The organism is Streptomyces sp. NPDC040610, assembly GCF_055594065.1.
In genome coordinates this window covers 115,344-173,014 of the sequence record NZ_JBVIXA010000009.1, presented here as the reverse complement: position 1 = coordinate 173,014, position 57,671 = coordinate 115,344, and the positions used below count along the sequence as shown (strand labels likewise).

Annotated in this window: 45 protein-coding genes (2 of these 45 cut by a window edge); 21 read left to right on the top strand and 24 right to left on the bottom strand. The window is 73.0% G+C overall.

The genetic code is table 11. The features are described from left to right. The 6 genes from ACZ6AA_RS28580 to ACZ6AA_RS28555 all read right to left on the bottom strand — a co-directional run. On the bottom strand, nt 1-218 hold the 5' portion of the coding sequence (locus ACZ6AA_RS28580) for a metal ABC transporter solute-binding protein, Zn/Mn family (RefSeq protein WP_468481149.1). The gene continues 607 nt to the left of window position 1, outside the view; the window shows 218 of its 825 coding nt (coding positions 1-218); it begins with the start codon at nt 216-218; its stop codon lies beyond the left edge, outside the window. Beyond that, nucleotides 161-1,045, bottom strand: coding sequence for a metal ABC transporter permease (locus ACZ6AA_RS28575; protein ID WP_468481234.1), 885 nt, complete (start codon nt 1,043-1,045; stop codon nt 161-163). The genes ACZ6AA_RS28580 and ACZ6AA_RS28575 overlap by 58 nt, the downstream gene beginning before the upstream one ends. 463 nt (nt 1,046-1,508) lie before the next feature. Continuing rightward, entirely contained in the window at nt 1,509-2,147 is a 639-nt protein-coding gene (locus tag ACZ6AA_RS28570) for a metal ABC transporter ATP-binding protein (RefSeq protein ID WP_468456094.1), read from the bottom strand. A gap of 147 nt (nt 2,148-2,294) precedes the next feature. After that, entirely contained in the window at nt 2,295-2,864 is a 570-nt protein-coding gene (locus ACZ6AA_RS28565) for a copper chaperone PCu(A)C (protein WP_471460722.1), read from the bottom strand. Further along, entirely contained in the window at nt 2,861-5,212 is a 2,352-nt protein-coding gene (locus tag ACZ6AA_RS28560) for a heavy metal translocating P-type ATPase (protein ID WP_471460794.1), read from the bottom strand. The genes ACZ6AA_RS28565 and ACZ6AA_RS28560 overlap by 4 nt, the downstream gene beginning before the upstream one ends. Nucleotides 5,213-5,292: 80 nt before the next feature. Beyond that, nucleotides 5,293-5,577, bottom strand: coding sequence for a hypothetical protein (locus tag ACZ6AA_RS28555; RefSeq protein WP_469007718.1), 285 nt, complete (start codon nt 5,575-5,577; stop codon nt 5,293-5,295). 196 nt (nt 5,578-5,773) lie between these two features. Here ACZ6AA_RS28555 and ACZ6AA_RS28550 point away from each other — a divergent pair, with 196 nt between their 5' ends. From ACZ6AA_RS28550 to ACZ6AA_RS28535, 4 genes are all read left to right on the top strand, one after another. Continuing rightward, nucleotides 5,774-6,157: a cell division protein SepF gene (locus tag ACZ6AA_RS28550; RefSeq protein ID WP_468456088.1), complete on the top strand. Its 384-nt coding sequence runs from the start codon at nt 5,774-5,776 to the stop codon at nt 6,155-6,157. Nucleotides 6,158-6,373: 216 nt separating this feature from the next. Continuing rightward, nucleotides 6,374-7,681, top strand: coding sequence for an AAA family ATPase (locus tag ACZ6AA_RS28545; protein WP_471460721.1), 1,308 nt, complete (start codon nt 6,374-6,376; stop codon nt 7,679-7,681). Between the two features lie 12 nt (nt 7,682-7,693). After that, nucleotides 7,694-8,017 (top strand): nucleotide pyrophosphohydrolase, encoded by a 324-nt coding sequence (locus tag ACZ6AA_RS28540; RefSeq protein WP_468456084.1) that lies wholly within the window; start codon nt 7,694-7,696, stop codon nt 8,015-8,017. Between the two features lie 257 nt (nt 8,018-8,274). Further along, a complete protein-coding gene (locus ACZ6AA_RS28535; protein WP_468456082.1) occupies nt 8,275-8,796 on the top strand; it encodes a DUF6099 family protein in 522 nt (173 codons plus the stop codon). Nucleotides 8,797-9,127: 331 nt separating this feature from the next. On the opposite strand, the gene ACZ6AA_RS28530 is transcribed toward ACZ6AA_RS28535, so the two are convergent. Next, nucleotides 9,128-9,370 carry a hypothetical protein gene (locus tag ACZ6AA_RS28530; protein ID WP_468456080.1) on the bottom strand — a complete coding sequence of 81 codons (243 nt, stop codon included), beginning with the start codon at nt 9,368-9,370 and terminating at the stop codon, nt 9,128-9,130. 264 nt (nt 9,371-9,634) lie between these two features. On the opposite strand from ACZ6AA_RS28530, the gene ACZ6AA_RS28525 reads away from it, so the two are divergent. After that, entirely contained in the window at nt 9,635-10,558 is a 924-nt protein-coding gene (locus ACZ6AA_RS28525; RefSeq protein ID WP_471460720.1) for an LLM class F420-dependent oxidoreductase, read from the top strand. Nucleotides 10,559-10,629: 71 nt separating this feature from the next. On the opposite strand, the gene ACZ6AA_RS28520 is transcribed toward ACZ6AA_RS28525, so the two are convergent. Continuing rightward, complete coding sequence (locus ACZ6AA_RS28520) at nt 10,630-10,932, bottom strand: hypothetical protein (RefSeq protein ID WP_229909445.1); 303 nt, start codon at nt 10,930-10,932, stop codon at nt 10,630-10,632. A gap of 160 nt (nt 10,933-11,092) precedes the next feature. On the opposite strand from ACZ6AA_RS28520, the gene ACZ6AA_RS28515 reads away from it, so the two are divergent. Then, nucleotides 11,093-11,767 carry a response regulator gene (locus tag ACZ6AA_RS28515; protein WP_468456076.1) on the top strand — a complete coding sequence of 225 codons (675 nt, stop codon included), beginning with the start codon at nt 11,093-11,095 and terminating at the stop codon, nt 11,765-11,767. An 11-nt stretch (nt 11,768-11,778) separates the two neighbouring features. On the opposite strand, the gene ACZ6AA_RS28510 is transcribed toward ACZ6AA_RS28515, so the two are convergent. Beyond that, nucleotides 11,779-13,011: a sensor histidine kinase gene (locus ACZ6AA_RS28510; protein ID WP_471460719.1), complete on the bottom strand. Its 1,233-nt coding sequence runs from the start codon at nt 13,009-13,011 to the stop codon at nt 11,779-11,781. A 346-nt stretch (nt 13,012-13,357) separates the two neighbouring features. On the opposite strand from ACZ6AA_RS28510, the gene ACZ6AA_RS28505 reads away from it, so the two are divergent. The 6 genes from ACZ6AA_RS28505 to argF all read left to right on the top strand — a co-directional run bounded on the left by ACZ6AA_RS28505 (nt 13,358) and on the right by argF (nt 23,941). Then, on the top strand, nt 13,358-15,676 hold the full coding sequence (locus ACZ6AA_RS28505; RefSeq protein ID WP_468481146.1) for an MMPL family transporter: 2,319 nt from the start codon (nt 13,358-13,360) through the stop codon (nt 15,674-15,676). 239 nt (nt 15,677-15,915) lie between these two features. Then, nucleotides 15,916-16,920: a 2-dehydropantoate 2-reductase gene (locus ACZ6AA_RS28500; protein ID WP_468456070.1), complete on the top strand. Its 1,005-nt coding sequence runs from the start codon at nt 15,916-15,918 to the stop codon at nt 16,918-16,920. A gap of 370 nt (nt 16,921-17,290) precedes the next feature. Beyond that, entirely contained in the window at nt 17,291-18,832 is a 1,542-nt protein-coding gene (locus ACZ6AA_RS28495; protein WP_471460718.1) for a 3' terminal RNA ribose 2'-O-methyltransferase Hen1, read from the top strand. Beyond that, complete coding sequence (locus tag ACZ6AA_RS28490) at nt 18,829-21,480, top strand: polynucleotide kinase-phosphatase (protein WP_471460717.1); 2,652 nt, start codon at nt 18,829-18,831, stop codon at nt 21,478-21,480. Before ACZ6AA_RS28495 ends, ACZ6AA_RS28490 begins: the two co-directional genes overlap by 4 nt. A gap of 102 nt (nt 21,481-21,582) precedes the next feature. Beyond that, entirely contained in the window at nt 21,583-22,809 is a 1,227-nt protein-coding gene (locus tag ACZ6AA_RS28485; RefSeq protein WP_468456064.1) for an arginine deiminase, read from the top strand. Nucleotides 22,810-22,930: 121 nt separating this feature from the next. Next, nucleotides 22,931-23,941, top strand: coding sequence for an ornithine carbamoyltransferase (gene argF, locus ACZ6AA_RS28480; protein ID WP_471460716.1), 1,011 nt, complete (start codon nt 22,931-22,933; stop codon nt 23,939-23,941). 18 nt (nt 23,942-23,959) lie between these two features. Here the strand turns inward: argF and ACZ6AA_RS28475 are convergent, their stop codons facing one another. Beyond that, nucleotides 23,960-24,385 carry an ATP-binding protein gene (locus tag ACZ6AA_RS28475; RefSeq protein ID WP_385708733.1) on the bottom strand — a complete coding sequence of 142 codons (426 nt, stop codon included), beginning with the start codon at nt 24,383-24,385 and terminating at the stop codon, nt 23,960-23,962. Between the two features lie 389 nt (nt 24,386-24,774). On the opposite strand from ACZ6AA_RS28475, the gene ACZ6AA_RS28470 reads away from it, so the two are divergent. Together ACZ6AA_RS28470 and ACZ6AA_RS28465 are read left to right on the top strand one after the other, a co-directional pair. Continuing rightward, a complete protein-coding gene (locus tag ACZ6AA_RS28470; protein ID WP_471460715.1) occupies nt 24,775-25,602 on the top strand; it encodes an enoyl-CoA hydratase family protein in 828 nt (275 codons plus the stop codon). Beyond that, nucleotides 25,599-27,947, top strand: a complete 2,349-nt coding sequence (locus tag ACZ6AA_RS28465; RefSeq protein WP_471460790.1) for a bifunctional salicylyl-CoA 5-hydroxylase/oxidoreductase — start codon at nt 25,599-25,601, stop codon at nt 27,945-27,947. The genes ACZ6AA_RS28470 and ACZ6AA_RS28465 overlap by 4 nt, the downstream gene beginning before the upstream one ends. 222 nt (nt 27,948-28,169) lie before the next feature. Here the strand turns inward: ACZ6AA_RS28465 and ACZ6AA_RS28460 are convergent, their stop codons facing one another. Together ACZ6AA_RS28460 and ACZ6AA_RS28455 are read right to left on the bottom strand one after the other, a co-directional pair. Further along, nucleotides 28,170-28,988, bottom strand: coding sequence for a PaaX family transcriptional regulator (locus ACZ6AA_RS28460; RefSeq protein WP_468456058.1), 819 nt, complete (start codon nt 28,986-28,988; stop codon nt 28,170-28,172). 9 nt (nt 28,989-28,997) lie between these two features. Beyond that, nucleotides 28,998-30,665: an AMP-binding protein gene (locus tag ACZ6AA_RS28455; RefSeq protein WP_471460714.1), complete on the bottom strand. Its 1,668-nt coding sequence runs from the start codon at nt 30,663-30,665 to the stop codon at nt 28,998-29,000. Nucleotides 30,666-30,791: 126 nt separating this feature from the next. Between ACZ6AA_RS28455 and ACZ6AA_RS28450 the strand changes: the two genes are divergently transcribed. Both ACZ6AA_RS28450 and ACZ6AA_RS28445 read left to right on the top strand, forming a co-directional pair. After that, the gene (locus ACZ6AA_RS28450; protein ID WP_468456054.1) at nt 30,792-31,922 is read left to right on the top strand and encodes an acyl-CoA dehydrogenase family protein; all 1,131 of its coding nucleotides are present in this window, start codon (nt 30,792-30,794) and stop codon (nt 31,920-31,922) included. Then, entirely contained in the window at nt 31,919-32,317 is a 399-nt protein-coding gene (locus ACZ6AA_RS28445) for a RidA family protein (RefSeq protein ID WP_468456052.1), read from the top strand. The genes ACZ6AA_RS28450 and ACZ6AA_RS28445 overlap by 4 nt, the downstream gene beginning before the upstream one ends. A gap of 61 nt (nt 32,318-32,378) precedes the next feature. Here the strand turns inward: ACZ6AA_RS28445 and ACZ6AA_RS28440 are convergent, their stop codons facing one another. From ACZ6AA_RS28440 to ACZ6AA_RS28430, 3 genes are all read right to left on the bottom strand, one after another. Further along, nucleotides 32,379-33,830, bottom strand: coding sequence for a hypothetical protein (locus ACZ6AA_RS28440; RefSeq protein ID WP_471460713.1), 1,452 nt, complete (start codon nt 33,828-33,830; stop codon nt 32,379-32,381). A 68-nt stretch (nt 33,831-33,898) separates the two neighbouring features. Beyond that, nucleotides 33,899-35,428: a UDP-N-acetylglucosamine 1-carboxyvinyltransferase gene (locus ACZ6AA_RS28435; protein WP_468456048.1), complete on the bottom strand. Its 1,530-nt coding sequence runs from the start codon at nt 35,426-35,428 to the stop codon at nt 33,899-33,901. Between the two features lie 225 nt (nt 35,429-35,653). Next, nucleotides 35,654-37,603, bottom strand: a complete 1,950-nt coding sequence (locus ACZ6AA_RS28430; protein ID WP_471460712.1) for an amidohydrolase — start codon at nt 37,601-37,603, stop codon at nt 35,654-35,656. Nucleotides 37,604-37,759: 156 nt separating this feature from the next. Between ACZ6AA_RS28430 and ACZ6AA_RS28425 the strand changes: the two genes are divergently transcribed. Further along, nucleotides 37,760-38,812 carry a LacI family DNA-binding transcriptional regulator gene (locus ACZ6AA_RS28425; RefSeq protein WP_471460711.1) on the top strand — a complete coding sequence of 351 codons (1,053 nt, stop codon included), beginning with the start codon at nt 37,760-37,762 and terminating at the stop codon, nt 38,810-38,812. 162 nt (nt 38,813-38,974) lie between these two features. Further along, on the top strand, nt 38,975-41,689 hold the full coding sequence (gene acnA, locus ACZ6AA_RS28420; protein WP_468456042.1) for an aconitate hydratase AcnA: 2,715 nt from the start codon (nt 38,975-38,977) through the stop codon (nt 41,687-41,689). Nucleotides 41,690-41,763: 74 nt separating this feature from the next. Here acnA and ACZ6AA_RS28415 read toward each other — a convergent pair whose 3' ends face one another. Beyond that, nucleotides 41,764-42,312 carry a hypothetical protein gene (locus ACZ6AA_RS28415; protein ID WP_471460710.1) on the bottom strand — a complete coding sequence of 183 codons (549 nt, stop codon included), beginning with the start codon at nt 42,310-42,312 and terminating at the stop codon, nt 41,764-41,766. Further along, the gene (locus ACZ6AA_RS28410) at nt 42,309-42,815 is read right to left on the bottom strand and encodes an NAD(P)/FAD-dependent oxidoreductase (RefSeq protein ID WP_471460709.1); all 507 of its coding nucleotides are present in this window, start codon (nt 42,813-42,815) and stop codon (nt 42,309-42,311) included. The genes ACZ6AA_RS28415 and ACZ6AA_RS28410 overlap by 4 nt, the downstream gene beginning before the upstream one ends. 91 nt (nt 42,816-42,906) lie before the next feature. On the opposite strand from ACZ6AA_RS28410, the gene ACZ6AA_RS28405 reads away from it, so the two are divergent. Continuing rightward, nucleotides 42,907-43,542, top strand: coding sequence for a MerR family transcriptional regulator (locus ACZ6AA_RS28405; protein WP_471460708.1), 636 nt, complete (start codon nt 42,907-42,909; stop codon nt 43,540-43,542). 51 nt (nt 43,543-43,593) lie between these two features. Here the strand turns inward: ACZ6AA_RS28405 and ACZ6AA_RS28400 are convergent, their stop codons facing one another. Further along, a complete protein-coding gene (locus ACZ6AA_RS28400; RefSeq protein WP_468456038.1) occupies nt 43,594-43,986 on the bottom strand; it encodes a VOC family protein in 393 nt (130 codons plus the stop codon). Nucleotides 43,987-44,100: 114 nt separating this feature from the next. Continuing rightward, complete coding sequence (locus ACZ6AA_RS28395) at nt 44,101-44,439, bottom strand: ArsR/SmtB family transcription factor (RefSeq protein WP_468456036.1); 339 nt, start codon at nt 44,437-44,439, stop codon at nt 44,101-44,103. A 131-nt stretch (nt 44,440-44,570) separates the two neighbouring features. On the opposite strand from ACZ6AA_RS28395, the gene ACZ6AA_RS28390 reads away from it, so the two are divergent. Further along, on the top strand, nt 44,571-46,061 hold the full coding sequence (locus ACZ6AA_RS28390) for an MFS transporter (protein WP_471460707.1): 1,491 nt from the start codon (nt 44,571-44,573) through the stop codon (nt 46,059-46,061). 253 nt (nt 46,062-46,314) lie between these two features. Here ACZ6AA_RS28390 and ACZ6AA_RS28385 read toward each other — a convergent pair whose 3' ends face one another. The 5 genes from ACZ6AA_RS28385 to ACZ6AA_RS28365 all read right to left on the bottom strand — a co-directional run bounded on the left by ACZ6AA_RS28385 (nt 46,315) and on the right by ACZ6AA_RS28365 (nt 56,430). After that, nucleotides 46,315-48,438, bottom strand: a complete 2,124-nt coding sequence (locus tag ACZ6AA_RS28385; protein ID WP_471460706.1) for a HEAT repeat domain-containing protein — start codon at nt 48,436-48,438, stop codon at nt 46,315-46,317. Beyond that, nucleotides 48,439-49,164, bottom strand: coding sequence for a DUF7019 family protein (locus ACZ6AA_RS28380; protein ID WP_471460705.1), 726 nt, complete (start codon nt 49,162-49,164; stop codon nt 48,439-48,441). A gap of 105 nt (nt 49,165-49,269) precedes the next feature. After that, on the bottom strand, nt 49,270-53,166 hold the full coding sequence (locus ACZ6AA_RS28375; protein WP_471460704.1) for a GH92 family glycosyl hydrolase: 3,897 nt from the start codon (nt 53,164-53,166) through the stop codon (nt 49,270-49,272). Nucleotides 53,167-53,291: 125 nt separating this feature from the next. Continuing rightward, complete coding sequence (locus ACZ6AA_RS28370) at nt 53,292-55,103, bottom strand: Hsp70 family protein (protein WP_471460703.1); 1,812 nt, start codon at nt 55,101-55,103, stop codon at nt 53,292-53,294. Further along, nucleotides 55,093-56,430, bottom strand: coding sequence for a KAP family P-loop NTPase fold protein (locus ACZ6AA_RS28365; protein ID WP_471460702.1), 1,338 nt, complete (start codon nt 56,428-56,430; stop codon nt 55,093-55,095). Before ACZ6AA_RS28365 ends, ACZ6AA_RS28370 begins: the two co-directional genes overlap by 11 nt. A 550-nt stretch (nt 56,431-56,980) precedes the next feature. Between ACZ6AA_RS28365 and ngcE the strand changes: the two genes are divergently transcribed. Further along, nucleotides 56,981-57,671, top strand: partial view of an N-acetylglucosamine/diacetylchitobiose ABC transporter substrate-binding protein gene (gene ngcE / locus ACZ6AA_RS28360; RefSeq protein WP_468456022.1) — the 5' portion only. It continues 758 nt past the right edge of the window; 691 of the gene's 1,449 nt are visible here — the first part of the coding sequence; the start codon lies at nt 56,981-56,983; the stop codon falls past the right edge of the window.

Here is a 57,671-nt window from a genome sequence, read left to right as displayed (position 1 = left end):
GGCGGGACGAGGACGGTGACGTTCTTGGCGCCGGCGGCCTTGGCGAAGGCGCCCTCCCAGGTGGTGGTGGCGACCACGACGGGCCCGTCCTTCTTGCTGTCCGAGCCGCCGTCGGACGAGTCGTCGCCGCAGCCCGCGGCCGTCAGGGCGAGGACGGTGCTCAGTGCGAGGAGGGCGGGCTTGCGGGAGTGGGGGATGCGGACGCCGGTGCGCGCCATGAGGTGATGCTCCGTTCGGGAATGAGGTGGACGGCGAGGACGACGGCCCCCGCGGTCAGGACGAGGACGGGCCCTGGCGGCCAGTCCAGCCAGAGGGCGATGAGGAAGCCCGTGACATTGACGGCGAGGCCGATGGCCACGGCCCACAGCGCGATGGTGGTGAGCCGCTTGCCGAGACGGCGTGCGGCGAGGGCGGGCAGCAGGGTGAGGGCGTCCACGAGGAGCGCCCCGGTCAGCTTGATCGCGCCCGCCACGGCGACGGCGACGAGGACGAGGAGGACGACGGTGAGGGGGCCGACGCGTACGCCGGAGCACTGGGCGAGCTCGCGGTCGTACAGAAGCAGCGCCAGGTCGCGGCGCCGCCACCAGAACAACGCCGGTACGACGACGGCGAGCACCCCGACCACGACGATGTCCGCGCTGCCGACGGACAGGATCGACCCCCACAGCAGCGCGAACGCGCCGGAGGCGTTGACCCCGGAGACGGAGAGCACGAGCAGCGCGGCCGCGATGGCCATGCTCATCAGGAGCCCCATCGCCCCGGAGAGACCGGCCGGAGTCCGGGCCAGCGGCGCGACTCCCGCACCCGCGAGCGCACACGCCACCAGGGCACACAGCATCGGGTCGAGCCCCGTGAGCAGCCCCACGGCGATACCGAGCAGCGCGACATGCATCATCGCGAACCGCACCGGCATGATGTCGAGCCCAACGATCACAACCCCGACGATCGGCAGCCCCACAGCGGCAAGGAGCAACGCGAACCCGGCCCGCTGCACGGGCACAAGCTCAAGCATCAGCCCAAGGTCGGCAGTGGCGAGCCCCATCATCGCCACACCCCCGCCACCCCGAACCGACTCCGCCCGCCCCACCCAGATCCGTCCCACCCAGATCCGTCCCGCCCACCGGCGACGCGCACCCCGCCCGGGATTCCCGCTCCGCCGGGCCGCCGCACCCCCCAGCCGGTCCGGCGTTTGAGGACGAGCCGCGGAGCGGCGATCGACGGGGGCTTGTCCCACCCGCCGGAGACTCCCACCCCGCCCGGGACCCCCACCCTGCCCGGGATTCCCGCTCCGCCGGGCCGCCGCACCCCCCAGCCGGTCCGGCGTTTGAGGACGAGCCGCGGAGCGGCGATCAGCGGGAGCCTGTCCCACCCGCCCGGGACCCCCACCCCACCCCGTCCCACTTCAGCCCGTCCGGCGTTTGAGGACGAGGTGCGGAGCGCCGATACGGGGTCCGGGGCGGAGCCCCGGGTTCGGGAAGGGGCGGGATGGGGGAGCCCCCGGCAAGGCCTCACACCCCCACCTCCCGCAGCCGCCCGGCCGCCATGTCCAACACACGATCGCAACGTTCGGCGAGCGCACGGTCGTGCGTGACGACGACCAGCGTGACCGGCAGAGCCACGAGCGCCTCGGCAGCCTCCTCCTGCCCCGCGAAGTCCAGCGCGGCGGTGGGCTCATCGGCCAACAACACCCCGGCCCCGGCGGCCACACACCCGATGGCCCGCGCCAGATACATCCGCTGCAACTGCCCCCCGGACAACGTGTCCAGAGGCTGCCCCCGCAACGCCCCCACACCCAGCGCACGAGCCGCGTCGGCCGCCTCACCGGGCGCCCCACCGGAATCCAGCAACTCCCCCGCGAGCAGCGGAAACCGCCCGGCCGCAGGCTTCTGCGGCACCCACGCACAGGCCCGCCGCCGCCACCCCCGATCCGCCGCGGACGCGACCCCGCGACCACCGACGAGGATGCTGCCCGCAGCAGGCCGGTGCAGCCCGAGGACGGCCCGCAGCAGTGTGGACTTGCCGGAGCCGTTCGTCCCGGTGAGCGCCACCCGCTCCCCGGCGGCGACCTCCAGATGCACGTCGTCGACGGCGACCACGCGCCCATGCCCGCAGGTCACACCCCGCATACGTATGTCCAGACCACCCATCGGTCGCCCGCGCCCCTCTCCCGCCCCTGTTCCAGGGCCTGTTCCGTCCCGCCTCGGCCGGTCTCGGCCCGTCCGGGCCGCCGTCCCGGGGCAGTAGTCGGACGGGCGCGCCGGGAAGTTCCCGTACGCGCCCGACGGATCGGCGGCTCAGCTGCCGGGCCTGACCACCACGGCCCGCACCGCCACCTCCCCGCTGTGCCGGAAGCGCAGCACGAAGGGCACCCGGTCACCGAGCCGCAGCGCCTTGGCGGGCCGCAGCATCACGTCCAGGCCCTCGGGCGTCATCCGCACCACGGACCGCCCGGGCACGGCCGCCGAGTCCACCATCCGCATCGACTCCACGTTCCCGGGCAGCTCCACGGTCCGGCTGAGCATGACGTCGTCGGCCGCGGGCGACCGGACGGACAACAACACGTCCCCGGACTCCCCGGTGTTGGTGATCCGGAAGAACGCGGCGGTCTCCTCCTTGCCGCCGTACGGCAGGAACACCCGCCCGTCGTCGACGGTCACGCGCGCGGGACTGCCCGCGGCCCCGACGGCGACCCACGCGGAGAGCCCGCACAGCGCGAGCGCGCAGGCGAGGACGGGAGCGAGGACACCGGGAAGGGCGGACCGCAGACGCGCGTACGCCTCGCCGGAAGCACCGGGGTTGTCGGCGGCATCGGTGGCGCCGGGCGCGCCGGTGGCCCACCGCCGGGCATGCGTACGACCCTTCACCGAAGGCTCCTTCCCCGTGCGACCCGCTGCCGCCGCGCCTGCTGTGGCCGCTCCCGCTCCCGCCCCGCGCCCGCTCGCCCCACGGACTCCCGCCCCGCACTCCGCGGCACCGGCTCCCACGTACGCAGCCGCAGACTGTTCGCGACCACGAGCAGCGAGCTGGCCGACATCGCGAGGGCGGCGGTCATCGGACCGAGGCGGCCGACGGCGGCGAGGGGCACGGCGAGGGCGTTGTAGCCGAACGCCCAGACCAGGTTGGCGCGGATGGTGGCGAGGGTGCGGCGGGCGAGGCGCACCGCGACGGCCGCCGCACCGATGTCACCGGCGGCCAGCGTCACGTCGGCCGCGCCGATCGCGGCGTCGCTGCCACACCCCATGGCGATGCCGAGGTCGGCGCGGGCGAGCGCGGCCGCGTCGTTCACGCCGTCGCCGAGCACCGCGACCCGGCGCCCCGCCGCCCGCAGCCGCCCGACCAGCTCCGCCTTGTCCTCAGGCGTGCAGCGCGCGTGCACTTCGTCGATCCCCAGCTCGGCGGCCACGGCGTGCGCGGTCGCCGCCCGGTCCCCGGTGGCGAGGACCGGCTCCACGCCGAGCCGCCGCAGCCGGTCCACCGCGCGGTAGCTCCCGGCCCGAAGCACGTCCCCCACGGCCACGACGGCCTCGACGACACCGTCCACCCGTACCAGGACCACGGTCCGCGCGGCGGCCTCGGCGTCGGCGAGAGCACGGGCGAGGACGTCGGGCAGGGCGTGGACGCCGTCCCTGGACGCCCCTTCCGACCCCACCTCCGCCCCCACACCCGCTCCCGGCGAGCACACCTCCACAACTCGCCCCTCCACGACCCCGCGCACACCCCACCCGGGCCGCGCCCGGAACTCCGTGACCTCGGGCAGCTCCCGCTCGGCCAGCTCTTGTCGGGTGTACGAAGTGATCGCGCGCCCGAGCGGATGCTCCGAGCCCCGCTCCACCGCCCCGGCGAGCCGCAGCACCGCGTCCCGGCCGAGGCCGTCCGGCGCGGCGGTGACCTGGGTGACGGTCATGTGGCCCGTCGTCAGCGTGCCGGTCTTGTCGAGGACGACCGTGTCGACGTGGCGCAGCGTCTCCAGGGCGCGCGGTCCGCCGACGAGGACGCCGAGTTGGGCGCCGCGCCCGGTGGCGGCGAGCAGCGCGGTGGGCGTGGCGAGGCCGAGGGCGCACGGGCAGGCGACGACGAGGACGGCCACGGACGCGGTGACGGCGGCCTGCGGGTCGGCCCCGGCGCCGAGCCAGAACCCGAGGACGGTGACGGCGAGCGTCAGGACGACGGGGACGAACACGCCCGCCGCGGCGTCCGCGAGGCGCTGGGCGCGGGCCTTCCCGGCCTGCGCCTCCGTCACCATCCGTGTGATGCGGGCGAGTTGGGTGTCGGCGCCCACGGCCATGGCCCGCACCACGAGCAGCCCGCTCTCGTTGACGGCGGCCCCGACGACGTCCTGTCCGGGGCCGACCTCCACCGGCTCGCTCTCGCCGGTCACCAGCGACAGGTCGAGCGCGGAGTGCCCGGACACCACCACACCGTCGGTGGCCACCCGTTCCCCGGGCCGGACCACGAACTCCTGCCCCACCCGCAACTCACCCGCGGGCACCCGCCGTTCGCCGCCGCCCGCGTCCCGTACCGCGACGTCCTTGACGGCGAGCGAGGCCAGCGACCGCAGCGCCGCCCCGGTGCCGTGCCGCGCCCGCGCCTCCAGGAAGCGCCCCGCGAGCACCGAGAGCGGCACGCCGACCGCCGCCTCCAGATACACGTGCGCGCCCCCGCCCGCCGACGGCAGGACCTCGAACGGCATCCGCATCCCCGGCTCGCCCGCCCCACCGAGGAACAGCGCGTACGCCGACCAGGAGAAGGAGGCGGCGACACCGAGCGACACCAGCGTGTCCATGGTCGCGGCGGCGTGCCGCAGGCCGCGTACCGCCCGCAGGTGGAAGGGCCACGCGCCCCACACCGCGACCGGCGCCGTCAGCATGAAGCACAGCCACTGCCAGTTGCGGAACTGCCAGGCGGGCACCATCGAAAGGACGAGCACGGGCAGCGAGAGCAGCGCGGTGACCAGCAGCCGCTGCCGCTCGGCCCGCGCCTCGTCGTCGCCCGCCGCCGCGGGCTCCGCCTCCGACGGCGTGGGCGGTGCGGGCGGCGGGGGCGGCTCGGCGGTGTATCCGGCGCGTACGACGACGGCGACGAGCTCGTCCGTGCCCGTGCCGACGGGGTGGCGCACCCGGGCCCGGCCGGTGGCGAGGTTGACGGTCGCGCTGACGCCCGCCAGCTTGCCGAGCTTCTTCTCGACGCGGTTCACGCAGGCGGCACAGGTCATCCCGCCGACGATCAGGTCGGTGGTGACGGTGGCCTCGGAGGTCCCGGGGGCTTCGGGGGCGGCAGCCGTGGGCTCGGGAGTCACTGGCCGTGCCCCCCGTGCCCCCCGCCGTGGCCCCCGCCCGAGCCGCCGTCCTTGTCGTCGCCCGCACCGCCGCCCGGCGTCGAGGACCGCATCCCCGGCGCCACCGGCCCCACGGACGAGCCGACTTGATACGCGACGGCGAACACGACGACGAGCAGCACGAGGAACCCCAGCAGCGCGGGTGGCGGCCGCCACACCCCGGACGCTCCCGGCGTACGTGCACTGCTTGACGTACGCGAACTCGGCGACGTACCCGAAAGGGACGAACGCTCGTCTGCCATCGACGCTCCCGTGGCTGATCCGGCGGCGCGGGCAACGGACGCCCGGCACCGGACAGGTGGTCGCGCGCGGCCGCCGGTGGGTTCCCGGAAGGTGTGAGACGTGCCATGCGGACGTGTCGCAGTTGGGCCGAACGGGTGACTTGCGCAAGAATTGCCTGGTGCAGACGTTGAGGACGAGCCAGGACGGGGTTGCTCTGTGACCAGCCACGAAGCCACCGACGAACAGTGGGAAGGGCTCGCCCAGGTCGTACCGCTGCGCGGCCGCAACGAATGGCCGTCGTGGCCGGGGCACCGGGCGCTGCCCGACGCGGAGACGGAGGCGCGCCGACGCTTCGTCGTGACACGTGTGAACATCTTCGCGGACGCCCGCGAGGTGGCCGAGAACCTGATGTCGCAGACGCCGGTCCTGCTCGACCTGTCCGGCGCCGAGACCGAAGTCGCCAAGCGGGTCCTCGACTTCAGCAGCGGCGTGGTCTTCGGCCTCGGCTGCGGGATGCACCGCGTGGAGAAGAACGTCTTCCTGCTGTCCCCGGCGGACACGGAGGTGCAGGGCCTGGTGGAGGCGGCGACCGGAATATAGCCGGGAGGGGGCGCGAGGGCCGGGGCCCGGTGGTGATCCCGGTCCTGGTGCGGATCCGGTCCCTATGCGGGTCCGGTCCCGACGCTGATCCAGCCCTGATGGTGATCTAGCCCAACTCGCCGTCCCCCGTGGGGCTTCGGCCGCCGATCCCTCGATCGTGCGAAGGTCGCCTGGGCAAAACGGTTCGGCTTGTCCACCGGCCCGTAGCTTCCGTTCATGACTGTGCACTCCCGCCGGGCGCTCGCGCAGGATCCGTCGGCCCGGGCCAAGCCACGCGTCACCGAACTGCGGCTCTCCGCCTTCGCGGGCCACCGCGGCGCCGCGTTCCCGCTCGGCCCGCTCACGCTCTTCGCGGGCCCGAGCGGCAGCGGCAAGACGAGCGCGCTGCGGGCGTACGAGGCGCTCGCGCTGCTCGGCGCCGGAGTCGAGCTGATCGACGTCTTCCCCGAGCCCACCCGTTGTGTGCCCGAGCGCGCGCGGGCCGACGGCCAGGCCCGTCGTGGCTTCCGCATCGGCTGTACGGTCGACGGCCCCGCCGGACCCGTCCGGCTCGACGTCGCCGTCCAGGCCGAGCCGGAACTGCGCATCGCGGGCGAGCGGTTGACGCGCGACGGGCTCACGCTCCTGGAGACCGCGCTGCGCGACCCCGGCCGCCGCGCCGTCCAGGCCGCCTGGCACACCGCGGGCGCCGCGCCCGTGACCCGCGCGCCGCTGCCCGACGACCGGCTCGGCACGGCCCTGCTGCCGCTGCGCGTCGCGGGCAAGACCGACGGCCAGCGCCTGGTGCTCGCCGCGGCCGAACAGGTCGTCGTGGCGCTGCGCTCGGTGTTCACCTGCGATCCGCGGCCCGGCCGGATGCGGGAGCCCGTGCCGCCCGGACTCGTCGGCGCGGGCCGGCTGCTCGGCGGCTGCGACAACCTCGCCGAGGTCCTGTGGCGCACCCGCTCCGAGTGCGGCAACCGGCACGCCCAGCTCGTGGCGGCGCTGCGCTCCGGCTGCGCGGGGCCGGTCGCAGACGTCCTCGCCGAGGAGACCCGCGACGGCGCGCTGCGGGCCCTGCTCGACCGCGGCGACGGCGTCCGCACCTGCGTGGGACGGCTCGGCGACGGCGAACTGCGCTATCTCGCCCTCGCCCTGGTGCTGCTCACCGGCCCGCGCGTCCTGGAGGTCGACCCGGTGGCGGAGGTCCCGGAGGCCTACCAGAGCCTCACCGTCCTCGCGGACGGCTTCGACCGCTGCCTGGACCAGCGTCAGAAGCGGGCCCTCGCGGACCTCGCGGCCCGCATGTGCGGCCGTGGGCACCTGCGCCTGATCGGCGCCGTGGCCGACGCGACCTGGGCCGCGACGGCGGACGGGGTGACGGTGGTGGACCTGGGGCGGGCCGGGGACGGGGACGGGCGCGGTGCGCGGGCCGGGGGCGGCGCCCGGGCCGGGACCGGCGGCGGGGCCGGGGCTGCCGGAGCGGGAAGCGCACCGGCAGCCCGCCGCGCGCGGGTGCCGAGATCGCGGACGCCCGGGATGTAGTTGACTTGAGCCGTGACAGACCAAGACGTAGCGGGACTGCAGCGCAGACTGGCCGAGTTCGCGGCCGCGCGGCACTGGGAGCCCTACCACACGCCCAAGAACCTGGCCGCCGCGCTCAGCGTGGAGGCCTCCGAACTCGTGGAGATCTTCCAGTGGCTGACGCCGGAGGAGTCGGCACGGGTGATGGCCGACCCGGAATCGGCGCACCGCGTCACGGACGAGGTCGCCGACGTCCTCGCTTATCTCCTCCAGTTCTGCGAAGTGCTCGGCATCGACCCGCTGCGGGCGCTCGCGGCGAAGATCGAGCGGAACGAGCACCGCTTCCCGGCGCCGTAGCGCCCGCGTGCGCCGGGGGTCTTGGCCCATCCGCCCCTTGATCCCCGGCCGTCACCGCCCCTTGGACATGCCGAAAGCCCCCCAAAGACACCTCATCGTCACTCTCCGGAGTGGATGCATTGTCCACAGTCGATTTTTTGTCCACAGATTTCAGGCTTCCTCTGGCTTTTCGTCCTGAAGGCGCTCACTGTGGGTAGTGGGTAAGGGAGTTCGGATGTACGTGCTGTGAGTGGGCGCGCGATGAATGGGGACGGCGCATGGATGCGATGCGGCTCATCGAGGCGAGCAGGTGCGCTCTGGCGCGGAGTCAGGAGTCCGCAGCCATCGTGGCGGAGGTGTGGCAGTCCCAGGCCCTGGCCCAGGCGATCGGCAGCCGCCTGGCGGTCGCGGGCCCGCCGGAGTTACGGGGCGAGGCGCTGGGCCTGAGCGAACTCAGCGGCAGAGGCTGCGCGGTCCTCGACCCCCGCCAGTCCGGGACACAGGAGATACGCGCGGCGGGACTGACGGAGATAGGAGACGCCCACGACACCCTCCTCGGCCTCGGCGCCCTCCTGGGCGAAGTGGGCATCGCCCTGGTCACGGTGGCCATGGGCGCCGAGGACGAGGGGGTCTACTGGCAGTGCATGGAAGCCATCGACGCCGCCGACGAGTCCCGCGACCGGGTCCTCGAAATGCTCCGCAGACTCGCGGCCCGCGAGCGCAACGCGGTGTCTGGCGGGGGCGCCTTGGACCAGCGGAGAGACAACCGGGTCCCGGAGGGCAAGTCGCCCTCGTGTTGAGGGCGGGGGTGCGTGACGTGAGGACGGGAGGCGGCTTGGCCTGGGGCGAGGCACGGCCGGGGTCGGCAAGTCGGTCCGGGGCGAGGCACGGCCCAGGTCGGCAAGTCGGTCCGGGGCGAGGCACGGCCCAGGTCGGCAAATAAGAGCCCGTCCGGCGATTGAGGACGAGCGCGCCAGCGCGATCGGCGGTGCCACGGGCCGGGCGGTGCCAGGGGGCGAGCGGTCCCCCCGGCCGACGGACGGCTCGCGGCGACGCCCCGGGCCGCGGGCGGGCCCGGGCCGCCGGGCGGGATGCGGCGGCCGGGGGCGTCCGGTGCGGCGACGGCGCCCGTCAGACGCGGCCCTGCTCCTCCCCGGCAGGGGGCCGCGTGGACTGCTGGAGGTCGGCATCCAGTTGGGTCAGATCCGCGTTGAGCGCGGCCATGAGCTCCTCCATCTGCTGCAGCAGGCCCTTGGGCGCACCCTGCTGCCCGGCCGGTGCCTGCGCGCGAGCCTGCTCCGGCACCACCTCGTCGCGGGGCTGCTCCGGCGCGAACGGGTCGTGCGCCTGCTCGGGCACGGCTTCCTGGGACATGACGGCCTCCTCGGCCCGCGCCCCGCCGGTGCCGGGGCGCGCCCCGGCCGGGCAAGGCAGTTGGTGCGGGGGACGCGTCGGCAGCGACCGCCGGCGCGGGTGCCGGGCGGTCCGGCTCCGCCGAGCCAACGATCACCCGTGCGGCGCGGTCACTGCGGCGGACCCGCCCCGGTCGCCGGGTTGACGGATTTCACCCGACCGGGGCGGCGGTGGACCGGTGGGACAGGGGAGGTTGACGGGCGTTCGACCGTGCAGGATGGAGGTATGGATCTTCGCATCTTCACCGAGCCCCAGCAGGGGGCCACCTACGACACGCTGCTCGCCGTCGCCAAGGCGACCGAGGACCTGGGCTTCGACGCGTTCTTCCGCTCCGACCACTATCTGCGCATGGGCGCGGTCGACGGCATGCCCGGACCCACGGACGCGTGGATCACGCTGGCGGGGCTCGCCCGTGAGACCCGGCGGATCCGGCTCGGCACGCTGATGACGGCGGGCACGTTCCGGCTGCCGGGTGTGCTGGCGATCCAGGTGGCGCAGGTCGACCAGATGTCGGGCGGGCGGGTCGAGCTGGGTCTTGGCGCGGGCTGGTTCGAGGAGGAGCACAAGGCGTACGGCATCCCCTTCCCGAAGGAGAAGTTCGCGCGCCTGGAGGAGCAGCTCGCGATCGTCACCGGGCTGTGGGAGACCCCGCCGGGCGACAAGTTCTCGTACGACGGCACGCACTACCAGCTCACCGAATCGCCCGCGCTGCCCAAGCCCGCGCAGGCCAAGGTGCCCGTCCTGATCGGCGGTCACGGCGCGAAGCGCACGCCGCGCCTGGCCGCGCGGTACGCGGACGAGTTCAACATCCCGTTCGCCTCGGTGGAGGACAGCGAGCGGCAGTTCGGCCGGGTGCGGGCCGCCGCCGAGGAGGCCGGGCGCAAGGCCGACGACCTGGTGTACTCGAACGCCCTGGTGGCGTGCGTGGGCAAGGACGACGCCGAGGTGGCCCGGCGCGCGGCCGTCATCGGGCGTGAGGTGGAGGAGTTGAAGGCCAACGGGCTCGCCGGGTCCCCCGCCGAGGTCGTCGACAAGATCGGCCGGTACGCGGAGATCGGCGCGAGCCGTGTCTACCTCCAGTGCCTTGACCTGTCCGACCTGGACCACCTGGAGCTGATCTCGGCACAGGTGCAGTCGCAACTGTCGTAGCAGGCGACGAGGGCCCGCCGACGGGTCGGCGGGCCCTCGTGTCAGCTGCCGCCGAGCACTGCTCGGTGCTGCTAGCCGCGGCCCTGGGTGGTGTGGGCGACGATGAAGTACTTGCCGCAGTCGCCGCCGAACCGCCACTGGCCGCGGCCCACCCACTTGCCGTAGATGGTCTTGCCGTTGCTGCAGTCGGTGACGGCGCGGGCCTGGCCGCTCTTCACCTTGCAGGAGGCGGACCAGGTGTTGACCTTCATCTTCCAGTTGCCGCAGCTGTAGCTGCCGGCGGCGGAGGCGGGTGCGGCGGTGGCGAGGCCGCCGACGAGGAAAGCGGCCGCGATGGACGTGGTCACGGCACGGCGCGACACAGTGAGCTTCAAGGAAGTCTCCCCCAGGGATGCCCTGTCGGGCGAACGATACGTGTGCGAACACGGCGAGGCGCGTTCATGATCATTCTAAGGGTGGGGCCGGGCCCCGCCGAGGCCGGGGCGGGGGCGTGCGGCGGGCTGGGGCCGCGGGTCGCCGTGGTAGGAACGGATCGTGGCCGAGACACGGATCAATGTGGTGATCGCCGACGATCAGGAGCTGGTGCGGACCGGATTCAGCCTGATTCTCGGGGCGCAGCCGGGCATCACCGTGGTCGGTGCGGCGGCCGACGGCGTGGAGTGCATCGACATGGCGCGTCGGCTGCGCCCGGATGTGGTGCTCGCCGACATCCGCATGCCGCGCCTCGACGGCCTTGAGGTGGTACGGCAGTTGGCCGGGCCCGGCGTGGCCGATCCGCTGAACGTCGTGCTGATCACCACCTTCGACCAGGACGACTACGTGCGGACCGGGCTGCGGAACGGGGCGTGCGGGTTCCTGCTGAAGGACGCGTCACCGGGGCTGCTCGTGGAGGCGGTGCAGGCCGCGTCCCGTGGGGATGCCCTGGTGTCACCGGCGGTGACGGTGCGCCTGCTGCGGCGACTTGAGGAGTCGGAGCGGGGCCCGGCGGCCGGGAACGCGGGGGCCGCCGGGCTCAGCGAGCGGGAGCTGGACATCGTGCGGCTGGTCGCGGTGGGGCGTACGAATCAGGAGATTTGCGACGAGTTGTTCCTGTCGTTGTCGACGGTGAAGACGTATCTGGCGCGGATCCAGGCCAAGCTCGCGGCCCGCAACCGGGTGGAGGTCGCGGCGTGGGCCTGGGAGCACGGCGTGGCGCACCCGGCGCGCTGACGCCCGGCCCGTCAGCGTCCCGGCCCGTGGTCCTGGAGGACGTCGTCGGCGCACGTCGCCAGCGGAAAGGCGGCCTCGACCTGCCAGCCGCCCTGGGGGAGCGCGCCGGTGCGCAGCGTCCCGTCCAGGGCCTCGACGCGTTCGCGCAGCCCGAGCAGACCGAAGCCGCCGCGCCCGCCCGCCGGTGCGGTGGCCCGGTGCGGGGCCGCGGTGTTGGTGACCGTCACCCGTAGCCAGGCCGGGTCCGCGTCCAGGCGGACCGTCGCGCGGGCGCCGGGGGCGTGCCTGCGGACGTTGGTGAGGGCTTCCTGGACCAGCCGCTGCACGGAGATCTCGACCTCGGGGCTGAGGCGGGCGGTGCGGGCGGCCGCCGTGGCGTCGAGCCGGGCGGGCGTGTCGTCGTCGGCGCCGGTGTGGGCGCAGTGGGCGGAGACGAGGTCGGCCAGCTCGGTGAGCAGGTCGCCGGGGCGCAGCGCGGCGTGGTTGTCCTCCCGCAGGACGCCCACCAGGCGGCGCATCGACTCCAGCGTCTCGGTGCCGGACCGGGCGATGTTGCGCAGCAGGGGGTCGACCTGGTCGGGCGCGGTGCCCTGGATGGTCACGGCGGCGTTGGCCTGGACGATGATGCCCGTCATGTGGTGGGCGATCAGGTCGTGCAGGTCCCGGGCGAGGGCGAGGCGTTCGGCCTGGCGCACGTCGTGCACGGCTCGTTCCCTGCGGAGCTCCATCGCGCGCAGGGCGCAGCCGGTGGCGACGCAGATCGCCAGGGCCACGGTCAGGATGTAGCCGCCCGCGACGAAGACGGACCAGGAGCCGCCGCGCAGCGGCAGCATCAGGACGGCGACGCACAGGGCGAGGGTGGCCGCGGTCGCGCGCGCCGGACGCCAGGCGTGGGCCGTGGTCCGGATGGTGAGGGACAGCAGCCCGCAGGTCTCCAGGGCTCCCCACCACTGGAGGCCGGCGGAGTCGACCAGGGTCCACACGGTCAGGGCTAGGGAGACCGTCACGGCGCCGATGACGCGTCGGCCCAGGGCGAACGAGTGCGGCAGGCCGAGGACGGCGAGGCCGACCAGCGGGCCGGTGACGACCACGGGCAGCCACGCCGTCGGCGCCTGGAACGGATCGGGGTCGGCGATGCGCACGGCGGCGAAGTCCCCGACCAGGATCAGCGTGAACGCGGTCAGGCTGCTGATCCTGAGGAGCCTGCCGTCGGCGGCCGGGTTGAGGGGGAGTTTCCAGTCCACGCCGATCAGCGTAGGAGCGGAAGCGGAGGCCCGTGTCGGCCGAATGACCGACAGGCCGGTGCGCGAAGGGTACGCACGGCCGACGGAACGGGCCCCCGCCGGGCGGAACCCTGGTGACCACGGCGGCCGGCGACCTTCCCCCGGGGCCCGGCCGCCGCCCGCACGTCCCGGGACCGGGGGCACCGCGCGGCCCGCTGTGACCCCGCAGCCGGGCCAGGGCCGACCGCACCCGTGGCCGGGCCGAGCCCGACCGCACCCCGTGGCTGGGCCGAGCCCGGCAGCATCCGCACCCGTGGCCGGGCCCCTCCTGCTCGCACCGACAGACAGAGAGTGATCGCACCCCCTCATGGCCACCTTCCTGCACCGCATCGGCCGGACCGCCTTCAGGCGACGCTGGCTGGTCGTCCTCCTCTGGGCGCTCGTCCTGGGTGCCGTGGGCATCGCCGCCGCCAACGGCTCCGGCCCGCAGACGTCCAACGTCACCCTCCCCGGCACGGAGGCACAGCGCGCCAACGACCTGCTGGAGAAGCAGTTCCCTGCCGCCAACGCCGACGGCGCCAACGCCCGCGTCGTTCTGCGGGCCCCCGGCGGCGAGAAGATCGGCAGCGCCGACAACCGAGCGGCGCTCGAGGCGACCCTGGCCGAGGTGAAGAAGTCCTCCACGCACATCGCCAAGGTCAGCGACCCCTTCGCGGCGAAGGCGGTCAGCGCGAACGGCACCACCGCCTACTCGCAGGTCACGTACAGCGTGTCGGACACGAACCTGACGGACCGTGACCACACCGGTCTCGACGAGGCCCTGGAGTCGGGCCGCGACCGGGGGCTGACGGTGGAGGCGTCCGGGAACGCGCTGCGGCCCCCCGAGGAGGGCCACACGGCGGAGGCCATCGGCTTCGCCCTGGCCGCCGTGATCCTCCTCATCACCTTCGGCTCCCTGGTCGCCGCGGGTCTGCCGCTGGTGACCGCGCTGGTCGGGGTAGCCGTGAGCATGACCGCCATCACGGCGCTCAGCGGGCCGTTCGAGCTCAACAGCAACGCCTCGGTCCTCGCCACGATGCTGGGGATCGCCGTCGGCATCGACTACGCCCTGTTCATCGTGTCCCGCTACCGCTCCGAACGCGCCGCCGGGTACGACGCCGAGGAAGCCGCCGCCCGCGCCAACGGCACCGCCGGATCGGCCGTCGTCTTCGCCGGACTGACGGTCGTGATCGCCCTCGCGGGCCTCGCCGTGGTGAACCTGTCCATCCTGACCGCGATGGGCCTGGCCGCCGCCGGTGCGGTCGCCGTCGCCGTGCTCGTCGCCGTCACGCTGATGCCCGCGCTGCTGGGCTTCGCCGGTGAACGGGTGGTCGGCAGGGGCCGCGGGCGGTTCGTCCGCCGGTTCCTGCCCGGCCGCGCGGCCTCGTCCGGCACCGGTGCTGCCGGGGCGTCCGCCACGAGTCCCGCCCCGGCAGGGTCCACCACCGGCCCCGCCCCGACAGCGCCCGCAAGGACCGGCCTGGCCCAGCGCTGGATCGCGTACGTCCTCCGCAAGCCCGCGAAGGTCCTTGTCCTGGCCGTGCTCGCCCTCGGAGTGATCGCCCTGCCCGCCACGCGGCTCGAACTCGGGCTGCCGGACGACGGCTCCAAGGCCGCCTCCTCCACGCAGCGCAAGGCGTACGACATGCTGTCGCAGTCCTTCGGCCCCGGCTTCAACGGGCCGCTCACGGTGACCGTCGACAACGAGGACCCGGCCGTCGCCCGTACCGGAGCGGCGAAGTTGGGCACGTCCCTCAAGGACCTGGACGACGTGGCCGCCGTGACCCCGGCCGTCTTCAACAAGGCGGGCGACACCGCCGTCATCTCGGTCGTCCCGCGGAGCGCGCCGGGCAGCGATGCCACGAAGGAACTCGTCGGCGACATCCGCTCCCTGGCCGACCGCATGGGGGCGGACTCGGGCGTCCGCGCCCTGGTGACCGGCACGACGGCTCTCAACATCGACGTCTCCGACAAGTTCAGCAAGGCGATCGTGCCCTATCTGGCGCTCGTCGTCGGGCTCGCGGTCCTCGTGCTGATCCTGGTGTTCCGTTCGATCCTGGTGCCCGTGAAGGCCGCCCTCGGCTTCCTGCTGTCCGTGCTCGCCTCGCTCGGCGCGATCGTCGCGGTCTTCCAGTGGGGCTGGCTGAAGGACCTGATCGGCCTGGAGCAGACCGGCCCCCTCATGAGCCTGATGCCCATCCTGATGGTCGGCATCGTCTTCGGCCTGGCGATGGACTACCAGGTGTTCCTCGTGACCCGGATGCGGGAGGCGTACGTTCACGGCGCCGACGCGCGGACGGCGGTGGCGGACGGGTTCCGGCACAGCGCGACCGTCGTCACCGTCGCGGCCCTCATCATGATCACGGTCTTCGCCGGGTTCGTCGGCTCCGAGGACGCCATGATCAAGGCGCTCGGCTTCGGGCTCGCGGTCGCCGTCGCCTTCGACGCGTTCGTCGTCCGCATGACGATCGTGCCCGCCGCCCTCGCCCTCCTCGGCAAGCGGGCCTGGTCCCTGCCCGGGTGGCTCGACCGGATCCTGCCCCATGTCGACATCGAGGGCGAGAAGCTGGCGCGCGCCGAGCCCGCGCCGCCGCTGCCGGAGCAGGAGGGCCGCCGGCCCGACCACGACTACAGCGGACGGAGCTGAGCGGCGGGGGGTGGTGCCCGGCTCGGCACCACCCCCGCGCCGGGGCGGGCGAGGCGCGTGGTGTCTGCTCGGTGCCACCCCGGGCCGGGGCGGGTTGAGGCTCGACGTATGCGTGAACGGCGGCATCCCGGGGCTGGTCACCCCGCGCGTCCCTGGTCCAGGCTGTCCCTGCCCGACCTGACGTCCGCCCGCCGCGCCGCCGCCCCCCGCCGCGCCTCACCCCGCCCCAGGAGCCGCCCATGCCCAGGCCCCGCTTCGCCGTCCTCGGTGCCGGCAGCATCGGCTGTCACCTCGGTGGCCGTCTCGCCGCCGCCGGGCACGACGTGACCTTCATCGGCCGGTCCGCCGCCATGGAGACCCTGGCCGAGCGGGGACTCACCCTCAGCAGCTCCACCCGCCCGCCCGTGCACCTCGCGCCGGACCGCCTGACGCTGGCCACCGGACCCGAGGCGGCGGCGGGCGCCGACCAGGTGCTGGTCACCGTGAAGAGCGCCGACACCGAGGCCGCCGCCGCGGGCCTGGCCGCCCATCTCGCCCCGGACGCCGTCGTGGTGAGCTTCCAGAACGGGCTGCGCAACCCCGCCGCCCTGCGCGCCGCGCTCCCCGGCCACACCGTGCTCGCCGGGATGGTGCCGTACAACGTGATGCGGTCCGAGCCGGGCACCGTGCACCAGGGCATGCCGGGCCGTCTCATGGCCGAGCCCGACGACGTGCTCCTCGCCGCCTGCCAGGAGGCGGGCCTGGACATCGAGGCCCGCACCGACATGTCCGAAGTGCTGCACTCCAAGCTCCTGATGAACCTCAACAACGCGGTCAACGCCCTGTCGGGCCTTCCGCTGCGCGACCAACTCGGCCTGCGGGCCTACCGCGGCTGCCTCGCCCTGTGCCAGCGCGAGGCCCTCGCCGCCTACCGTGCCGCCGGGGTCGCGCCCGCCCGCCTCGGCCCCATCGCGCCCGGCGCCGTCCCGTTCGTCCTGGGGCTCCCCGACGCCGTCTTCCGGCGGGTGGCGGCCGCGTCCCTGCGGACCGACGCCCACGCGCGCTCCTCGATGTGGGAGGACCTGCGCGGCGGCCGCCCCACGGAGGTCGATTCCCTGCAGGGCGAGATCGTCGACCTCGCCGCCGCGCACGGCCTGCGCGCCCCCGTGAACGCGCGCCTGGTCGCCCTCGTGCACGAGGCGGAGTCCGCGCCGCGTACGTGGACGGGCCCCGAGCTGTACGCCGAGCTGCGCGCGGCACGCTGAACCGCGGGACGTCGAACCAGGGGCGGCGGAACGGAAATTCACGCGTGCGTTCGGGGGCTTCGCTGTACGTTTGTGCAGGTGCGCCGGGAAGAGGGCGGTGCGCGGCGAGAGGTCCGCGCCGCGGCGCACGCGACAGATACGGGGGGTTGAGGAGCAGGCGGGGCGGCGACGCGAGACGCGCGCCCGGCCCGCAGGGGCACGATCTGCCACCCCTCCGCGCCCGCGCGGTCGGCCGACGCGACGACGGTCGGTCCGACGCGCCGCGCGCCAGACAGCCCAGCACGTCACCACGGCCCGGACGGCCCCGTCGAGTTCTACGGCTCGCACGGCCCGTCGGGTCCACGGCCCAGATTGCTATCGAGGCATACCCATGTTCTTGACGATCAGCACCACCGGCACTCCGGAACGCCCCGCGACCGACCTCGGGTTCCTGCTGCACAAGCATCCCGGCAAGGCGCAGGCGTTCTCCACGTCCTACGGGCAGGCGCATGTCTTCTACCCCGAGGCGACGGCGGAGCGCTGCACGGCCACGCTCCTGCTCGAAGTGGACCCGGTGGCGCTCGCGCGGCGCGTCAGGGGTGCCACGAAGGGCCGGGGCGGCGCCGCGGACGCGGCCCTCGCGCAGTATGTGAACGACCGCCCGTACGCCGCCTCCTCGCTGTTCGCCGTCGCCCTGAGCACGGTGTTCTCCAGTGCCGTACGCGGCGTCTGCAAGTCCCTGCCCGAGCGGGCGGCGGCGCCCCTTCCGCTGCGCGTCGAGGTGCCCGCGCTGCCCGCGCGCGGCGGGGCCCGCCTGGTCCGGGCGCTGTTCGAGCCGCTGGGCTGGACGGTGGGCGCCGAGCCGGTGCCGCTGGACGAGCGCTTCCCGGAGTGGGGCGACTCGCGCTACGTACGCCTCGTACTGGACGTGCCGGACGGCAGGCTGACCCTCAGTGAGGCGCTGCGCCACCTGTACGTCCTGCTTCCGGTGCTCGACGACGCCAAGCACTACTGGGTCTCGGCCGACGAGGTCGACAAGCTGCTGCGCGCGGGGGAGGGCTGGCTCGCCGGCCACCCCGAGCAGAAGCTGATCACCAACCGCTATCTGGCGCGGCGCTGGTCGCTGACGCGCGCGGCCATGGAGCGGCTCGAACTGGCGCGGCTCGCCGACGCCGACGACACGGCCGTCGAGGAGATCGACAACGCCGTCGCCGCCGACGAGGGGCCGGACGCGGAGGACAGGCCCGCGCCGCTCGCCGAGCAGCGCAGGGACGCGATCCTCGCCGCCCTCGGCGCGGCGGGCGCCGCCCGTGTCCTCGACCTCGGCTGCGGCCAGGGCGAGTTGATCAAGGCGCTGCTCAAGGACACCCGGTACACGGAGATCGTGGGCGTCGACGTGTCGATGCGCGCGCTGACCGTCGCGTCCCGGCGGCTGAAGCTGGACCGCATGGGCGAGCGCCAGGCGGAGCGCGTGACGCTCCTCCAGGGCTCGCTCGCGTACACCGACAAGCGCCTCAAGGGGTACGACGCGGCGGTGCTCTGCGAGGTCGTGGAGCACGTCGACCCGGAGCGGCTCTCCGCCCTCGAGTACGCGGTGTTCGGCTCGGCGCGCCCCCGCACCGCGCTCGTGACCACGCCGAACGTCGAGTACAACGTCCGCTGGGAGTCCCTCCCCGCCGGTCACGCCCGGCACGGCGACCACCGCTTCGAGTGGACCCGCGCGGAGTTCCGGGCCTGGGCCGAGAGGGTCGCCCACCAGCACGGTTACACCGTCGCGTTCGTGCCCGTCGGCCCCGACGACCCCGAGGTGGGACCGCCGACCCAGATGGCGGTGTTCACCCAGACCCAGCCCCAGACCCAGCCCCAGACCCAGCCCCAGAACGACCGGAACACCCGTAACACCCAGCACTCGAAGGAGGCGAAGGCAGCATGACCGGCAACAGCACCGACAACACCACCGGCACAAGCACCAACAGCTCCAGCAGTACCACCGGCACCAGCACCACCACCCCCGGCGGCCGCCGCCTCCCCATCACCGACCTCTCCCTCGTCGTCCTCATCGGTGCCTCCGGCGCGGGCAAGTCCACCTTCGCGCGGCGGCACTTCAAGCCGACCGAAGTGCTGTCCAGCGACTTCTGCCGGGGGCTCGTCGCCGACGACGAGAACGACCAGGGCGCGAACGGCGACGCCTTCGACGTCCTGCACTACATCGCGGGCAAGCGGCTCGCCGCCGGGCGCCGTACCGTCGTCGACGCGACGAGCGTGCAGTCCGACAGCCGCAAGCAGCTGGTCGAGCTGGCCAGGCGGCACGACGTGCTGCCCATCGCCGTGGTCCTCGACGTGCCCGAGGAGGTCTGCGCCGAGCGGAACGCCGCGCGGGCCGACCGGGCCGGGATGCCGCGCCGGGTCATCCAGCGCCACCAGCGCGAACTGCGGCGCTCGCTCAAGCACTTGGAGCGCGAGGGCTTCCGCAAGGTGCACGTCCTGCGGGGCGTCGCGGAGGTCGAGGGCGCCGAGGTCGTCACCGAGCGGCGCTTCAACGACCTCACGCACCTCACCGGTCCTTTCGACATCATCGGCGACATCCACGGCTGCGCGAGCGAGCTGGAGACGCTGCTCGGCAGGCTCGGTTACGTCGACGGGGCGCACCCCGACGGCCGCACCGCCGTGTTCGTCGGCGACCTCGTCGACCGCGGCCCGGACAGCCCCGGCGTGCTGCGCCGCGTCATGGGCATGGTCGCCGACGGCACCGCCCTGTGCGTACCGGGCAACCACGAGAACAAGCTCGGCCGCTATCTGAAGGGCCGCGGCGTCCAGCACACCCACGGTCTCGCCGAGACCATCGCGCAGCTGGAGGCGGAGGACGCGAAGGACCCGGACTTCCGGGCCCGGGTGCGGGAGTTCGTGGACGGCCTCGTCAGCCACTACGTCCTCGACGGCGGCCGCCTCGTGGTGTGCCACGCGGGCCTGCCGGAGAAGTACCACGGCCGCACCTCGGGCCGGGTGCGCTCGCACGCCCTCTACGGCGACACCACCGGCGAGACCGACGAGTTCGGCCTGCCCGTGCGCTACCCGTGGGCGGAGGACTACCGCGGCAAGGCGGCCGTGGTCTACGGCCACACCCCGGTGCCGACGGCGACCTGGCTGAACAACACCATCTGCCTGGACACCGGCGCGGTGTTCGGCGGCAAGCTCACCGCGCTGCGCTGGCCGGAGCGCGAGCTGGTCGACGTCCCCGCGGAGCGGGTCTGGTACGAGCCGACGCGGCCGCTGCGCACCGACGCCCCCGGCGGCCACGACGGCCGCCCGCTCGACCTCGGTGACGTCCACGGCCGCCGGGCCGTGGAGACCCGGTACGCCGGGCGCGTCACCGTGCGCGAGGAGAACGCCGCCGCCGCGCTCGAAGTGATGAGCCGCTTCGCCGTCGACCCGCGCCTGCTCCCGTACCTGCCGCCGACGATGGCGCCCTCGGCCACCTCCCGGCGGGACGGCTATCTGGAGCACCCGGAGGACGCGTTCGCGCAGTACGCGGCCGACGGAGTCGCCCGGGTCGTGTGCGAGGAGAAGCACATGGGCTCCCGCGCGGTGGTCCTGGTGTGCCGGGACGCGGACGTGGCGCGCGAGCGGTTCGGCGGAGTGGGTACCTCCCACGCCGTTTCCGGCAGTGGGGGAGGGCCGACGGGCGCCCTCGTCACCCGTACCGGCCGCCCGTTCCTCGGCGACCCCGACCGCACGGAGCAGGTGCTCGGCCGGGTGCGGGACGCCGCCGACGCGGCCGGGCTCTGGGCGGAGCTGGAGACGGACTGGCTGCTGCTCGACGCGGAGCTGATGCCGTGGTCGCTGAAGGCGTCGGGGCTGCTGCGCACGCAGTACGCGGCCGTGGGCGCCGCGTCCGGCGCGGTCTTCCCCGGTGCGCTCGCCGCTCTTGAGGCGGCCGTCGCCCGCGGTGTGGACGTCCAGGGCCTGCTCGGCAAGCAGCGCGAACGCGCCGCGGACGCGACCGCGTTCACCGACGCCTACCGCCGTTACTGCTGGCCGACGGACGGCCTGGACGGCGTGCGGCTCGCGCCGTTCCAGATCCTCGCCGTCCAGGGCCGCAGCCTCGCCGCACTGCCCCACGACCGGCAACTGGCCCTGATCGACCGGATGGTGGAGCACGACACCACGGGGCTGCTGCGCACCACGCGGCGCCTGTACGTCGACACCGGCGACGCGGAGTCGGTGCGCGCGGGCGTCGACTGGTGGCTGGAGATGACCGGGCGCGGCGGCGAGGGCATGGTCGTCAAGCCGGTCGGCGCGCTGGTGCGCGACGGCAAGGGGCGCCTGGTGCAGCCCGGCATCAAGTGCCGGGGCCGGGAGTACCTGCGGATCGTCTACGGCCCGGAGTACACCCGGCCGGAGAACCTGGAGAAGCTGCGCGGCCGCACGCTCGGCCACAAGCGCTCCCTGGCGATCCGGGAGTACGCGCTCGGCCTGGAGGCGCTCGACCGGCTCGCGGAGGGCGAGCCGCTGTGGCGGGTCCACGAGGCGGTGTTCGCCGTGCTCGCACTGGAATCGGAACCCGTGGATCCGCGGCTCTGAGGTGTGTATGGCGCGTTTTGGGCGTCCGTGTCCTGCCTGGCGGGACGTCCAAAACGCGCCGTCGGGCGCGTGACGCGGCCCCGGTGGGGTGAGGATGGGGACATGGGATTCCATGTCGACTCCGAGGCCGGGCGCCTGCGCAGCGTGATCCTGCACCGCCCGGACCTGGAGCTGAAGCGCCTCACGCCGACCAACAAGGACGCGTTGCTGTTCGACGACGTGCTGTGGGTGCGGCGGGCAAGACAAGAACACGACGGCTTCGCCGACGTGCTGCGCGACCGGGGAGTGACGGTCCACCTCTTCGGTGATCTGCTCACCGAGGCGCTGGACGTGCCGGCCGCGCGGCTGCTCGTCCTGGACCGCGTCTTCGACGAGAAGGAGTACGGCCCGCTCGCCACCGACCACCTGCGGGCGAGCTTCGAGTCGCTGCCGTCCGCGGAGCTCGCCGAGTTCCTGATCGGCGGCATGACCAAGCGGGAGTACCTGGAGCGGCACCCGGAGCCGACGTCCGTGCGCTTCCACTGCATGGACATGGACGACTTCCTGCTCGGCCCGCTGCCCAACCACCTGTTCACCCGCGACACCTCCGCCTGGATCTACGACGGCGTGTCCATCAACGCGATGCGCTGGCCCGCCCGGCAGCGCGAGACGGTCCACTTCGAGGCGATCTACCAGCACCACCCGCTCTTCCACAACCAGGGCTTCCACCTCTGGTCGCAGGGCCAGTCCGACTACCCGTCCACCATCGAGGGCGGCGACGTCCTGGTCCTCGGCAACGGCGCCGTGCTCATCGGCATGAGCGAGCGCACCAAGCCGCAAGCCGTCGAGATGCTCGCGCACAAGCTGTTCGCCGCCGGTTCCGCGACCTCGATCGTGGCCCTGGACATGCCCAAGCGCCGCGCCTTCATGCACCTGGACACGGTCATGACGATGGTCGACGGCGATACGTTCACGCAGTACGCGGGCCTCGGCATGCTCCGCTCGTACACCATCGAGCCGGGCGTCGACGAGCGCGAGTTGAAGGTCACCGACCACCCGCCGGAGCACATGCACCGCGCCATCGCCGCCTCGCTCGGCCTCGGCGGCATCCGGGTCCTCACGGCCACCCAGGACGTGCACGCCGCCGAGCGTGAGCAGTGGGACGACGGCTGCAACGTGCTCGCGGTCGAGCCGGGCGTCGTCGTGGCGTACGAGCGGAACGCGACCACCAACACGTATCTGCGCAAGCAGGGCATCGAGGTGATAGAGATCCCCGGCAGCGAGCTGGGCCGGGGTCGGGGCGGGCCGCGCTGCATGAGCTGTCCGATCGAGCGGGATCCGGTCCGCTAGGGGCACCCTGGAGCGAGCGGGGCGGGGCGGGCGCGGGGGCCTGCATATAAATGTGAAAGATCGTATAGACTTTCAAAGGTTCCCTGCCCGCCTCGACGCACGCGTACCCCAGGAGCGCCCCATGGCGACGACAGCCACGACCGACCTCACCGGCCGCCACTTCCTCAAGGAGCTGGACTTCACCGCCGACGAGTTCCGCGGCCTGCTCGCCCTGGCCGCGGAGTTGAAGGCCGCCAAGCGTGCGGGCACCGAGACCCGGCGCCTGACCGGCAGGAACATCGCGCTGATCTTCGAGAAGGCGTCCACCAGGACCCGCTGCTCCTTCGAGGTGGCCGCCGCCGACCAGGGCGCCGCCACGACGTACATCGACCCCTCCGGGGCGCACATCGGCAAGAAGGAGTCCGTCAAGGACACTGCCCGTGTCCTCGGTCGGATGTTCGACGCCATCCAGTTCCGCGGCGATGCCCAGGAGACCGTCGAGACCCTCGCCGCACACGCGGGCGTGCCCGTCTACAACGGCCTGACCGACGCCTGGCACCCCACGCAGATGCTCGCCGACGTCCTGACGATGACCGAGCACTGCGCCAAGCCGCTGGACCGGATCACCCTTGCCTACCTCGGCGACGCCCGCCTGAACATGGGCAACTCCTACCTGGTCACCGGCGCCCTGCTCGGCATGGACGTCCGGATCGTGGCGCCCCGGGCGTACTGGCCCGCGGCGGACGTCGTCGCCCGCGCGCGGGAGCTCGCCGCGTCCACCGGCGCGCGGATCGCTCTCACCGAGGACGTCACCGAGGGCGTCGCGGGCGCCGACTTCGTCGCCACCGACGTATGGGTGTCGATGGGGGAGCCCGCCGAGGTCTGGGACGAGCGCATCACCGCCCTCGCTCCGTACGCGGTCACGATGGACGTCCTGCGCGCCACCGGCAACGCCGACGTGAAGTTCCTGCACTGCCTGCCCGCCTTCCACGACCTGGCCACGCAGGTCGGGCGCGAGGTGGCCGATCGGCACGGGCGCGACTCGCTGGAGGTCACGGACGAGGTCTTCGAATCGGCGCACTCCGTCGTCTTCGACGAGGCGGAGAACCGGATGCACACGATCAAGGCGGTCCTGGTGGCGACGCTCGCCTGAGTCGGCCGGTGCCAGGACCTAGTGGTCGGCCGGTGCCCGCAGTGTGAACCACACGGCCTTGCCGGACTCCGTGGGCCGGTGGCCGCAGGACGAGCTGAGCGTGCGGATGAGGAGCAGGCCGCGGCCGTGCTCCTGCCAGGGATCGGGCTCGTCGTCCGGCGACGGGTCGGTGAGGTCGCCCGGCGGGATCGGGCTGGAGTCGCGCACCTCGACCTGGCAGCTGGTCGGCAGCAGCTCGATGACCAGCTCTATCGGGTCGTGCCCCGGGGCGTGCTCCACGGCGTTGGCGACCAGCTCGGCGGTCAGCAGCTCCGCGGTGTCGGTGTCCGCGGTGGAGCCGATGTCGACGAGGGCCGTGCGGACCAGGGCGCGCGCGATCGGAACGGCTGCCGTGGTGTGCGGCAGTCCGATGCGCCAGGAGGCGGGGGCGTGCGGTTCGGGCAAGGCGGGTCCGTTCGGCGAGCAGGTGGTCCCGAGCAGGGGGTCCTGTGCGGTCCTGCTGTCAACCGTACGAATCCTAAGCCGAGTGGAGACAGGGGCGACCGTCGGCCGGTTTGCGGCCCGATGCCAGGACATTGCGGGACTTACGCCTCTGCGGCCGGGGGCGACGGCCCCCCGGGGGCAGGGGAAGGGTGCCCCTGAGGTCGGGCGGGTGGCCCCGAAGTGCTCCGGACGTGCGTGCCCCACCCCTCGTATCGCGTACTCGTGACGACAGTCAGGGACGAGTGATAACTTCGAGAGGGAGCGAGACCGCGCCCCGGCGCGTCCGACCCCGCCCCGGCCAAGGCCCGCGCACCGGCCCCCGCCGCCCCCGACCGAGGAGGCCGCACCTCATGAGTCCCTTCACCGGTTCCACCGCCCGCACGCCCGAGTGGGAGCATCTGCGCCTCACCGTCGACGACGGCGTCGCCACCGTCACGCTCGCCCGCCCCGAGAAGCTCAACGCCCTCACCTTCGGCGCCTACGCCGACCTGCGCGACCTGCTCGCCGAGCTGTCCCGGGAGCGGTCCGTGCGGGCCCTCGTCCTCGGCGGAGAGGGCCGCGGCTTCTGCTCCGGCGGCGACGTGGACGAGATCATCGGCGCGACGCTCGCCATGGACACCGCGCAGCTCCTCGACTTCAACCGCATGACGGGCCAGGTCGTGCGGGCCCTGCGCGAATGCCCGTTCCCCGTGGTCGCCGCGGTCCACGGGGTGGCCGCGGGCGCGGGCGCGGTGCTCGCGCTCGCCGCGGACTTCCGGGTCGCCGACCCGTCGGCGCGGTTCGCGTTCCTGTTCACCAAGGTGGGGCTCTCCGGCGGCGACATGGGCGCGGCCTACCTGCTGCCGCGCGTCGTCGGCCTCGGCCACGCCACGCGGCTGCTGATGCTGGGGGAGCCCGTGCGCGCCCCCGAGGCCGAGCGCATCGGCCTCATCAGCGAACTGACGGACGAGGGCAGGGCCGCGGAGGCGGCCGCGGCCCTGGCCCGCCGCCTGGCCGAGGGCCCCGCCCTCGCGTACGCCCAGACGAAGGCCCTGCTCACCGCGGAGCTGGACATGCCGCTCGCGGCCGCCGTCGAGATGGACGCGGCGACGCAGGCGCTGCTGATGAACGGCGAGGACTACGCCGAGTTCCACGCGGCGTTCACGGAGAAGCGGACGCCGAAGTGGCAGGGCCGATGACGGCGCCGGGCTCGGAGGAAGAGCCCGTCCGGCACCCCGTACCAGCGGCCGGTGAGGCCCACCGGATCGCCGTCATCGGCGGCGGCCCCGGCGGCCTCTACGCCGCCGCCCTGCTCAAGCGACTCGACCCGGACCGGGAGGTCACCGTCTGGGAGCGGAACGCGCCGGACGACACCTTCGGCTTCGGTGTCGTGCTGTCCGACGAGACCCTCGGCGGCATCGAGCACGCCGACCCGGTCGTGTACGCGGCGCTGCAGGCGGAGTTCGTCCGCTGGGACGACATCGACATCGTGCGCGGCGACACCCGCCACACCTCCGGCGGCCACGGCTTCGCCGCGCTCGGGCGGCGCTCCCTGCTCGCGGTCCTGCACGAGCGGTGCCGCGACCTCGGCGTGGACCTCCGCTTCCGTACGGAAGCCCCGCCCGCCGCCGAACTCGCCACCGCGTACGACCTGGTGATCGCCGCGGACGGTGTGCACAGCCTCACCCGCGAGGCGCACCCCGAGGCCTTCCGCCCCACCCTCACCAGCCACCGCTGCCGCTACATCTGGCTCGCCGCCGACTTCGCCTTCGACGCGTTCCGCTTCGAGATCGCCGAGACCGAGCACGGCGTGATGCAGCTGCACGGCTACCCCTACGAGGCCGCGACGGCCACGAGCCCCGGCGCGTCCACCGTCATCGTCGAGATGCGCGAAGAGGTGTGGGAGGCCGCGGGGTTCGCCGACCTCGACGCCGCCGCGTCCGTCGAACGCTGCGCCAAGCTCTTCGCCGACGCGCTCGGCGGCCGCCCCCTGCGCTCCAACAACTCCTCCTGGCTCACCTTCCGCACCGTCGTCAACGCCCACTGGTCGCACGGCAACACCGTCCTGCTCGGCGACGCCGCCCACACCGCGCACTTCTCGATCGGCTCCGGTACCAAGCTCGCCGTCGAGGACGCCCTCGCGCTCGCCGCGAACCTCCAGGAGCAGCCCGACATCCCCGCCGCCCTCGCCGCGTACGAGGCCGAGCGCCGCCCGGTCGTCGAGTCCACGCAGCGCGCCGCCCGCGCCAGCCTGCAGTGGTTCGAGGAACTGCCGACGTATCTCGGCCAGCCACCGCGGCAGTTCGCGTTCAACCTGCTCACCCGCAGCCGCCGCGTCACGCACGACAACCTGCGGCTGCGCGACGCCCGCTTCACGGAGGCCGTCGAGCGGGACTTCGGCTGCCCGCCCGGCACGCCGCCCATGTTCACGCCCTTCCGCCTGCGCGACCTGGAGCTCCGCAACCGCGTCGTCGTGTCCCCCATGGACATGTACTCCGCCGAAGACGGCGTGCCCGGCGACTTCCACCTCGTCCACCTCGGCGCGCGGGCGCTCGGCGGGGCGGGCCTCGTCATGACCGAGATGGTGTGCGTGAGCGAACGGGGCCGCATCACGCCGGGCTGCGCCGGGCTCTACACCGACGAACAGGCCGCCGCCTGGGCCCGGATCGTCGACTTCGCCCACGCGCAGGCGCCCGGCACCGCGCTCGGCGTCCAGCTCGGGCACTCCGGCCGCAAGGGGTCCACGAAGCTGATGTGGGACGGCATCGACGAGCCCCTGCCGGCCGGCAACTGGCCGCTCGTCGCTCCCTCCGCCCTCCCGTACACCCCCGCGAACCAGACCCCGCACGCCCTGTCCGCAGCCGAACTGCCCGCCGTCCGCGAGGAGTTCGTCGCCGCCGCCCGGCGCGCCGCCACCGCCGGCTTCGACCTCCTCGAACTCCACTGCGCCCACGGCTATCTGCTCTCCAGCTTCCTCTCCCCCCTCACCAACCACCGCACCGACGCCTACGGCGGCTCCCTCGAAGCCCGGCTCCGCTTCCCCCTCGAAGTCTTCGACGCCGTACGCGACGTGTGGCCCGCCGACCGGCCCATGACCGTCCGCATCTCCGCCACCGACTGGGCCGACGGCGGCAACACCGCCGACGACGCCGTCGTCGTGGCCCGCGCCTTCGCCGCCCACGGCGCCGACGCCATCGATGTCTCCACCGGCCAGGTCGTCTCCGACGAACGCCCCGCCTACGGCCGCTCCTACCAGACGCCCTTCGCCGACCGCATCCGCAACGAAACCGGCATCCCCGTCGTCGCCGTCGGCGCCATCTCCTCCTGGGACGACGTCAACTCCCTCCTCCTCGCCGGCCGCACCGACCTCTGCGCCCTGGCCCGCCCCCACCTCTACGACCCCCACTGGACCCTCCACGCCGCCGCCGAACAGAACTACTCCGGCCCCGGCGCCCCCTGGCCCACCCCCTACCGCGCGGGCAGCCGCCGCCCCCAGACGGGCCGCACGGACGCCCCGAAGCCGCGGTTGTCGCTGGGGGGTTGAGGGCGGGGGCCTTGCCGGGGGCTCCCCAACCCCACCCCTTCCCGATCCTGGGGCTCCGCCCCAGACCCCGCTCCTCAAACGCCGGAGGGGCTGGATTTTCCAGCCCGTCCGGCGTTTGAGGACGAGCCGCGGAGCGGCGACAAGCGGGGGGGGTCCGGGGGCGCAGCCCCCGGGTTCGGGAAGGGGCGGGATCGGGGAGCCCCCGGCAAGGCGCCCCGCCCCTCAGCCCACCCCCGCCACGAACCCCCGCCCCGCCTCCCCGAGGCGGTCGTCCAGGGCGCGGAAGACTTCTGCGGAGCGCGTGCCGGGCCAGTCGGCCGGGAGGAGGTGCGGGGGGAGGCCGGGGTCGGCGTAGGGGAGGTGGCGCCAGGAGTCGAGGGCGAGGAGGTGGTCGCGGTAGGCCTGCTCGGGGGGCGTGTCCGCGCGGGCCTGCCAGGCACGCAGGACGGGTTCGTGACGATCGAGGAACGCTTCGTGCTGCTTGGCGAGCGCGGTCAGATCCCACCACCGCCCCACGGCCTCCACGGTCGGCGTGAAGCCGAGGTGCTCACCACGGAACAGGTCGACGTACGGGGCGAGATGGAGGCGTTCGAGGGTGTGCCGGGTCTCCTCGTGGAGGTGGGCGGGGGCGATCCACACCCCGGGCGCGGCACTGCCGAAGCCGAGCCCCGCGAGCCGCGAACGCAGCACGTGCCGCTTGTTGCGCTCGGCCTCGGGCACGGAGAACACGGCGAGCACCCAGCCCCCGTGCTCCGCACGCCGCTCGGCCCACGGCCAGTAGATGCGGCGGTCCCCGTCCTCCAGAAGCTGCCGCGCGTCGGCGGAGAGCGCGTACCCCGCGCCCCCGGCGTCCGTGCGCGCGGCCACCAGCAGCCCGCGCCGTTTCAGGCGGGACACGGAGGAGCGCACGGACGGCGCGTCCACGCCCACGGGCGCGAGGAGCCGGACCAGTTCGGCCACGGCCACGGGGCCGGGCGCGGCCCGGCCGTGCGCCCCGTAGAACGTGACGATCAGGGACCTGGGAGTGTGCTGCTCGGACACGTGATCACTCTAGGCCCCGGGCGCGGGCCCGGGCTCGCGGAGCCGGAAGCGCTGGAGCTTCCCGGTCGCCGTACGCGGCAGGGTCTCCAGGAACACCAGCTCCCGGGGGCACTTGTAGGGCACCAGCTCCGCCTTCACGAACTCCCGCAGCCGCTCCGCGTCCGCCACCGCCCCCGCACGCAGCACCACGTACGCCACGACCACCTGCCCGCGCCGCTCGTCGGGCCGGCCCACGACCGCGGTCTCCACCACGTCCGGGTGGCGCAGCAGCGCCTCCTCGACCTCGGGGCCCGCGATGTTGAACCCGGCCGAAATGATCATGTCGTCCGCGCGCGCGACGTACCGGAAGTAGCCGTCGCTGTCGCGGATGTAGGTGTCGCCGGTGACGTTCCAGCCGTGGCGTACGTACTCCCGCTGCCGGGGGTCGGCCAGATAGCGGCAGCCGACCGGGCCGCGCACCGCGAGGAGCCCCGGCTCGCCGTCCGGCACGGGCACGCCCGCCTCGTCGACCACGCGCGCGTGCCACCCGGGCACGGGCAGCCCGGTGGTGCCGGGGCGGATCGCCTCGTCGGCGGCGGAGATGAAGATGTGCAGGAGTTCCGTCGCGCCTATGCCGTTGATGATGCGTAGGCCCGTGCGCTCGTACCAGGCCTGCCAGGTCGCGGCCGGCAGGTTCTCGCCCGCGGACACGCAGCGGCGCAGGGAGGCGAGGGCGGCGGGGGAGGCAGTGTCCCCCGGGGGTGGCTCCGGTCCGTCGTCCGGCGGGGGCGCGGCCAGTTCGTCCAGCATCGCCCGGTACGCCGTCGGCGCCGTGAACAGCACGCTCACCCCGTGTTCCGCGATCGCGGGCAGGAGTTGGCGCGGGCCCGCCTGTTCGAGGAGCAGGGACGAGGCGCCGACGCGCAGCGGGAAGACGACCAGGCCGCCGAGGCCGAAGGTGAAGCCCAGCGGGGGGCTGCCCGCGAACACGTCGTCGGGGCGGGCCTTGAGGACGTGGCGCGCGAAGGTGTCCGCGATGGCGAGCACGTCCCGGTGGAAGTGCATACAGCCCTTGGGGCGCCCCGTGGTGCCCGAGGTGAAGGCGATCAGGGCCACGTCGTCGGCGGCGGTGTCCACGGCCTCGTACACGGCCCCGGGGCGGGCCGCCGCGCGGGCGACGAGGTCGTCGGGGCCCTCGCCGCCGTACGTCGTGACGGCGAGGCCGGGCACCCCGGCCTTCGTCAGGTCGTCGACCGCGCGGATGTCGCACAGGGCGTGCGTGACCTGCGCGATCTCGCAGATCGTGGCCAGCTCCTGGGTGCGCTGCTGGGCGAGGACGGTCACCGCGACCCCGCCCGCCTTCATCACCGCGAGCCAGCACGCGGCGAGCCACGGCGTGGTGGCGCCGCGCAGCAGCACGCGGTTGCCGGGGACCACGCCGAGCTCGTCGGTGAGGACGTGCGCGATCCGGTCGACCTGCTCCTGGAGCCGTCCGTACGTCCAGACGGCGCCGTCGGCCGTGCGGAACGCGGGGCGGTCCGTGCCGTGCCGCTCGGCCGAGCGGTCGAGCAGTTCCGTGCCGCAGTTGAGGCGGTCCGGATAGTGCAGCTCGGGCCGGTCGCGGACCAGCGCGGGCCACTGCTCGCGGGGCGGGAGGTGCTCCCGCGCGAAAGTGTCGACGTGGCCGGATGTCTCCATGGTGCCTCGCCCCTTTGCCGGTCGGGCGTAGTGGTGCGCCAGCCAGACGAGCGTATCGTGATGGTGACGACAGTCAACGGTGCGCGATAAACGCGATGGAGCGGCGCGCGAGGGGAGAGGACCGGGATGACCGTATTCTCGCTCAATCCGGAAGAGATCGCCCGGTGCGAACGGCTGCGGGAGCTGACCGCCGAGCGGCTGCTCCCCCTCGCCGACAAGGGGGAGCCGGGCCGGGTGAACCGCCCCCTGGTCCAGGAGCTGGGCGAACTGGGGCTCCTGGACGCCCTGTTCGACTCCGGCGCCCTCGACCTGTGCCTGCTGCGCGAGTCCCTCGCCCGCGGCTGCACGGAGGCCGAGACCGCCCTCGCCCTGCAGGGCCTCGGCGCCCACCCCGTGCACGCCCACGGCTCCCCGGCGCAGCGCGAGCGCTGGCTGCCGCCGGTGCGCGCGGGCCGCGCCGTCGCCGCCTTCGCCCTCTCCGAGCCCGGCGCGGGCTCCGACGCGGCCGCCCTCGCCCTGGCCGCCGAGCCCGACGGCTCCGGCGCCTGGCGCCTGACCGGCGAGAAGTCCTGGATCTCGAACGCGCCCGAGGCCGACTTCTACACCGTCTTCGCCCGCACGACCCCGGACGCCGGCGCCCGCGGCGTCACCGCCTTCCTCGTCCCCGCCGACCGCGAGGGCTTGACCGGCACCCCCCTCGCGATGCTCTCGCCGCACCCCATCGGCACGCTCTCCTTCGACGGCGTCCGCGTCGGCGCCGACGACGCCCTCGGCGAGCGCGACCGCGGCTTCCGCGTCGCCATGACCACCCTCAACCGCTTCCGCCCCAGCGTCGGCGCCTTCGCCGTCGGCATGGCCCAGGCCGCCCTGGACGCGACGCTCGCGCACACCGCGGCGCGGGACGCGTTCGGCGGCAAGCTGAAGGACCTGCAGGCGGTGTCCCACCAGGTGGCCGAGATGGCGACGCGCACGGAGGCGGCGCGGCTTCTCGTGTACGCGGCCGCGGCGGCGTACGACCGCGACGAGCCGGACATCGCGGGGCGCGCGGCGATGGCGAAGCTGTTCGCCACGGAGACCGCCCAGTTCGTCGTCGACACCGCCGTCCAGCTGCACGGCGCCCGCGCCCTGCGCCACGGGCACCTTCTGGAGCACCTGTACCGGGAGGTGCGGGCCCCGCGCATCTACGAGGGCGCCAGCGAGGTCCAACGGGCCGTCATCGCCAAGGAGTTGTACGGAAAGGAGACCCCGTCCGCATGAGCATGGAACGCCTGAACCCCGCCGACCTCTCCCCGCCCACCGGATTCAGCCACGCCGTCGTGGCCACCGGCAGCCGCCTCGTCTTCCTCGCGGGCCAGACGGCCCTCGACACCGAAGGCAAGGTCACCGGCACCACCCTCCCCGAGCAGTTCGAGAAGGCCCTCACCAATCTCCTGGCGGCCCTGCGAGCCGCAGGCGGCACCCCAGCCGACCTGGCCCGCGTCACGGTCTACGCCACCGACGTCGCCGACTACCGGGCCCAGGCCCCCGAACTGGGCCGCATCTGGAAGAAGTTGGCGGGCCGCGACTACCCCGCGATGGCGGTGATCGGCGCGGTACGCCTGTGGGACGACGAGTGCATGGTCGAGCTGGACGGCTTTGCGGTGTTGCCGTAGCCCCTGTGCGTTCCCGGCGCAGCCCAAGCCCCTGCCCGCAGCGGAGCCGCCGACCCGGACCTCACCCCCGCCGGGCGAACTTCCGCGAGGAGAAAGCCGCGTCGTCCTTCGTGCTCACGCCGTCCGTGACCCACCAGTGCGTCGGCGTCGCGCCGTAGGCGTCGTACAGCTTCGTCGACGTCCAGGAGAGGACCACCTCGTCCTTGCCGTCGCCGTCGAAGTCGGTGGCGGCGTGTATGTGCTTCGAGCCGTTGGCGGCGGGGATGCGGGTGCCGTCGACGCGGGCGGGGGGCCTGCGGGTCAGTAGTCCGACGCGGCGGTCGCCGTCGATGAGGACCGGGGTGTGGGGATCGCCGCGCAGGAGCGTGTCGCGGCCGTCGCCGTCGGGGTCGACGGCCGTGAACGAGCCCTGGCGGGCGCCCTCGGGCGGCAGGTAGGTGCGTACGGCGCCGTCGCCGCCCGGGTAGACGGCGTAGCTGCCGTGGACGTCGGCCGGCTCCTTCGAGGCGCCGGGCTCGTCGTTGCGGCCGCCGTCGTCGCCGACGGCGAGGTCACGGGTGCCGTCGCCGTCGAAGTCGCCGAACGCGTGACCGTTCCCCTTGCGCACGGTACGGCTGGTGGTGGCGAGGCCGCCGCCGGGGCGGGCGGCGAAGTACTCGCCCGCGGACTGCTCGCCGTCGTTGCCGTAGTGCACGAACACGCCGGTGACGCGCGGCTTGCCCGTGGCGGGCAGCTCGTCCGCGTGGAGCGTGCCGTACGACGTCGGGCCCGACCGGGCCAGGGGCCGCCGCTCCGTGCGCGCCGCCGTGCCCGCGCGCGTGAACGGGCCGAACAGCAGCACCACGGCCGTGCCGTCCGCCCGCAGCCCCGCCAGGTCGTGGCGCCCGTCGCCGTCGAAGTCGCCGCGCACCGTCTCCGAGTAGCCCTCCGCCGCGTCCTGCGCGGGCAGCCGGAGCCGGGTCGCCGTCGTGGCGCGCCGGGGTCCGTCCGGGCCGCCCCACGTCACGTACTCGACCCGGCGCTGCGTCGATCCGGTGGGGCCACGCTCCGCTTCGGGGATCTCCTCGCCGCCGGTGCTGAGGAAGTCGGGGAAGCCGTCGTCGTCCAGGTCGGCGGTCGTCTCCGGGAGCACCGCCCCGGTCGCCGGGGGCTCGACGGCGGGCAGCCCGAGCTCGCGCGACGAGTACACGCTGCGGATCGTCGGGTCGGGACCGCGCCCGGTGCCGAAGACCACGGCGATGTGGGAGGCCGCGCCGCCGCGGCTTCTCGGGTCGGGCCCCGACACCTGCATGAGCAGGTCGCGGTGACCGTCGCCGTTGATGTCGTCCGGGTCGCCGGAGCCCCGCCCGGGCGCGGGCGCGCGGCTCTCGGTCGGTACGACGTCCGGGGCGCGCGAAGCGGACGCGTCCCGGTCGGACGTGCCCGACCCGTCGCCACCGGATCCGCCGCACCCCACGAGCAGGGCGAGCGCGGCACAGACGGCGAACGGGCGGGTCACGGCGGCAGAAGGCATGGGGCACACCTTCACACCGGGACCCGCCCGGACTCCAGCGCCGACCGGCAACTACCGGCCCGGACGCCTCAGATGTCCCGGAACGTCTCGATCTGCGCGCCGACCGAGTTCAGCCGCTCCGCCAGGTCCTCGTACCCGCGGTTGATCACGTACACATTGCGGAGCACCGACGTGCCCTCGGCCGCCATCATCGCGAGCAGCACCACCACGGCGGGCCGCAGCGCGGGCGGGCACATCATCTCGGCGGCGCGCCAGCGCGTCGGGCCCTCGACGAGGACGCGGTGCGGGTCGAGGAGCTGGAGGCGGCCGCCGAGGCGGTTGAGGTCGGTGAGGTAGATCGCGCGGTTGTCGTAGACCCAGTCGTGGATGAGGGTCTTGCCCTGGGCCGCCGCCGCGATGGCCGCGAAGAAGGGGACGTTGTCGATGTTGAGCCCGGGGAAGGGCATCGGGTGGATCTTGTCGATGGGCGCCTCCAGCTTGGAGGGGCGCACGGTGAGGTCGATGAGGCGGGTGCGGCCGTTGTCCGCCGGGTACTCCGGCGAGCGGTCGTGGTCGAGGCCCATCTCCTCCAGGACCGCGAGCTCGATCTCCAGGAACTCGATCGGCACCCGCTTGACGGTCAGTTCGGACTCGGTGACGACGGCCGCGGCCAGCAGGCTCATCGCCTCGACCGGGTCCTCGGACGGGGAGTAGTCCACGTCGACGTCGATGGTGGGGACGCCGTGCACGGTCAGCGTCGTCGTGCCGATGCCCTCGACCTTGACGCCGAGCGCCTCCAGGAAGAAGCACAGGTCCTGGACCATGTAGTTGGAGGAGGCGTTGCGGATGACCGTCGTGCCGTCGCTGCGGGCGGCGGCGAGCAGCGCGTTCTCCGTCACCGTGTCGCCGCGCTCGGTCAGGACGATCGGGCGGTCGGGCGTGACGTCGCGGGCGACCTCCGCGTGGTAGAGACCCTCGGTCGCGGCGATGTCCAGGCCGAAGCGGCGCAGCGCGATCATGTGTGGCTCGATCGTGCGGGTGCCCAGGTCGCAGCCGCCCGCGTAGGGCAGCTTGAAGTGGTCCATGCGGTGCAGGAGCGGGCCCAGGAACATGATGATCGAGCGGGTGCGGCGGGCGGCCTCCGCGTCGATGGCGTCCATGTCGAGCTTCGCGGGCGGCACGATCTCCAGATCGACGCCGTCGTTGATCCAACGGGTGCGCACACCGATGGAGTTGAGGACTTCGAGGAGGCGGTAGACCTCCTCGATGCGGGCGACGCGGCGCAGCACCGTGCGGCCCTTGTTCAGCAGCGACGCGCACAGCAGGGCGACACAGGCGTTCTTGCTCGTCTTGACGTCGATGGAGCCCGAGAGGCGACGGCCGCCGACGACCCGCAGATGCATCGGACCGGCGTAGCCGAGCGAGACGATCTCGCTGTCGAGCGCCTCGCCGATACGGGCGATCATCTCAAGGCTGATGTTCTGGTTGCCGCGCTCGATGCGGTTCACGGCGCTCTGACTGGTGTTGAGCGCCTCGGCCAACTGCGCCTGAGTCCAGCCACGGTGCTGCCGGGCGTCACGAATGAGCTTGCCGATGCGTACGAGGTAGTCGTCTGCCATGGGTGCAGGCTATCTCAGATATGAGATGGCGTACGCGTTGGGGTGGGCCATTGGTGGAGTGACCGGTTCCGGACGGGGCGCACGGCCCCGCCCGCGCCCGCGGGAGCCGCCCGGCGCCCGGGAGTTGAGCCGGGCCGCACCAGCGGCCCGACCCGGCACCCGCCGCGACCGACGACCGCCCGGCCGAAGCCACCGGCCGTCACCCGCAACCGCAGGTCACCGCGCTCAACCGCAGCCGCACGACACCCGGGGCCGGCCCGCCGCCCGCGTCACCCGGGCGGCGGCCGCGCGCCCCGACGGCGACTCGCCGTCGTGCACCACTGTGCCTCCGCTCAGCGTGAGACGCACCTCGACGCCGCTGATCTCGGCCACCGGACACCGCGTCACATCACGGTCGAGCAGCGCCAGATCCGCCTGCTTGCCGCACTCGACGGTCCCGGTGAGATGCGCCATACGGAGCTGCCGCGCGCTGCCGAGGGTGTGCGTGAGCAGCGACGACGTACGGCTGATGCCCTCCTTGGCGCGGTAGAGGTCGCCCTCTCCCTCGGCATCCGTGCCGCGCCGGTCGACGGCGGTGCGGACCTGGTTCCACACCTGGAGCGGGTCGACCGGCCAGTCGGAGCCACCCGAGAGCCGCGCGCCGTGCGACTGCAGACCGCGCGCCGGGTACAGCCAGCGGTGCCGCGCCGCGCCGAGGTAGGGGAGCAGCGCGTCCACCGTCCAGGCGTTCCGTGTCGCCCATTGCAGCTGCATACAGGCGACGACGCCGAGTTCGGCGAACCGGGGCAGATCCGCCGGGTCGACGAGCTGGAGGTGCGCGATGGTGTTGCGGACGTCACGGCGGCCGGTGCGGCGCAGGGCGTACGCGTAGCCGTCGAGGGCGGTGCGCACGGCCCGGTCGCCGATGGCGTGCGCGTGCAGCTGCCAGCCCTCGGCGTTGAGGGCGGCGGTGAGCCGTCCGAGGTCGGCGGCCGACACATACAGGTCGCCCCGGTGATCGGTGGGCTTGCCGTCTTTGTCCAGATACGGCTTGAGGAGCGCGGCGGTCTGCGCCGGGTACTCGATGACGCCGTCGAGGAACACCTTGACGGTCCCGAACCGGAGCCCGCGCACACCGTCGAAGTCGTCGCGCAGCTTCTTCGCGTACGCGACGGAGGCGCGCGGGTCCTTGGCCTGCTCGGAGGTGAGCCGCAGGGCGGGCACGACCCGCTGGGGCAGCTTGCCCGCGGCGGCGAGCGCCCGGTACAGGGCCAGCTCGTCCTCGCCCGTCACCGCCTCCATGAACGTGGTGATCCCCGACGCCGCCGCCTCGGCGAACACCTTCGCGGCCGCGGCCACGAGCGCCGCCTCGTCGGGCTCGGGGATGTGCCGGGACACCAGGAGCTGCGCGTCGTCCTTGAGCACGCCCGTCGGCTTGCCGTCGGCCCCCTTCACGATCTTCCCGCCGACGGGGTCCGGCGTAGCGGCGGTGATCTTCGCGATGTCCAGCGCGCGCTGATTGACCCACATGTTGTGGCCGTCGGCGCCGCGCAGGGCGAGGGGGCGGCGGGTGGGCAGGGCGTCGAGCATGGAGTGGTGCGGGGCGGTGCCGCGCGGAAGGAGCCCCACGGGGTTCCAGTCCTCCACGACGAGCCAACCGTCGGGCTCGCCGCCCGCGCCCTCGCCGGATGTCTCCTTCAGAAATCCGGTGAGGGTCTTCCGCAGCTCCTCCACGGTCTGCTCGGCCCCGTCGAGCGAGGGCCGGAGCGAGCGCGCGGCCGCGTCCGTCGGATGGGCGTGCCCGTCGTGGATCCCGCTGAGCAGGCTGCCGCCGCGCCCGTCGACGACCTCGGTGTCCCGCCCGGCGAACCGCCGCACCTCCGCGTCCGACCCGACGGCGAGGATCCGCCCGTCCCGCCCGACGGCGACCGCCCGCGCGGGCCCGGAGCCGCGCACGCCGGTGAACACGCGGGCGTTGTGCACGACGAGCGCGGCGCCGCGGCGGGGGCGGCGCGCGGGCGAGGCGACGGCGGGGGCGCCGGTCGCCCCGACGAGCCCGGCGGCGCCGACGGCACCGGCGGCGGCGAGCAGGCTGCGGCGCGCGACGGTCGAGGACGGCGCCTTCGGCGCGGGCGGTGCGGACGACTCGGCGGACTCGGCAGGCGCGGACTCGGCAGGCGCGGACTCGGCAGGCATGGCCACTCCAAGGCGATACGTCGACTGGGCAGTGACCGCACGCTGCGTGAGTAACCCGTTAACCAGAACCCACCCCGCACAACGAAATCCGCACGCGCGCCGCCGCGAGGCCCGTGCACCTCCTCCGGCCCCGGGCCCTCTCCGTACGATGGCCGCGTGCCGGACAGCGGACCGACTCTCGCCGACATCGCGCGCGCCGCCGAGGTGTCGACCGCGACCGTCTCGCACGCGCTGAACGGAACGGGCCGTCTGTCCGAGGCGACCCGGCGCCGCGTCCGCGCGACCGCGACCGCCCTCGGCTACGGCGCTCCGCGCACGGGCCCGCGCACCCGCACCCTCGGCATCGCCGTCACCACGTTCCCCGGCCCCTGGAACTACGCCGAGATCGCCTACTTCTCACGTGCCGTCACCGCGGCCACCGCCGCCGCCCACGCGCACGGCTACGCCCTCACCACGCTGCCCGCCGACCGCCTCGCCGACGCGGCCTGGCACACGCTCGCCGTCGACGGCATGCTCATCGCGGACAGCCCGCCCGGCGACCCGATGGCGCGGGCGCTGCGTGCCCGTGGCATCCCGGTCGTCTTCGACGGTGTCCCCGGCGACGTGCGCGAGGGCGACCACTGGATCGACAACGACCACATCGCCACCACCCGCGAGGTCCTCGACCACCTCACGGACGCGGGCGCCCGCCGCATCGCCCTGCAGTCGGGCAGCGGCGCCGAGACGTACGCGCGCGTGGTGACGGAGACGTACGAGGAGTGGTGCGCGGAGCGCGGCGTCCCGGCGCGCGCCGTGCGGTTCGACGTGGCCGACGCCGAGGGCCGGGCCTTCGACGCACTGCTCACCGGTCCCGACCGCGCCGACGCCGTGTACGCCGCGTACGACCCGGGCGGCCGTCAGCTCCTCGCGGCCGCCCGCCGCCACGGCCTGCGGATCCCCGACGACCTGCTGCTCGTGTGCGCCAGCGAGGACCCCGGCTACGCGCAGACCGCACCGCCCGTCAGCACGGTGAGCCTGAAACCCGAACTCATGGCCCGCGCGGCCGTGGCCCACCTGGTCGCCCTGATCGAGGGCGCCCAGCCACCGACCCCCGGCCCGACCGTGGTCCCGGCGGCACTGCACGCGCGGGCCTCGTCCCGGGGCATGCCGGACGGCCGCTGTGACGGGACAGCGGGGCGCGCCTCGTCGTCACGGCGGCTGATGTACTAGAGTTATCTCGACATCGAGATATCTGCCGAGGCGCGCCGCAGCCGCACGCCTTCGCCGCCGCTGACGGTAAGGGTTACCTAACTAAGCCTTACCTTAGCTGATCGGCGAGAAGTTGTGACGGCAGGATGCGGTGGACTGCGCACATATATGAAGGAGACTGTCGTGTCGGCGAACAGCTTCGACGCCCGCGCCACGCTGCGCGTGGGCGACGAGTCGTACGAGATCTTCAAGCTGGACAAGGTCGAGGGCTCCGCACGCCTTCCCTACAGCCTGAAGGTTCTCCTGGAGAACCTGCTCCGCACCGAGGACGGCGCGAACATCACCGCCGACCACATCCGCGCGCTCGGCTCCTGGGACTCCCAGGCGCAGCCGAGCCAGGAGATCCAGTTCACGCCGGCCCGCGTGATCATGCAGGACTTCACCGGCGTGCCGTGTGTCGTGGACCTCGCCACGATGCGTGAGGCCGTGAAGGAGCTGGGCGGCGACCCGGCCCAGATCAACCCGCTGGCCCCGGCCGAGCTGGTCATCGACCACTCCGTCATCGCCGACAAGTTCGGCACCGCCGACGCCTTCGGCCAGAACGTCGAGCTGGAGTACGGCCGCAACAAGGAGCGCTACCAGTTCCTGCGCTGGGGCCAGACCGCGTTCGACGAGTTCAAGGTCGTCCCGCCGGGCACCGGCATCGTCCACCAGGTCAACATCGAGAAGCTGGCGCGTACGGTCATGGTCCGGGGCGGCCAGGCCTACCCCGACACCCTGGTCGGCACCGACTCGCACACCACGATGGTCAACGGCCTGGGCGTCCTCGGCTGGGGCGTCGGCGGCATCGAGGCCGAGGCCGCGATGCTCGGCCAGCCGGTCTCGATGCTCATCCCGCGCGTCGTCGGCTTCAAGCTGACCGGCGAGCTGCCCGCCGGCACCACCGCCACCGACCTGGTGCTCACGATCACCGAGATGCTGCGCAAGCACGGCGTCGTCGGCAAGTTCGTCGAGTTCTACGGCGAGGGCGTGGCGGCCACGAGCCTCGCCAACCGTGCCACCATCGGCAACATGTCGCCCGAGTTCGGCTCCACCGCCGCGATCTTCCCGATCGACGACGAGACGCTGAAGTACCTGCGCCTGACCGGCCGCGACGAGCAGCAGGTCGCGCTCGTCGAGGCGTACGCCAAGGAGCAGGGCCTCTGGCTCGACCCGGCCGCCGAGCCGGACTTCTCCGAGAAGCTGGAGCTGGACCTCTCCACGGTCGTCCCGTCGATCGCCGGTCCGAAGCGTCCGCAGGACCGCATCGTCCTCGCCAACGCCGCGCAGCAGTTCGCCCTCGACGTGCGCAACTACGTCGACACCGCCGACGAGGCGGGCGAGGAGTCCTTCCCGGCCTCCGACGCCCCGGCCACCACCAACGGCGTTCCGTCGAACCCGACCACGGTCACGGCCCCCGACGGCTCGACGTACGAGATCGACCACGGTGCGGTGACGGTCGCGGCCATCACCTCCTGCACCAACACCTCGAACCCGTACGTGATGGTCGCCGCCGCGCTCGTCGCGAAGAAGGCCGTCGAGAAGGGCCTGACCCGCAAGCCCTGGGTCAAGACCACCCTCGCCCCGGGCTCGAAGGTCGTCACCGACTACTTCGACAAGGCGGGCCTCACCCCGTACCTGGACAAGGTCGGCTTCAACCTCGTCGGCTACGGCTGCACCACCTGCATCGGCAACTCGGGCCCGCTGCCCGAGGAGGTCTCGAAGGCCGTCAACGACCACGACCTGGCCGTGACGTCCGTCCTCTCCGGCAACCGGAACTTCGAGGGCCGCATCAACCCCGACGTCAAGATGAACTACCTGGCGTCGCCGCCGCTGGTCGTCGCGTACGCCATCGCGGGTTCGATGAAGGTGGACATCACCAAGGACGCGCTCGGCACGGACCAGGACGGCAAGCCCGTCTTCCTCGCCGACATCTGGCCGACCGAGGCCGAGGTCAACGACGTCGTCGCCAACTCCATCGGCGAGGACATGTTCAACAAGTCCTACTCCGACGTGTTCGCGGGCGACGCCCAGTGGCAGGCGCTGTCGATCCCGACCGGCAACACCTTCGAGTGGGACACCGAGTCCACCTACGTCCGCAAGCCCCCGTACTTCGAGGGCATGCAGATGGACCCGGCCCCGGTCAAGGACATCTCCGGCGCCCGCGTCCTCGCCAAGCTGGGCGACTCGGTCACCACCGACCACATCTCCCCGGCCGGTGCCATCAAGGCCGACACCCCGGCCGGTCAGTACCTCACGGAGCACGGCGTGCAGCGCCGTGACTTCAACAGCTACGGCTCGCGCCGCGGCAACCACGAGGTCATGATCCGCGGCACGTTCGCCAACATCCGCCTGCGCAACCAGCTCGCGCCGGGCACCGAGGGCGGCTACACCCGCGACTTCACGAAGGAAGACGCCCCCGTCTCCTTCATCTACGACGCCTCGCGCAACTACATCGAGCAGGGCACCCCGCTGGTCATCCTGGGCGGCAAGGAGTACGGCTCCGGCTCGTCCCGCGACTGGGCCGCCAAGGGCACCGCGCTCCTCGGCGTCAAGGCCGTCATCACCGAGTCGTACGAGCGCATCCACCGCTCGAACCTCATCGGCATGGGCGTGCTGCCGCTCCAGTTCCCGGAGGGCCAGTCCGCCGACTCCCTGGGCCTCACCGGCGAGGAGACCTTCTCCTTCACCGGCGTCGAGGAGCTGAACAACGGCACCACCCCGCGCACGGTCAAGGTCACCACCGACACCGGCGTGGAGTTCGACGCGGTCGTCCGCATCGACACCCCCGGCGAGGCGGACTACTACCGCAACGGCGGCATCATGCAGTACGTGCTGCGCAGCCTCATCCGCAAGTAAGCGGCCGAGGCGGGCAGTCGAGGGCCGTACCTCCCGGGCGTCGTCCGGGGGGTACGGCCCTTTCGCGTGTGTCCCTACGCGGTGACGAGGGGCACCGGTGCGCCGGAGCGCATCACGTGGTCGACGTGGATCAGGCGGGCGATGAACCGGCCGTTGCGCACGTTCGCCGCGATGCCCACGGAGGCGAGCGAGTCCCCGTCGGGGAGCCCGGCGTAGTAGAGGCCGGGGAGCGCGCCGAGGAGGCCCTTCCGCTGGAGGGGAGCGCCGTTCGCGTCGAGGACGTGGCGCGGCAGGATGCCGTAGTCCGGGCCGAATCCGGTGCACCAGACGATGCCGGTGATGCTGTGCCGCGCCAGGTCGAGGGTCTCGCCGAAGTCGGTCACGCCGTCCATGGGCATCGCCGGGGCGGGGTTCTCCTCCGGTGCCGCGAAGCCGCGTTCCCGGAGCACGGTGTCGATCAGGTCGACGGTCCGCCGGAACGACCGCGCGGACCCCTCCGCAGTGGCGACCACGTTGTCCTTGAGCAGGAGCCTGCCGCCGTCCGCCGCGCGCACGGAGCCGACCAGGGTGACGCCCCTCGCGGCCAGGGCGCCGACGTTGAGGTCGCCGGTCCTGTCGTTCACGGCGGTGACGCAGGCCGGGCAGGACCGGCCCCGTCCGGCAGGGCCCCGGGGTTGCGGTAGTCGCGGGAGTGGATCTGGTGGACGGCGGGGTCGACGTCGGCGGCGAGGGCGGGGGTGCGGGGAGCCGCGTAACCGCCCACCGCCGCGACGAGGTTGCGGGATCCGATGACACCGCCGGTGGCCAGGTGGGTCCTGAACCGCACGTCGTCGCGGTCGGAGGCGTCCGGCGGGCACTCGACCTTCCGCACGGCCGTGTGCTGCCGCACCCGCAGCCCCCGTTCCGCCACGTATCGGCGCAGGGCGCGGGCCAGTTCGGGGCCCGAGGGGCAGCCGTAGGGGTCGTCGCCGTCGTACTCCCGGCCGGGGAACCGGACCGACTGGTTCCCGCTGCCCACGAGCAGGCTGTCCCAGCGTTCGTGGGCCCAGGCCTGACCGATCTCTCCCCGCTCCAGGACGAGCGCCTCCCGACCCCGCTCCTGGAGGGCAAGCTCGTCTGCTGCCATGATCCGACCCTTCTGCCGCGAGAACGCGGCTGCTCAGGCTTACCTGAGTGAGACCTTGTCTTCTCAAGTCGCCTTGATGTCAACTGGGTTCATGACGCAGCGGGACGCGGTCCTCATCGGTGAAGCCGCGGCTCTGTACGGCCTCGCGCCGTCCGCGGTGCGGTGGTGGGAGCAGCAGGGTGTGCTCGACCCGCCTGCCCGTGAAGGCGGCAAGCGGCTCTACGACGACACCGACCTGCGCCGCATCGGCCTCGCCTATCTGTGCTGTGTGGTCGGGCGGATGCCGCTGGACCAGGCCGCCGTCGTCACCTCCGGGACGGCCACGCGCGACGCCTGGCAGCACGCCGTCGACGCCCAGCTCGCGCAAGTCGAGCGGCAGATCGCGCAGTTGGAGGCGGCCCGGGGATACCTCCGCCACGCGCTGGGCTGCACGGACGACGACATCGCGGGCAGCTGCCCCGTCCTGGACGCCGAACTGTCCGCGCACACACCGCGCGGGCGCTTCCCGGGCTCCGACCTCGTCACCGCCGCCCGCACGGCCCGCGGCGGGGCGGAGGGCGGGCCCCTGCGTGAGGAAAACGCGGGGGCCCGCCCTCCGTGTGACGAAAGTCCGGTGCGCTGCCCCGGCTGCCGGGGGCCGGTCACACGGTCGTCGCGCGGACGGCCCCGGACGTACTGCTCACGCGCCTGTCAGCAACGCGCCTACCGCGCGCGTCACCGCGAGTGATCCGCTCAGGGGGGATCCGCGTGACGGCCGACAGCGATCCGGGGTTCGCGGCTACGCCTGCGGCCGGCCGCCGTACGGCACCGTGATCAGCTCCATGGCGTGCTCCGACGGATCGAGGAAGTAGACGCCCTTCCCGCCGTCGTTGTGGTTGATCTCGCCCGGCTGCTTCTGGCGCGGGTCGGCCCAGTGGGCGAGGCCGCGCTCCTTGATCTTCGCGTATGCCGCGTCGAACTCCTTCTCGGAGACGAGGAAGGCGTAGTGCTGCGGGGTGATCTTGTCCGCGGGGATGGTGGCGAAGTCGAGCGTGACGTCATTGCTCAGGGCCACCGCGATGAACGGGCCCCATTCGCCTGCGATGTCGAGGTCCAGCAACTCCGCGAAGAACTCGGCGGACTCCCGGTTGTCACGGGCGTGGACGATCGTGTGATTGAGCTGAACTGCCAAGGAATGCCTCCGTGGGCATCTCCCGCACCTCCATGCCTCACCCGGGCGGTGACCGGCACGCGATGCTGGCGTGGATCTTAAGCGGGCCGGGCGCGCGCTGTCGAGCGGATGCGGTCAGTCCTGTGCGGGCTCTCGGTCCCGCGCGGGCTCGGCGCCCACCAGGCCGAGCAGGCCGGGGAAGCGGTCGTCCAGGTCCTCGCGGCGCAGGACGGCCGTGCGGCTGTTGCCGTGGTCGACCATGCGGAGCAGGCCCGCCTCACGCATCACCTTGAAGTGGTGCGACGTCGTCGACTTCGACACCGGCAACTGGAAGGACGCGCAGGTGCGTTCGGTGCCGTCGGGCTCGCGCAGGAAAGCGGCGATCACGCCGAAGCGAAGCGGGTCGGCGAGGGCGTGCAGGACCGTGCGCAGGTCCATCTCGGCGGGCAGCGGGTGGCCTTCTTCGTCCGGCACGGCGACGCTCCTCCCATAGGTTCTACTTGCATCGTACCTCGGATGCGTGTCAGGGTCGGGCTAGGTTCGATTCGAGTCGAACCTGAGCGTGTCGCTCCACCGCCTGTCTCCTCCCTGGGGGTTCCCTCGTCATGCCCGAATCGTCGAAGAGTGCGGCGACGCTGCCCGCGTCCAGCGCAGCGGACCCCGCACCGGACCCCGGGGCCAGCCCCGCACCGGACCCGGCGGCGGCCGCCGCGCCGAAGCCCCCGATCGCGCCGCTCGCAGCGATCCTCCTCGCCGTCTTCGTCGTCCCGATGTCCATCTCCGGCACGGCGGTCGCCCTGCCCGGCATCGGCGCCGACACCCATGCCGGGGCCGCCCCGCTCCAGTGGGTGGTGAACGCCTTCAACGTGGCCTTCGCCTGCTTCACCCTCGTCTGGGGCTCGGTCGCCGACGTCGTCGGCCGGGTCAGGGCGTTCGCCGCCGGGGCGGCGGTCTACGCGGTGGCCTCGCTCGCCAGCGCGCTCGCCTCCGGCGTGCTCCTGCTGGACGCGGCCCGCGCCCTCGCGGGCATCGGCGGCGCGGCGATCTTCTCGTGCGGGGCCGCCATCCTGTCGACGGTGTACGAGGGTCCGGCGCGGGCCAAGGCGTTCGCGCTGTTCGGCACCGTGGCGGGCGTGGGCATAGCGGTCGGGCCCTCGCTCTCCGGGGTGCTGCTGCAGACGGTGAGCTGGCGCTGGGTGTTCGCGCTGCACGCCGTGGCGCTCGCCGTCGTCCTGCTCGCGGTGCCGGTGATCGCGCGGGCGGTGCCGCCGACGCCCCGCACCGGCGCGAGGATCGACGTGCCCGGCAGCGCGGTCTTCGTCGTCGCCATGGTGCTGCTCACCACGGCCATCGTGCAGGGTTCCCAGTGGGGTTGGGGGAGCGCGGGCGTGCTCGGGCTCTTCGCGGGCGCGGTCGTGGCGCTCGCCGTCTTCGCCTCCGTCGAGAAGCGGCGCGCGCACCCCCTCCTCGACCTCGCCCTGCTGCGCAATCGCCGCTTCCTCGCGCTGTGCCTGGTCCCGGTCGCCGGATCGTTCGGCTTCGTCACGATGCTCACGTACCTGCCGACCTATCTGACGGAGGTGACCGGCCGCGGCACCGGGGCGGCGGGCCTGATCATGGTCCTGCTCACCGCGCCGATGCTCGTCTTCCCGCTGCTCGCCGCCAAGTTGGTGGCCCGTGGCGTCTCCGCGCTCACCATCATCTACGTCAGCCTCGCCGCCCTCGTCGTCGGCGACGCCGCCCTCACGGTCTTCGGCCCCGATGTGTCCGTCGCCGTCGTCGCCCTGCCGATGATCGTCACCGGCGCGGGCATGGCGCTCGCCGCGGGCCTCGTCGACGGCCAGGCCCTGGCCCTGGTCGACCCCGCGAAGGCGGGCATGGCGGCGGGCTTCCTCAACACGCTGCGGCTCGGCAGCGAGGCGGTCGCGGTGGCGCTGTACGGCTCGGTGCTCACGACGCTCACCGCGTCACGGTCGTACGACTCCGCGTTCCATCTGGTCCTCTGGGGGCTCGCGGCGATCTGCCTGGTCCTTGGCCTTGTCGTCTTCGCGCTGATGGGCGGGCGCGGCGCCGCCGAGTCGGGCGCCGATCTGTAGAAAGGCCTGGACGAGGGGGCTCGGGGCACGGCCGGTGAGGCGACCTGGGACGCGAAGTGCGCGACGACCAGGTCGAGCGCGGGGGAGACGAACAGGCGGCGGGGTGCGGTGTTCGGCATCGTCGCCGGGACGGGGTACGTTGCCCGGTCTGCTGGCGCCGTGGCTCACCGGGCACCTCGTCGACGCCGGGGCGACCAGTGCCTCCGGCTACAGAACCGCCTTTCTGGTGGGGGCGGTTGGGATGCGTCTCGTCCTACGGCCCGAGCCGGATGCCCCGCGCCTCGGCTATGGCGTTCACCGCTTCGACGTGCCAGTCGTAGAAGTGCGTCGCCCTGCGGCAGTACGCCAGCACGTGCTCGTGCGCCTCGTCGGTGCCGATCTCCAACAGGGCGCGCACGGCGGCCTCCTGGGCGCCGAACCACGCGTCGGGGTCGAGGAGCGTGGTCAGGGGCGTGAGGCACTCGGCTGTGCCGCGCTCGGTCAGCGCGAGGGACGCGGCCTCCCGCGCCGGGCGCATCCTTGAGAGCCGTCCCGCGCCCGCCTTGACGTACCCGGCGCCCCACGGCGGTTCCGGCGACGCGGCCAGTCGGATCAGGACGGTCGTCGCCTCGGCCTCGGGGCGGGCGGCGAGCGCCGCGACGAGCCGCTCGGCCAGGTCCTCGCCCAGGTCGTCCGCGCCGTCGGCGAGCGCGATGAGGACGGGCAGGGCGGGGGCGCCGATGCGGCGCAGGGCGTGCAGGGCGGTGCGGGCGAGGTCGGGGTCGGTGGTGTGGGGTTCGGTGGGGGTGGGGCCGGGTGGGGTGCCGGGACGTTCGGCGGGGGTGACGTCGGGCGGGCTGTCTGGAGGTGCGGCTCGGTGCCGTCCGGTGCTGTACGCGACGAACTCCCCGAGCGCCTGGGCCGCCTCCGCCACGGGGAACCCGCCCAGGGCCGCCACGGCCCGCGCCCGCACCGCCTCGTGCGGCGAGCGCGCGCAGGTCAGCACGACCGGCAGGGTGTGCGGCGCGCCGATCAGGCCGAGGGCCCGCACGGCGTGGGCGCGCAGCGTGCCGGGTTCCTCCTCGTCCTCGGCGAGGGCGGTGAGGGGCGCGGCGGCCTCCGGGGGCCGTAGGGCGCCGAGCGCGTCCGCGGCGGCGGCGCGCACCACCGCCGGGGCCGCGTCGTCCGCCAGGGCGGCCAGGAGCGCCGACGCGGCCGCCGAGTGCCCGGCGGCGCCCAACGCCCTTGCCGCGCCGCGGTGTTGGGGCGCCGTCCGATCCTTGTCGGTGAGCAGTTCCAGGAGTTCCCAGAGCGGCGGCTTGGGGAGACGGGCGACGACGTCCGCCACGTCGTCGCTGATGGGCGCGTCGTCCAGCGCCTCCAGCAGGGCCTCGCTCGCCTCGGTGCGCGCGTACGCGGCGAGGGCCCGGGCGGCGGCCCTGCGCACGGCCGGCGCCGCCGACTCGCGCAGGTGGTGCCGGAGCAGGGCGTGGTACTCGCCCCGGTCCGGTACGTCGAAGAGGCCGGGCCGTTCCGCCACGCGGGCGCAGACCGCGGCCACGGCGTGGGGCGGGCAGTCGGGGTGGTGCGGGTCGCGTGCCGCTGTGCGGAGCACGTCCCACAGGTGGTCGCGGCCGTCCTCGGTCCGGGAGAGCAGGACGGTCGCGAGGCGGGCCGTTTCGGGGTCCGGGTCGCGTTGCGGGGCGTGCAGGAGCTGTTCGGCGGACGGGTACCGGCGCGCGGACGGCCAGGGCGCGTCGGGCAGCGCCTGGAGCGCCGCGACCGAGGCCCGGCGCAGAGGGGTGCCCGAGGCGGGGGAGTGCGCGAGGACGAGGAGCGCGGAGGCCGCGCGCGGGTCGCCGATCGCGCCGAGCGCCCGCACCACGTGGAGCGCGTGGTCGGGCAGGTAGTGCCAGAGCGAGGCGAGGAGCGGGGTCACCGCCTCGGGCGGGCGCAGCCGGGTCAGCGCGTCGAGCACGAGGACAGCCGTGTACCTGTACCCGTCGGCCGCCACCTGGTCGAGCACGTCGAGGAGTCCGCCGACGGCCTCCGGTCCGCCGATGGCGGCCAGGGCGGCGCATGCGGGCCGGTCCAGTTGCGCGCGGCCGTTGCGCTCCTCGAACAGCAGCCGCAGCAGCTCGGGAACCGCCCGGCGCTCCCGCAGCCGCCCCAGGGCCATGGCGGCCTGCCACCGCAGCCCGGGGTACGGCTCGTCCCGCCGCCGCAGACAGGCGAACAGCGCCTCCACGGCCTCGGGCGGACCCGTGCTCCGGCCCAGGAAGACGGTGGCCTCCACGGACACGTCGTGGTTCTCGGACCGCGTGGCCCGGCACAGTCCCGCGACATCGCCGTCCAGGCGCAACCGCACCAGATCGGTGAGCGACGACGCCCGCTCCACTCAGGCCTCCCCGTCCGCGGGCACCCGGTCCGACATCGCCACGTACAGCGGGGTCCCGACGACGACCGTCAGCTCCCGCCCGTCCTCCCGCGTCACCGTGCCGCGCATCAACTGCCGCGCCAGGAAATCGCAGTACACGGGCGGCACGGTCAACGCCTCGGCGACGCGGAGCACGTCGTCCGCCACGCGCCCCCGGTCGGGCATCCGGCCTCGCCAGCGCACATCGAACTGGCCCTCCCACTCGGGCGGCATGTCCTGAAGCAGCCGGAAGATCGACGGCAGCCCCGAGAAGCCGACCCGGTGCATGTCGGGGGCCGCCTGATAGCCGATCAGATGGTGCGTCGACCCGATGAGCGCGACGATCGTGTCCCCGTCGCGGCCCGTCATCAGCGTCGGACGGTTCGCGTCGCCGTACCCCGCGATCCGCAGCCCCAGGTCCCCCCGGAACCAGGCCGTGGGCTCCGACATCCAGCCGACGTCGAACTCCCGCTCCAGATAGGCCTCCACGAGGTCGAGCCGGTCGTACGCACTCGTCTCGGCCCGCGGTGACTGCACGGCCACGCTCACGACCTTCAGATCGACCTTGGCCTCGACGGCGAGCCGCCGCAGCAGCTTGGGCGGGATCTGCTCGTACAGCATGTCCACCTTGGCGGTGGAGACATAGACGTAGTACCGCACGCGGTTGGTGTCCTCGGTGTGGAGGGCCTTTTGCCCGCAGCTTCCCACACGCGTGTCTCCAGTGACTCGCCTTTGACGTCGTGGACCGGCCCCGGTCCGTCGACGGAGGGGTCGACGGACCGGGGCCGGGGTTCGTGTGGACTCACCGGGGCGTCAGCGCAGCAACTCCACCTCCGAGAGCGTGCCCCGGCCCCCGGTGAAGACGAGGCGGTACTTCACGTACGACCCGGGGTCGCTCACCGTGAACGGACGGGTCTGCCGGTCCCAGGCGAAGGACTGGCCGGACCGCTTGTCGACGGTCTTCCACTTCTCGCCGTCCAGGGAGCCCTGGAGGACCCAGTCGCGCGGGGCCTTGGCCTTGTCGGCGGAGGTGAGGGTGTACTGGACGGCCTTGGTGCGGCCCTGGACCGGCAGGACGACGGACGCCGAATCGGCGTACGTGGTCGAGGAGTTGTCGAAGAGTTCACCCTCGACCTTCAGGGCGTCCTTGCGCGGGGACGGCACCTTGTCGTCGTCCGTGACGGAGACCGGCTGGGCGTTCTTGCCGGTGCCCCACGCGGACGGCTTCGGGCCCATGTCGAACTCCAGGACCCCGCCGCGGGCGATGGCGGTGTGCGGCAGGGCGGTCGAGTTCCACTTCTTCCCGTTGACCTTCAGCCCCTGCACGTACACGTTCTTCGCGCTGTTCTTCGGGGCCTTGACCACCAGGTCCTTGCCGTTGTCCATGTGCACGGTCATCTTCGTGAACTGCGGCGAGCCGATGGCGTACTCACCGCTGCCCATGACCAGCGGGTAGAAGCCGAGCGCCGAGAACAGGTACCAGGCCGACTGCTCGCCGTTGTCCTCGTCGCCGTGATAGCCCTGCCCGATCTCGCTGCCCGTGTACAGGCGGGACATGACCTCGCGGACCTTCTCCTGCGTCTTCGAGGGCTGCCCGGCCGCGTCGTACATGTACGCGGCGTGGTGCGCGACCTGGTTGGAGTGCCCGTACATGCCCATGCGCACGTCACGGGCCTCCGTCATCTCGTGGATGACGCCGCCGTAGGAACCGGCGAACTCGGGCGAGGCCGTCTCCGGCGTGGCGAAGTACGTGTCGAGCTTCTTCGCCAGGCCGCCCCGGCCGCCGTACAGGTTGGCGAGGCCGCGCGAGTCCTGCGGGGCGGTGAAGGCGTAGCCCCACGCGTTGGTCTCGGTGTAGTCGTGGCCCCACACGCGCGGGTCGAACTTGTCGGACGGGACGCGCCAGTCGCCCTTCTTGTTCTTGCCCTGGAAGAAACCGGCCTTGGAGTCGAAGAGGTTCACGTAGTCGCGGGCGCGGTTGAGGAAGTACGCGGACTCCTCCTTGTAGCGCTTCTCGCCCGTCTTCTTGTAGAGCGCCCGGCCCATCTTCGCGATGCCGTAGTCGTTGACGTATCCCTCAAGGGCCCAGGACAGGCCCTCATGGGTCTCGGACGGGGTGTAGCCGAGGAACGGCGACGTGGTCATGCCCTTGCGGCCGTAGCCCGACTTGTCCGGCGCGACCGTCGCGTTCTTCACCGCCGCGTCGTACGCCGCCTTCGCGTCGAAGCCGCCCACGCCCTTCACATATGCGTCGGCGAACGCCACGTCGGAGGACGTGCCGGTCATCAGGTCCGCGTAGCCGGGCGAGGACCAGCGCGACGTCCAGCCGCCGTCCTTGTAGTGCTGCACGAAGCCGTCGACGAGCTCGCCCGCCTTCTTCGGCGTGAAGAGGGAGTAGGCGGGCCACGTCGTGCGATACGTGTCCCAGAAGCCGTTGTTCACGTACGGCTTGCCCTCGACGATCTTCGCGCCGGTGTGGGTGGGCGTGTCCGGGCCGGTCTGCGGCGAGAACGGGGACGCGTACTTGTGCTTCGAACCGACCTTCTCGAAGCCGGAGTTCGGGTACAGGTAGAGGCGGTACAGGCTGGAGTACAGGGACGTCTTCTGGCCCTCGCTCGCGCCCTCCACCTCGACGCGGCCGAGGAGGTCGTCCCACTTGTCCTGTGCCCGCTCCTTGACGCGGCCGAAGGACGTGCCCGCCGGGATCTCCTCGTTCAGGTTGGCCTTCGCCTGGTCGACGCTGATCAGGGAGGTCGCCAGGCGCAGCGAGACACTGCGGTCCTTGCCGGGCTCGAAGCGGAAGTAGCCGGTGGCGTCCGTGGTGCCGCCGCCCGTCAGCTTGCCGCTGTCCGTGACCGGGCTGTCGAAGGTGCCGTACACGAACATGCGGGTGGCGCCCGTCGACAGGCCCGACTTCACGTCGGAGTAGCCCGTGACGATGCCCTTCTCCTTGTCGAGGGTCAGGCCGACGTTGTGCTTGGTGTCGCCCGTCTTCTCGATGTTGTCGAAGACGATGCTCGCGTCATCACCGGGATAGGTGAACTTGAACATCGCCGCGTGGTCGGTCGGCGTCATCTCGGCCTTCAGGCCGTTCTCGAACGTCACGCCGTAGTAGTGCGGCTTCGCCGTCTCCTTCTCGTGCCGGAACGGCAGCGCCCGCTTGGCGCGGTCCGCCTCCGGGGTGCCCTTCGCCACCGACGGCATCACCTGGAAGGTCTGCCGGTCGCCCATCCACGGGCTCGGCTCATGGCTCGCGCTGAACGCCTGCACGGTCGGCAGGTTGTCGTCGTTGTTGCCGCGCGCGTAGTCGTACAGCCAGCTGATGGAGCCCGCGTTGGTCACCGGCGTCCAGAAGTTGAAGCCGTGCGGGACGGCCGTCGCCGGGAAGGTGTTGCCGCGCGAGAAGCCGCCGCTTGAGTTCGTGCCGCGCGTGGTCGAGGCGTAGTCGGAGGGGCGCGCCTTCGGCTTCGCGGGCGGGGTCTCCTTCAGCGACACGTCGTCCAGCCAGCCCCGGAACTTCGCGGGGCCCTTGGGGGAGTCGTAGCCGACGAGGATCCGGTCCACCGTCTTGCCGGAGGCGACCTCGCCGATCCGCCCGACGACGTCGTTCCACTGGTTGACGTAAAGCACCTTGGCATCGCCCTGCCCGCGCGGGGTCAGCGGGAAGCCGTGCTGGTCGGTGGCCTTGAGGTCACTCAGATAGGTGCCGTCCGTGAAGGCCAGGTCGACCGCGACATTCGTGGCGTCGTAGTCCAGGTCGCCGTCCGCCATCGACGGGAAGACGCGGTACGACAGCTCCGTGTCGCGCCGCACGTCGACGTTCACGTCGAAGACCTTGTTGTACGAGAAGCCGCGCTGCCCGGCCGTGTGCGTGCCCGCGTACCGCAGCGCCTGCCTGCCGGTGAACCCGGCCCGCGCCTTCGCGGTCGGGGAGCCCGCGGGACCGCGGTCGATGAGGCTCAGCATGTCGTCGGGCGGGGCCGGATTGTCGCTGCCGCCGACGGAGAGCTGCACGTCGGCGAGTTGCAGGGCGTCGCTCGCGCCGTTGTTGGCGGTGATGTCCAGGCGGTAGTGGGAGTACGCGGCTGCGTTCTCGAAGTCGTACTTCTTCGTCGTGAAGGGGCTGGCGAACTTCTCGCCCTTGCGGGTGTCGAGGTCCTTCCAGTCCTTGCCGTCCGTCGAGCCCTGGAGCGTCCAGTCCTTCGGGTCGCGCTCCTGGTGGTCGTTGGCGGAGGTGAGCGCGTACGTCACCACCTTCGCGGGCTCGTCGAGCTCGAACTCCACCCAGCCCGTGGGCTTGAAGGTGAGCCACTTCGTCGACTGCTCGCCGTCGACGAGCTTCTCCTTGGTCTCCCCGGCGCCCGTGTTCTCACCGCTCGCCCGCACGTCCACGACGTGGTCGTTCACGCTCCCCGGAATCCCGGAGCTGAAGCCGCCGTTGACCCCGCCGGCCTTCTTCTTGCCGTCGGCGCCCGTCTCGACCGTGTTCAGCCAGTCGGGCTGCGCGTCGTCCTTCTCGAACGAGGAGCTGAACTCCCTGTCCGCCCGCGGCGCCCGCTCCGGACCGGCCACGGCCGCGCCCTGCGAGGCGGCGAGCACCGCGAGGGCGGTGAGGCCGACGGCGGCGGTGGATCGGCGCCGGTGCCCCGCCGCGCCCGCGAGCGGGGCCGAGGCCCAGCGCGGTCTGTGTCCCCGAGGTCTGTGTCCCATCCCCTGAGTCCCCTCCAAGCAACTGTCCGGACAACGTTGTCAGTGGCTGCGCAGGGTCCAGTAGGGCGGTAAGTGGGCTGTGGTGTCAAGGGGGTTGTAGGGGGTTCCCGGGGGCTCTGTGGACGTCAGCGCAGGAAGCGCTCCACCTCCCGCGCGCGGTCGTCCATCTGCGCGCTGATCCGCTCGGCGACATCGGTGACCAGGCGCTCCACCTCGGTGGGGTCGAGCGCGGCGTTGCCGAGGGTGGTCTTGATGAGCTGCCGGGCGGCGAGTTCGGCGCCCTTCGGCAGTGCGACGATGACGGCCATCCCGGCGACGAGCGCGGCCATCTGCGCCGGTGTCGCCCCGGCGCGCAGCGCGCGCCGCAGCCGCATCAGACCCAGCTGCGGCGCCCTCGTGGCGACGTGCAGCGCCCCCTGGGAGTTGCGAAGCACCCGCCACAGGGCGCGGATGCGGCGGCTGATGGCCGTACCGATGATCTCGGGCAGCGCGATGTCGAGCGTGAACTGGTCGTCGCGGATGCCGTACGAGCGGCAGATGTCGAGCACCGGCGGGATCAGCGCGGTCTCCAGCGTGGCGCGCAGCTCGGCCAGGACGTCGTCCAGGCCGGTGAGTTCGCGGATCAGCGCGTCGAGGTCGTCCTCGTCGTCCGCGTTCAGGCGGTCCGCCCGGGCGAGGAGGCGGGTGAGAAGGGAGTTCTTGGCCTGGTCGAACGCGGTGAGCAGCCCGGCACGGATCGCCTCCTCGAACTCCGGGCGGTCCCTGAGCGCCTGGATGTCGCGGCGGAAGCGGGTCACGTCGGCGCTGTGCCGCCCGATGCTGGCGAGCCCCCGGGTCACCGAGAGGGAGGGCTCGGCGGCGTGCTCCACGGTGGCCTCCGGGAACGCGGCGCCGCACAGCTCGCGGACGACGGGCATGCGGGAGCCGCCGCCGGTGAGGACGATCAGCTCGGGGGCGACTCCGCCGAGCAGCCCGCGCACCTGCGTCAGCATGTCCGCGAAGCGGTCGGCCCAGCCGCCGGGGGCCCGGACGACGCGCCCGGGTATGTCGACCGACCGCAGGCGCTCCACGCTCAGGGTGACCAGAGAGACGAACTCGGGGGCGCAGCCGGACTGCATCTCCTGCACCTTGAAGTCCTTGCCGGTGAACTGGGCCTCCTTGGCCCGGCGGCACACCAGCATCAGCATGTGGGAACCGCCGTCCCGGCGCAGCTCCTCGGTGAACCGCGCCGCGTCCTTGGAGTCCGCGCCCTCGAAGTCGGCGCGCACGATCCGGGCGACGGCGGCGTCGATCTCGCGGCAGCCCAGTTCGGCGCCCACGGGCAGGTTCCGCGGGCGCAGGTCCTCCACGACGGTGAAGTCGGTCGTGGAGGAGCCCACGTCGACGACGAGGACCCGGTCGAGCCCGCCGTCGCCCTCGCGCTCGGCCCGGCGGTCGCGGACGTGCACCAGGGCCGACTGGGACTCGGCGACCAGGCGCACCGGCACGTCCATGGCCCGGAGCTGGCGCAGGTAGGCCTTGACGGAGCGGCGGTCCCAGCCCGCGGGGTGGCCGACGTACACCACGCAGTCCGCGTGCACCTCGGGGTGCTTGGCGAAGAACTCCGCGAGGAACACCTGGGCGAACTGCACCGCTTGCAGGTCGGTGTGCCGGTGCCGGTTCTTGAAGTTGACGCTGAAGTGCACGCAGTTCCTGGCGAGCACGGCGTCCTCGCCGATGACGACCTGGTGGCCCAGGTCGGCGTCGGTGTCCGAGGCGTCGGCGGGAGCCAGGGGGACGCGCCCCAGGGCGGTGACGACGGCGGTGCCCTCGGCGCCGCGGACGTGCACCTTCGCCGGGTCCCGCGTGGTGGTGTCCAGCCAGCACAGGGAGCTCTCGCCGTCGCCGAGGTCCAGGCCGACCGCGTACCGGACGTCGTGTTTCCCGTCATGCGCCATGGCCGGGGCCCTCTCCGGTTCCCCCGGTGGCGGAGCTCGTCGGCAGGTCCGCCGAACCGTTCGACAGGCCGCCGGTCACCGTCAGGACCTGGGTCAGGAGCCTGATCTCGGTGGGGCTCGGCGGGTCGGGGAACTCGTAGCCCTCGCGCCGGAACGACACCCTCGCGAGGAGCCGTCGCACTCCCGGGTTCGCGGCGGAGAGCATCGCGTCCTGGCCGCTCAGGTCCGTCTTGAAGAACTCGGTGTCGTCGAAGCGCCGCCAGACGCCGGGGTCGGACTTGAGCGCCGCGAAGAAGCCGGGGTGCTTCATGTGCAGGGCGAGGAGGGTGCCCGCGTGCAGGAGGAGTCTGCGCGAGGGCGGGTCCGACGGGTTGAGGCGCAGGGTCATGGCCGTCAGGTTCAGGCCGTTGACGAAGCGGCGGACGCGGCGCGGGTTGGCCTCGAAGGCGACCTCGACCAGCTCCCACAGCTCCCGCGAGCCCGCGAGCTGGGTGTCGGCGATCTTGTCCTGGAGGTGCCGGACGATGGCTTCGAAGGAGACTCCCGGCAGGTGGTACGGGAAGTGGATGAGCTTTTCCAGGTACTGCCGGCCCCGGGCCTCGTCCGGGTCATCGCGGTGGAACCGGCGGGCGGCGGCCTCCGCGACGACCTGGTAGTCCATGGCGAGCACGAACACGCAGGACCCCTCGCCGAGGAACAGCTTGAGGGAGTCGAGGACGGTGATCGCCGCGTCCGGGCTGCACCGGTCCAGGTCGTCGATGAACAGCACCAGACGCCCGCCGTCGGTGTAGGTGTGGACCACGTCCTTGAAGTCCTGCTCGAAGCGGTTGACGTGCAGATAGGTCTCCGTGCCCGGTTCGGTGAGCGCGGCCTGCGCGGCGTTCACGTCGTCGGCGGTGAGGACGCCCGCGGTGAGCGGGCCCGCGGCGCGGCGGGCGAGGAGCCAGGCGGCGGCCTGGCTGAGCCGCCGGATGGTCTCCAGGGCGCCCGCCATCCGCTCGCGCAGGGCCAGGTCGCCCTTCAGCCGCCGCTCCTCCAGCTCCTGGGCGATCTCGGTGAGCACGCTCTGGATCAGGGCGTGCCAGATCTCGTCCTTCTGGTCGTACTTCCATGGGTTGAACCACACGGTCGGGATGTCGCGCTGGGCCAGCAGGTCCTGGCAGACCTTCATGAAGCTCGACTTGCCCATGCCCCAGGGGCCGAAGACCCCGACGGTCAGCGGCAGGTCCTCGGTGGCGGTGATCGCCGCGCAGAGCACGTCGGCGTGGGTCCGGAATCCGAAGCGGTCCCCGTCCGCGTTCGGGATCGGGTTGTCGGTCAGCAGCATGAGCCCCCCCATGCGCCGCGATGAATCAGCCACCGTGACTGATTGTCAGCGGCATACCGCTCATGGTGCCCGAATCGGCCCTTGTGTGAGCGAAGTTCGCCGAAGTGCCCACAAATGCCGGGCGCCGTTCCGGGGCCGAGGAGGGCGGGGAAATAGCCGACGGGATTCCTCATTGGTACGGACTTTTATGGCGCGCGTGAGGCCGCCGCGCCGGACGCCCCACCGGCTCCCGGCGCCGTACCCGAATGCCCCCGAGGGGCGGTGAGATACATGTATCCGAACCGGAGATGCGGCCGGTCTCCGCGAGGTCTCAACTCGGAAAAGCCTGCAGTCCAAACCTGCATTCGATCTTGCTTGGCCGACTGTAAGTGGACTATACCTGTCGGCGTCCGAGTTCCCTGGGCCGTCCCGCACCGACCTGTCGCGGCGGCCGTTTCCACCGGCGTCGGACACATCCCGCACCATCGCACAACCCCAGCTTCACAACTCCGCGGTGCCGGGGAGGATCCGGTTCACCGCCTGAGTCCTGGAAGAAGGCGAGGACTTGAGCATGGGATCCACCCCTGGGACCTCCGGCAGGCCCGGCAGCGACGGCGTCGGCCGACGCGATCTGATCAAGCGCGCGGCCGCGCTCGGCATCATCTCCGTCCCGACGATGGGCTTCCTCTCGGCCTGCGCGTCCGGCGGCGGCGGTGACAACGACAAGGCCAAGACCGTCAAGAAGACCAAGGGCAACCCCTTCGGCGTCGCCAAGGACAACGACCTCGACGTCTTCATCTTCAAGGGCGGCTACGGCGACGCCTACGCCAAGGCGTGGGAAGCCTCGTACGAGAAGAAGTACGGCGGATCGGTCGCGCACAGCGGTGAGCAGGACGTCACCGGCAAGCTCCAGCCCCGCTTCAACAAGGGCAATCCGCCGGACGTCGTCGACGACTCCGGCTCCAAGAAGATGAAGCTGGACACCCTGCACAAGGAAGGTCATCTGACCGATCTCACGCAGCTGCTCGACGCGCCGTCCATCGACGACCCGAGCAAGAAGATCCGCGACATCATGCTGCCCGGCACCATCGAGCAGGGCACCTTCGGCGGCAAGTTCCACGCGCTGTTCTACGTGTACGCCACCTGGGGCCTCTGGTACTCCAACAAGCTGTTCAAGAAGCACGGTTGGAAGGTCCCGAAGACCTGGGACGAGATGCTCGACATCATGAAGGACGCCAAGTCCAAGGGCATCGGCGGCCTCG

Coding starts and splice junctions, on each gene's coding strand:
- ACZ6AA_RS28575 (WP_468481234.1), bottom strand. CDS start 1,045: ATGATGGGGCTCGCCACTGCCGACCTTGGGCTGATGCTTGAGCTTGTG.
- ACZ6AA_RS28570 (WP_468456094.1), bottom strand. CDS start 2,147: ATGGGTGGTCTGGACATACGTATGCGGGGTGTGACCTGCGGGCATGGG.
- ACZ6AA_RS28560 (WP_471460794.1), bottom strand. CDS start 5,212: ATGACCTGTGCCGCCTGCGTGAACCGCGTCGAGAAGAAGCTCGGCAAG.
- ACZ6AA_RS28555 (WP_469007718.1), bottom strand. CDS start 5,577: ATGGCAGACGAGCGTTCGTCCCTTTCGGGTACGTCGCCGAGTTCGCGT.
- ACZ6AA_RS28545 (WP_471460721.1), top strand. CDS start 6,374: ATGACTGTGCACTCCCGCCGGGCGCTCGCGCAGGATCCGTCGGCCCGG.
- ACZ6AA_RS28535 (WP_468456082.1), top strand. CDS start 8,275: ATGGATGCGATGCGGCTCATCGAGGCGAGCAGGTGCGCTCTGGCGCGG.
- ACZ6AA_RS28530 (WP_468456080.1), bottom strand. CDS start 9,370: ATGTCCCAGGAAGCCGTGCCCGAGCAGGCGCACGACCCGTTCGCGCCG.
- ACZ6AA_RS28525 (WP_471460720.1), top strand. CDS start 9,635: ATGGATCTTCGCATCTTCACCGAGCCCCAGCAGGGGGCCACCTACGAC.
- ACZ6AA_RS28505 (WP_468481146.1), top strand. CDS start 13,358: ATGGCCACCTTCCTGCACCGCATCGGCCGGACCGCCTTCAGGCGACGC.
- ACZ6AA_RS28500 (WP_468456070.1), top strand. CDS start 15,916: ATGCCCAGGCCCCGCTTCGCCGTCCTCGGTGCCGGCAGCATCGGCTGT.
- ACZ6AA_RS28495 (WP_471460718.1), top strand. CDS start 17,291: ATGTTCTTGACGATCAGCACCACCGGCACTCCGGAACGCCCCGCGACC.
- ACZ6AA_RS28490 (WP_471460717.1), top strand. CDS start 18,829: ATGACCGGCAACAGCACCGACAACACCACCGGCACAAGCACCAACAGC.
- ACZ6AA_RS28485 (WP_468456064.1), top strand. CDS start 21,583: ATGGGATTCCATGTCGACTCCGAGGCCGGGCGCCTGCGCAGCGTGATC.
- argF (WP_471460716.1), top strand. CDS start 22,931: ATGGCGACGACAGCCACGACCGACCTCACCGGCCGCCACTTCCTCAAG.
- ACZ6AA_RS28470 (WP_471460715.1), top strand. CDS start 24,775: ATGAGTCCCTTCACCGGTTCCACCGCCCGCACGCCCGAGTGGGAGCAT.
- ACZ6AA_RS28465 (WP_471460790.1), top strand. CDS start 25,599: ATGACGGCGCCGGGCTCGGAGGAAGAGCCCGTCCGGCACCCCGTACCA.
- ACZ6AA_RS28455 (WP_471460714.1), bottom strand. CDS start 30,665: ATGGAGACATCCGGCCACGTCGACACTTTCGCGCGGGAGCACCTCCCG.
- ACZ6AA_RS28450 (WP_468456054.1), top strand. CDS start 30,792: ATGACCGTATTCTCGCTCAATCCGGAAGAGATCGCCCGGTGCGAACGG.
- ACZ6AA_RS28445 (WP_468456052.1), top strand. CDS start 31,919: ATGAGCATGGAACGCCTGAACCCCGCCGACCTCTCCCCGCCCACCGGA.
- ACZ6AA_RS28440 (WP_471460713.1), bottom strand. CDS start 33,830: ATGCCTTCTGCCGCCGTGACCCGCCCGTTCGCCGTCTGTGCCGCGCTC.
- ACZ6AA_RS28435 (WP_468456048.1), bottom strand. CDS start 35,428: ATGGCAGACGACTACCTCGTACGCATCGGCAAGCTCATTCGTGACGCC.
- ACZ6AA_RS28430 (WP_471460712.1), bottom strand. CDS start 37,603: ATGCCTGCCGAGTCCGCGCCTGCCGAGTCCGCGCCTGCCGAGTCCGCC.
- ACZ6AA_RS28410 (WP_471460709.1), bottom strand. CDS start 42,815: ATGGCAGCAGACGAGCTTGCCCTCCAGGAGCGGGGTCGGGAGGCGCTC.
- ACZ6AA_RS28405 (WP_471460708.1), top strand. CDS start 42,907: ATGACGCAGCGGGACGCGGTCCTCATCGGTGAAGCCGCGGCTCTGTAC.
- ACZ6AA_RS28390 (WP_471460707.1), top strand. CDS start 44,571: ATGCCCGAATCGTCGAAGAGTGCGGCGACGCTGCCCGCGTCCAGCGCA.
- ACZ6AA_RS28375 (WP_471460704.1), bottom strand. CDS start 53,166: ATGGGACACAGACCTCGGGGACACAGACCGCGCTGGGCCTCGGCCCCG.
- ACZ6AA_RS28370 (WP_471460703.1), bottom strand. CDS start 55,103: ATGGCGCATGACGGGAAACACGACGTCCGGTACGCGGTCGGCCTGGAC.
- ACZ6AA_RS28365 (WP_471460702.1), bottom strand. CDS start 56,430: ATGCTGCTGACCGACAACCCGATCCCGAACGCGGACGGGGACCGCTTC.